The sequence below is a fragment of the Nonomuraea sp. NPDC048916 genome (assembly GCF_040649575.1).
Classification (GTDB): Bacteria; Actinomycetota; Actinomycetes; order Streptosporangiales; family Streptosporangiaceae; genus Nonomuraea.
On sequence record NZ_JBEZFS010000026.1, the window covers coordinates 1 to 56,255 of the forward strand.

The window sequence follows — 56,255 nt, forward strand, 5'->3', positions numbered from 1 at the left end:
ACCGCTGTCCTATCGAGGGCTTCGTTGCCTAAGGGCGCCAACGCACTATCCGTCACCGAATCGCGACGATAGGCACCCAGGCCAGCCACGCTCGACGCCAGCGAAAGCGCTCGCTACCTGCAGAAATGCCTTAACTCACCGGCATTGTTCCGAGCTGGGAGGATGGGGCTTGTCTAAGGTCCTGTCCACGCCAGATCGAGAAGCACTTTCCACGTGAAGACTATCGCCTCCCACCGCACCATTACCGCCTCTGCCGACGGCACCGGGCTGCTCTCCCACGCCGGGAGCCTGCTGCTGCTCAAGACCCTGCACGTCACCGGTCTGGACCGGGCACTGTCGGCGCAGCTGGAGCGCTGGCGACCGGCCCGCACGGTGCACGACACCGGCAAGATCGTGGCCGACCTGGCCGTCGCCCTCGCGCTGGGCGGAGACTGCCTGGCCGACGTCGCCCTGCTGCGCGCCCAGCCCGACCTGTTCGGCCCAGTCGCCTCCGACCCGACCGTCTCCCGTCTGATCGACCGGCTCGCCCGCGACGAGGTCAAAGCGCTCAAGGCGCTGCGCGCAGCCCGGGCTCTCGCCCGCGAACGCGCTTGGCACCTGGCCGGAGCTGAGGCGCCGGGCAGCGACGGCGAACTGATCCCGCTCGACATCGACGCCACCATCGTCATCGCCCACTCCGACAAACAGCACGCCGCTCCGACCTGGAAACACACCTTCGGCTTCCACCCGCTGGCGGTCTTCGCCGACCACGGCCCCGGCGGTTCCGGCGAACCCCTGGCCATCATGCTCAGGGCGGGCAACGCCGGCTCCAACACCGCCGCCGACCACATCGAAGCCACCCGGCTGGCTCTGGCCCAACTCCCCAAGCACCGCCGACGCCAGGTGCTGATCCGCACCGACTCCGCCGGCGGCACGCACGAGTTCCTGACCTGGCTCACCAAGCCGGGCCGCCGGCTGTCGTACTCGATCGGGTTCACCCTGACCGAGCAGGTGCAGCAGGCCGTGCTACGCCTGCCCAAGAGTGCGTGGACGCCCGCCTACGACGCCGACCGGCAGGTACGGCCCGGCGCCTGGGTCGCCGAGCTGACCGGCCTGCTGGACCTGACCGGCTGGCCCAAAGGCATGCGCGTCATCGCCCGCAAGGAACGCCCGCACCCCGGCGCCCAGCTGCGTTTCACCGACGTCGACGGATGCCGCGTCACCAGCTTCGTCACCGACGCCAAACGCGGCCAGCTCGCCGACCTGGAACTCCGCCACCGCCGCCGGGCCCGCGCCGAAGACCGCATCCGCTGCGCCAAGGACACCGGCCTGGCCAACCTGCCCCTGCACCACTTCACCCGCAACCAGATCTGGTGCGAACTCGTCGCCCTGGCCTGCGAACTCCTGGCCTGGATGCAGATCCTCGCCCTGCCTGGCACAACAGCCCGCAGCTACGAGCCCAAACGCCTGCGTCTGCGCCTGTTCGCGGTGGCCGGACGGCTGGTGCGCGGCGGCCGACGGCTACGCCTGCGCATCGCGGGGCGATGGCCCTGGGCCCGTGACATCCTCACCGCGCTGATGCGCCTGCAAGCGCTGCCAGTCCCGCCCTGACCAGCCACAACCCGCCCCTACGACCAGGAAAGGACACCCGCGGGCCCGTGGAACCCCGCCCACTCGGCGCGACAGCCGGGCCAGTGTGCTGACCACAGCACGCATTCCACCTTCAGCCGAACCGATCAACCGACCACGCCAAGATCACGAAAGATCGAGGTCTCAACGCCAGAAAGCGAGCGAGTTGGGGGATGTTTTCGGTGATCTCCGAAAGCGCCCAGCCCTCAGGGTCATCGGCTCCGAGAGCTTCGAAACAGGCTCGCAGTGCGACCACCGCATCGCGATCCACTTGGTTCATCCCGACATCTCACCACAGCCTCATACGCAAGGCCCCAAGGATGATCCTCGGGGCCATGTGCTCAGGTGGTCAATGCGCTGCATCCCGGCGTTCCAGGCTTGCGTTGAGCTGGTAGAGAGCCCTGCGGGTCTCCGGGCTGGCAGCGCGGGTGCTGCGCCTGGCCGCGGTCGGCGTCGGGTCACCACTGGTTGATGAGCGGCGTGTCCGGTTCGTGCTGCCGCCAGGCTTCGGTGAGGCGGGCGAGGCGGGTGGGGGCGCCGATGCCGCGCACGGTTGCGATTTTGCCGTTGGTGATGTCGAACGTCACGGCGCCGACGACCTGGTCGCCGAGCACGAAGAGGATGGCGGGGGCGCCGTTGACGAGCGCGTAGTGGATGGCGGGCGTGCCGCCGGCAAGTCGCCGTTTCGCGGGTGTGGGTTTGAAGCCGGCCCGTGCGACGGCGGCGATGCCCTGCGGAGTGTCGTACTGCAGCAGCGTCTCGGTCAGGCCGGCGGCGCTGTCGGAGATCGCGGTCGCGTCGTCGGTGAGCAGCGCCACCAGCCGGTCGGTGTGGCCCGAGGAGGCAGCGGCGAGGAATTCTTCGACGATCCTGCGGGCGGATGCGGGGTCGACTTCGCCGCTGCCGCGGCGGCGCGCGGCGGTGATGCGGCGCCGGGCCCGGTGGAGGTGCTGCTGGCTTGCGGACTCGGTGAGGTCGAGGATCTCGGCGATCTCGGCGTGGCTGTACGAGAACGCTTCGCGCAGGAGGTAGACGGCCCGCTCGAGGGGTGACAGGCGCTCCATGAGAGTCAGCACGGCCAGGGAGACCGATTCGCGCTGCTCGAAAGTGTCGGCCGGGCCGAGCATCGGGTCGCCGTCGAGGAGCGGTTCGGGCAGCCAGGCGCCGACGGTGCGTTCGCGGCGGGCTTGTGCCGAGCGGAGCCGGTCGAGGCACAGGTTGGTGACGACCTTGGTCAGCCATGCTTCCGGCACCTTGATCCGCTGCCGGTCGGCGGTCTGCCAGTGCAGGAACGCATCCTGCACGGCGTCTTCGGCGTCGGCGGCGGAGCCCAGCAGCCGGTACGCCAGCGAGGCCAGCCGGTTCCGGCTGGCCTCGAACCGACCGGTGCCGAAGCGATCAGTGGCGGTGCTGTCCACGCGGACCACCCTAGGCAGCTACGCGACCGCCTTCGACGACGACGTCTGGTGCCAGTCGACGATCGCCTTCTCGGCGGACACATCCGGCGCGGCGGCCAGGCGGCGCTTGCGCTTGGGCACGCCGAAGGTGGGGTGCGAGTTGGCCCACAGCGAGACCTTGAGGATGCCCGCCTTGACCCGCGCGGCCTTCCGGCCGCCCACATACTTCGGCTTTGCTTGCCCTTCGTCGTCGACCATCTGCAGAATCCCGTCCCGCCGCCCGAGGCTGATGTGGTTGTACGAGTAGACCAGCTTGGTGTTCGCAATCTTGCGGCCGGTCAGGCGTCCCACGATCGCGGCGATCGCCTGCCCGCCGGTGAAGCCGGCCGAAGCGCAGGACATCGGCAGCGGCCGGCCGTTGTCGCCGAGGGCGTAGGCGCTGTCGCCGACGGCGTAGACGTTCGGGTGCGAGACCGACCGCATGATGCGATCGACGACGATCTGACCGTTCTCGGTGACCTCCAGCCCGCTGGCGGCGGCGATGGGGCTGACCGCGAACCCGGCCGTCCACACGGTTGCGTCGGACGCCAGGGCGGTGCCGTCGGCGCACAGCACCCGCGTCGCTTCGACGGCTTCGACGCTGGTGTGCTCCAGGACGGTGATGCTCAGCCGGTCGCAGGCCTGGCGCAGGTGGCCGCGGGCTCCGGCGGAGAGCCGTGCGCCCAGCTCGCCGCGGGCGACCAGCGCCACCGACAGGCCGGGCCGGGATTCGGCGATCTCGGTGGCGGTCTCGATGCCGGTCAACCCGTCGCCGACGACCACCACACTCCCGCCTTCGCCCCGCCTGCCCAGGCTGTCCAGGCGCTCGCGCAGGCGCAGCGCCGAAGGCCGGCCGGCGACGTCGAAGGCGTACTCGGCCACGCCGGGGACCCCGCAGTCGTCGCCGTGGCTGCCGAGCGCGTACAAAAGCGTGTCGTAGCCGAGTTCGCCGCCGCCGTCGGCGTCGGCCACGGCGACGACCTGGCGCTCGGGGTCGACGGCGGTGACACGGGCCACGCGCAGCCGTATCCCCGTGCCCGCGAAGACGTCGGCGAGCTTCTGAGCCTCGATCTCCCGGCCGGCCGCCAACTGGTGCAGCCGCAGCCGCTCGACGAAGTCCGGCACAGCGTTGACCACGGTGATCTCAGTGTCCTCCGGGGACAGCCGGCGGGCCAGGTTCCCGGCCACGTAGGCCCCGGCATAGCCGGCGCCGAGAACGACGATGCGGTGCTTCATGTGTTGCTCCTGTCGGTTCGCTTGCTCTCGGTGAGTTGAGCGGAACGGCGCCCCGATTGCTGACAGGAACTGCATGTGACATGGCTCACGGAGCGACAGGATCATTGCGAGGCCAGCTCGGGGGGCGGGTGCCCCGGTCGACCTTCGGGACCTTCTCCGCAAGGGGGCGTCCGGTTTCAAGTGATCAAGACGTGGAAGACCTCGACGGACCCCGACTACGAGGCGAAGAAGAACCGGGTGCTCGAGCTCTACGACACCGCCGATGGCAAGACCGCGCCTGGCGACGACGATCCGCAGACCGTGTTCTGTATGGACGAGTTCTGACCGCTCAGCTTGCTGCCCCGACCGGGCAAGCATTCGCTACTCGCTGGTGATGGCTGAAGGGTCTGGGGTTCGAATCCCAAGGCGGCTCCAGGCCCGATGCCCTCCGAGATCACTCGGAGGGCTTCTGGGTGTCCGTCGGCTGGCGCCGCAGCCAGGTCCGCACGCAGCAGGTGTTCGGCACACTCGCCAACGTCGGCGTCCTCATAGCTGGGCCAATACCACCTGCAATCCACCCGTAAGCCGATTGCAAGAGGCCCGTCCCAGATTGCGTTTGCCGATGAGCAGTGCCTGGCCAGTTTGGTCGTTTGCCGACGGCAGGGCACCTCAACGCCTCGACGGGAGTTTCTCAGAAGGGATGTATCCCCTGGCCATCAAGTCTTTGAGCGGACGCACAATGGCTGCTTTGACGGTTGGTGTGCTCGCCGGGTCCCTCTTTGCGGCGGGCGGCATGGCCGCCGCATCCTCAGACTCCGACGCCATCTACGCCTGCGTCAAGAACAGGTCGGGCGACGTCCGCATCGTCGCCGAGACGAGCACTTGCAGGGCCAACGAACGCAAGCTTTCCTGGAACGAGAACGTCCCACAGGGACCGGCCCACTCGGTCAAAGCGAGCATCGAGCACGCGGACTTCAACTTCCCCGGCAAGGGCCACAAGACCGTTTTCTGTCCCAGCGGAAAGACCGCGACGGGCGAAGGCTTCTTCCTGGACGAGCCCTTGGAGAACGGCTGGGAGGTCATCGCGAGTGCTCCTATGGGGACCAAGGACAAGCCCTCGGGCTGGGTGGTCGGCGTCAGGAAAGCCAAGGGCACCGTCTACGTGATCTGTGTCTGATATCCGCTCGGCAGGGCTCGGGGCTCCAGTGAGCATGGGGTTGTGCCCTCCCCGGCAACGCGGAGGCGGGCCCGCGCAAGGTGTGCGTACGCACCGACGAGTAAGCCCGCGTGAATCGCGGACCCTCCTTTGGGGGAAAGCCTGCCGGATTCTCACATGATGTCTCGCCGCAACGGTGCCGCGACGGCGATGGCGACCGCGATCAGGGCGTAGCAGACCAGTACGGCGCCGCCCGCCGGCGCGGACAGCAACTGGGCCGCGGAGGTGCCGGTCTGGCTGGCGATGGCGTCAGCCAGGTAGGTGAAGCCGGTCAGCGCGGCGGTCGCGCCGCCGGGGAGATAGGGGTAGAGCACTTTGATCCCCGGGATGAGCATCAGCACGGTCTCGATCATGTAGAAGTAGGCGCCGACGACGACGAGGGCGGTCACCTGGTTGCGCAGGAGGGCGCCCACGGCGACGCCCAGCAGGGTGTAGACGGCCATGGTCAGCGCGATGCGGGCCAGCAAGGCCGCGACCGTGGCCGCCGGGAGGCCAAGAGTGATGCCCTTGAGCGCGGCCGCGCCGAAGAGGGCGCCGCCGGCCACGGTCGCGGCGAGCGCGCCGTAGGCGAGCCCGGCCCCGGTGTAGACCGCCAGCTTGGCCGCGAGCCAGGTCCAGCGCCTGGGCGCGAACAGCGTCGTGGTGGTGATGGTCCGGTGCCGGTACTCCGAGGACACGGCGATGGTGCCGAGCAGGGCGGGGGCGAAGACGGTGAAGCCGAGCAGGCCCAGCAGCACGTGGGCTCCTTGGGTGGTGTCCAGCCCTGGCAGCGGCGGGGTGAAGTTCTCCGGGCCGACAAGTGCGAGCAGGCCAACGAGGGCTCCGCTTCCCAGCGCGGCCAGCAGACCCCACAGCCAGAGCCTGGTGCTGGTCAGGCGGGTCCATTCCGCGGACAGGAGCGCGGTCATCGGGGGCCTCCGGTGAGGTGCAGGAATGCCTGTTCGAGGGTGGGGCGTTCCGGGGTGATCTCGTGCAGCGTGATTCCGCGGGAGGTGGCCGCGGCGGCGATCTCGGCGGTGCTCAGGCCGTGGATGCGCAGGAGGTCCGGTCGCGAACGCTCCACCCGGGTCCCGGCCTTCGTCAGGCCGGCGGCGAAAAGGTCCGCTTGCGGGGAGCGGACCAGCACGGTGGCCGGGCCGTACAACTCGGTGACGGGTGCGGTGGTGACCAGGTGCCCGTCGCGGATCACCACCACGCGATCGGCCATGTGCTCGACCTCGCCGAGCACATGGCTGGAGACGAGGATGGTGCGGCCGTCGGCGGCCAGCTCGCGGACGAGATGACGCAGCCAGGCGATGCCTTCGGGGTCCAGGCCGTTGCTCGGCTCGTCCAGCAGCAGCACCTGGGGGTCGCCGAGCAGGGCGGTGGCCAGGCTGAGTCGTTGCCGCATGCCGGTGGACAGGGTGCTCGTGAGGCGGCCGGCGAAGGCCGACACCCCGGTCAGGTCGGCGACGTGCCGCACCCTCGCCGCGCCGTACCGGCCCATGCGGGCGTAGACCCGCAGGTGGTCGCGAGCGGTGTGGGCGGGGTGGAAGCCCGCGCTGTCCAGCACGGCGCCGACGGCGGCCGACGGGCGGGGCAGGTCGGAGTAGCGCCTGCCACCGAACGTGGCAGTGCCGGAGGTCGGCGCGATTAGGCCCAGCATCATCCGCATGGTGGTGGTCTTGCCTGCGCCGTTCGGCCCCAGGAACCCGGTCACGGTGCCCTCTCCGACGTCGAAACTGAGGTCGGTGACGGCGCTGATCGAACCGAACGTCTTGGTCAGGTCGCGCACCTCGATCTTCATGCCATCACCGTCATCAGCCGGCGCTGAAGCCGTTCGGCGTCCGGGACGCTGAGGATCAGCTCGTCATGGCCCGAGGCCCGGCCCTTCAGGACGATCCGCAGACCGGCGGCCTCTCGCCGGGCGGCGACCAGACGCTTGACACCGGTCAGGGACGTCCAGGTGCCGACCTTGATGACGCCAGAGACGAGCAGGCCGTAGTGCGTGCCCGTGGCCGCGGCGAGCGGCCGGTCGAGCAGGTGCACCTCGGCGATCTCCGCCAGCGGCACGCTCACCGCGCCGGTCCTGGTGAACAGCCGAGCCCACGGGAGGAAGCGCACGGTCAGCGTTTCCTGATGAATCTCCACCTGCATCATGATCTGTCCTCCAAGTACTATCTGTTCTATTAGATGTATATCAGATAGAGTGTCGGTGTGCAGCTGACCCTTGACCTCGACAGCGAGGTCCCGATCTACCAGCAGATCCGGGACCGGATCGTGGAGGCGATCGCCAGACGGCAGGCCCGGGAAGGTGACCCGCTGCCCTCCACGCGGCAACTCGCCGCGGACTTCGGCATCAACTTCCACACCGTGAACAAGGCCTACGACCTGCTCCGGCAGCAGGGCGTCATCCGGATCAACCGCAAGAGCGGAGCGGTCGTGCGGCGCGATGCCGCCACCGGCCCGCCCGAGACGCCCTTCATCGACGACTGGGAGGAACGCATGCGTGTGCTGCTGGCGGAAGCCACCGTCCACGGCATGGACCGGCAGGACGTGCTGCGCCGGTGCGAGGCGCAGCTGACCGGCTTCGAGGAGAGCGCGTGATCCCGCTGCTGATCCTCCTCGCCCTGGTCACCTGCCTCATGTGGATGCTGCCGGCGCTGACCAGGCCCACGCTGCCGTTCGGGGTGCGCGTGGGCGTCCAGCGGGTGGGCGACCCGGCCGTCATCTCCGCGCGGCGCCTCTACGCTCGCCTGGTCGTCGTGGTGGCCGTGCTCGCTGCGGCGATCTCGATCCCCGCGCTGTTGGTGACGGGATCATCCGTCGTGATCGGACTCGCCGCGACCGTGGTGATCGTCGCGGATCTGCTGCTTTACCACCGCGCTCATCTCACGGTCCGCGCCGCCAAGCACGCCGGTGGGTGGGCGGCCGACCGGCGCCAGGCCGTCACCGTGGACACCACCTTCCGCACCGACCCGGTCCGGGTGCCGTGGCTGTGGGGGCTGCCCGCGATGGCCGTCCTGCTGCTCACCGCGGGCCTCGGCTGGGCGCGCTACGGCGAGCTGCCCGCCACGCTCCCGCTCTTCCCCGGGTACGGCACGGCCTCCTCGAAGCGCGAGCCCACGACGCTGCTGAGCGCCTTCCAGCCGGTGATCTACCAGGTGATCGTCACCCTGATCGTCCTCGCCGTGGTCATGGTCGTGCTGCGTGCCCGCCCCGACCTCGACGCCGCCAGACCCAAGGGCTCGGCCCGTCGTTACCGCATCTACCTGCGCGGCGTCGCGGCGATGTCGCTGCTGTCGGCGGCCTGCCTGAACCTGAGCCTGTTCCTCGCGGCTCTGCCGCTGTGGGAGATCGTCACGTCCACGATCGTCTGGCAGGTGGCCGTCTGCGTTCCGCTGGTCGCGCTGCTGGGCGGGTGGCTGGCGTGGGAGGTCAAGGTGGGCCAGGCCGGGCACCGGCTGCCCGCCCTGCCCGGCGAGGAGCGGGAGGACTCCGGGATCGACCAGCGCGACGACGACCGCCACTGGTTCCTCGCCGGCGCCGTCTACGTCAACCGCCGCGACCCGGCCCTGCTCGTGCACGCCCGTCTCGGCTCCGCCTCGTGGACTCTCAACCTCGGCCACCCGATCGCCTGGCTCCTGATCGGCGTCCTCGCCGTCGCCCTGGCCGTGTTCGCCGTGCTCGCGCTGGCCGGCGTCGTCGACCCGCCTCAGAGGCACAACCTCTTCTGAGGCTCCCCGCGCGGTCAGATGGCCGGCGGTGTGCCGGAAATCATGCCCGTCGGCGGGTGGTGGGGGGTCCCTTCACGGCGCGATACATGGCAAGGTTAGGCTCAGCTAACTTCTGCAGAGCTGTAGTTGGAGTCTTGGCCGGACTCCGCTTCGCCGACAAAAGGAAACGTCACGTGTCCGTCCAATTCCCCAAGGCCATGGTCGCGCTGGTCGCGAGTGGCCTGCTGTTCGGGCTCGCCGCCTGCGGCGCGGAGTCCGAGAGCGGGTCCGGCGCCCTCGCCCCGAACGACAAGAAGATCACTGTCTACAGCGGCCGCAGCGAGTCGCTGGTCAAGCCGTTGCTGGAGAAGTTCACCCAGCAGAGCGGCATCGCCGTGGAGGCCCGGTACGCCGCCACCGCCGCCATGGCCAGCCAGTTGCTGGAGGAGGGCGAACGGTCCCCGGCGGACGCCTTCTTCGCCCAGGACGCGGGTGCGCTCGGCGCCGTGGCCAAGAAGGGCCTGTTCGCGCCGCTGCCGGATGACATCACCGGTCAGGTGCCCGAGTCGTACCGGGCCAAGAGCAAGGAGTGGGTCGGGGTCACGGCTCGATCGAGGGTCCTGGTCTACAACCCCGAGCTCGTGGCGAAGACCGACCTGCCCACCTCGGTCTTCGACCTCACCGGGCCGCAGTGGAAGGGCAAGATCGGTGTGGCCCCGACCAACGCCTCCTTCCAGGCGTTCGTCACCGCCATCGTGGTCCAGCACGGAGAGGCGAAGGCCAAGGAGTTCCTGGCCGGGCTCAAGGCGAACGAGCCGCAGATCCGTGACGGCAACGGCCCGATCCTCGAAGAGGTCAACTCGGGCAAGCTCGCCGCCGGCCTCATCAACCACTACTACCTGGGCGAGCTGGCCAAGGAGCAGGGCACGACGCCCGACGCCCTCACGGCCAAGCTGCACTTCTTCCCCAATGGGGACAGCGGCGCGCTGGTCAACGTGGCGGGTGTCGGCGTGCTGAAGAAGGCCGCCGAGGACCCCGAGGTGGCGACCTTCGTCAAGTATCTGCTCAGCGCCGACGCGCAGAAGTACTTCGCCGAGCAGACCTTCGAGTACCCGGTCGTCGACGGCGCCGCCCCGCCCGCGGGAGTGCCGCCGCTCAGCGAGCTGAAGGTGCCCACCGTGGACCTCAACGACCTCGACCAGCTCGAAGCCACGATCGCGTTGATCAAGGACTCGGGGCTCGTTCCCTGAGCATGACATCGCACCTTGGCCGGCGGCTTGGGCGGGCGCTGCGGGTGACCGGGCGTCCGTCCAGGCCGCTGCTGCTCGCTCTCTCGGTGGTGACCGTCGCCGTCGCGCTCGTCCCCGTGGTCTACCTCGGAGTCAGGACGGCCGAAGCCGGCTGGGCGCGCATCGGCGAAGAGCTGCTCACCGTGCGGGTGGCGTGGCTCGCGTTCCGCACTCTCGGCCTGGCGGCGGTGGTGACCGCCGGGTGCCTCGTGCTGGGGGTCGGCTCGGCGTTCCTGGTCGTGCGGACCGATCTTCCGGCCAGGCGCCTGTTCGCCGTGCTCGCCGCCCTGCCGCTGGCCGTGCCGACCTACATCGCCGGATTCGCCTGGCGGTCGACCGTGGACGGGTTCGAGGGTTTCTGGGCGGCGGCACTCGTACTGACGCTGTGTTCTTACCCGTACGTCTTCCTGCCGGTCGCCGCGGCGCTCAACGGGGCCGACCCGGCGCAGGAGGAGGTGGCGCGGTCGCTGGGCAGGAGCCCGTGGCGCGCCTTCACCGGCGTGACGCTGCGGCAGATCCGCCCGGCGCTCACCGGAGGCGCGCTGCTGGTGGCGTTGTACGTGCTGTCGGACTTCGGCGCGGTGTCGATCGTGCGGACCGACACGTTCACCCGGGCCATTTTCGTCGCCTTCGACCTCGGTTTCGATCGGACCGGTGCGCTGGTGCTGTCGAGCGCGCTGGTCGCGCTCACGATGCTCATACTCGCTGGTGAGACGGCCAGCCGCCGGCGCGGCGCCCGCTACGCCCATCTGGGCGGCGCCCGCCGGCAGCCGGCCCGGCTCCGTCTCGCCCGGCTGCGCCGGCCCGCGGTCGTCGCGCTGGTCGCCCTGGCGGGGCTCTCGCTCGGCGTCACCGCGGTGAGCCTCACCCACCGGATGATCCAGGGCGTCTCACGGCCGGGGGCCTGGGCCGAGGTGGTCGCCGCCATGGGCAACTCGCTGTGGCTCTCCTTCGCCGGCGCCGCGCTCACCATGCTGCTGGCGCTGCCGCTGGGGCTGCTGAGCGCCAAGGCGCCCGGCCCGCTGGCCACCACGCTCGACCGTCTCGCGTACCTCAGTCACGCCCTTCCGGGCCTGGTCATCGGCCTGTCCCTGGTGTCCTTCGGGGTCACCCTGGCCTACCCGCTCTATCAGACGACCTGGCTGCTCGCGCTCGGCTACGCCGCACTGTTCCTCCCGCTGGCGGTGGCCGCGGTCGCCGGAGCGGCGGCCCAGGCGCCTCCCGTGCTGGACGACGTGGCCAGATCGCTGGGCCGGGGACCGCTGTCCGTGCTCCGCACGGTGACCCTGCCCCTCACCCTGCCGGGTATCGGCGCCGGCGCCGCGCTGGTCTTCCTGACCTGCATGAAGGAGTTGCCCGCCACGCTGCTGCTGCGTCCGACCGGCACCGACACGCTCGCCACCGAGCTGTGGACGCACACCACCGTGGCCGCGTACGCGGCCGCGGCCCCCTACGCCGCCCTGCTCGTGGCGCTGTCATCGGTGCCCACGTGGCTGCTCACCGCGCGCACCGGCATTCTCACCCGGGAGCCCTCACGATGAGCCGACTGGAACTACGCGGGATCGCCAAGCGCTACGGCGCGGTGGACGCGCTCGCCGGAGCCGACCTCACCGTGCCGAGCGGCGCGCTGCTCGCCGTGCTCGGCCCGTCGGGTTGTGGCAAGACGACCCTGCTGCGCTGCGTGGCGGGCTTCGAACGGCTCGACGCCGGAGAGATCGCCGTCGACGGACGGACCGTCGCCGGGCCGGGGGTTCACACGCCCCCGGAACGCCGGCACATCGTCATCGTCCCGCAGGAGGGCGCGCTGTTCCCGCACCTGTCGGTGAGAGACAACGTCGGGTACGGCCTGAGCCGTGAGGAACGGCGTTCGGACCGGGTCGAGGAGGTGCTGACCCTGGTGGGGCTGTCCGGCTACGGCGACCGGATGCCGCACCATCTGTCCGGCGGCCAGCAGCAGCGGGTGGCGGTCGCCAGGGCGCTGGCGCCACGGCCGTCCGTCATCCTGCTCGACGAGCCGTTCAGCGCGCTCGACGCGGCATTGCGCACCGAACTGCGGCGTGACGTGCGAGCGGCGCTGCGGGCCGACGGGGCGACCGGCATCCTGGTCACCCACGACCAGGGCGAGGCCCTTTCCGTGGCCGACCAGGTCGCGGTGATGCGCGAGGGCAGGGTGCTCCAGAGCGGCCCGGCGGTCGAGGTCTACCGGGCGCCGGCGGACGCGTGGGTGGCGGCGTTCGTGGGCGAGGCGGTGTTCCTGCGCGCCGGGAACGGCGTCCGGCCGGTCACCGGCGGCACCGCGCTGTCCACGGCCCTCGGGCCGATCACGGTCGCTGAGCTGCCGGGCGGGACGGGCGACCTCACCGTCATGGTGCGCCCCGAGCAGATCCGCGTCACCACGGCTTCGGCCGGCCCGGCGGTGACCGCGACCGCGATCGGCCACGACTTCCACGGCCACGACGCGACCGTCACCCTGCACCTGGCCGACGGCACCCGGATCACCGCCAGGGTGCCGGGCCACGCCGTTCCGGTGACGGTGGGCGCGACCGTGGGCGTACAGGTGGAAGGCGTCTGCCGGGCCTGGCGCGACCGGGCGTGAGCCGCGCCGGGGGAGGAGCGGCGGGCGGGGTGGGGCGGTGCCGGCGCTCATCGCCGGCGTGAGTGCTTCACTCGTCTCTCGGCATGAGCCGCAGCACCTTGCCCTTGATGTCGGCGGCCAGGTAGGCGCCGCCGTACTCGTCGGAGAGGTAGACGAGCAGCACGGGCTGGTCGTCGGCGAACGTCCAGGAGCCGTGCACGATCAGGTAGCGGCTGGTCGCCTCGGGGATGCCGAGTCTGTTGTCGGCGGTGCGCCACAGGGCAGGAAGGGCGTCCCAGTTGAAGGAGCTCAGCTTGACCTCGGCCTCGCCGGGGCTGAGGGTGCCTCCGGTGGCGCGGGTGACCTGCCCATTGCGGTAGGTGTAGGTGTCGTACAGGTTCTTCTTGCCCCGGACACGGCCCTGGGCGACCGCGTACTCCTCGTACACGGTGAGTCCGGTGAACTCGGCGCCGCCCGCCGCCTTCTCCAGCAGGGGGATCACGGACCTGATCCCGTCGGGGGTCAGCAGCGACCCGGTCGGGGTGTCCGTGGGGGACGGTTCCGCGCTGGTGCTGGCGCTGGTGGTGGTCGCGGGGGAGGTGACGGGTGGCGAGGTCGTGGACGTGACAGGGCTCGCGGTGCCGTCCTGGACCCTGGGGAGCAGCACCAGGGCCGTGGCGAGGATCCCGCCGAGCGCGGCGACTCCGGCGATCGTCGCCGCGCGCAGCCGGCGAGAGCCGGGGCGTGCGCTCGGCATCGTGGGATAGGAGGGCATGGGCCGGCCGGCGGCCTGGGCCAGCATCCAGTCGAGTTCGGCCGCTCCCGGGCGGGCGGCGGGGTCCGGCGTCAGCAGCGCCCTCAACACGTTCGTCAGCGGGCCGGCCTGGCGGGGCGGCGGGACCTGCCCGTTCAGCACGGCCGCGAGCGTGGCGATGGGGGTGTCGCGGCGCATGGGGTGGCGCGCCTCGACCGCCACGTACAGCAGCATGCCCAGCGACCACAGGTCGGAGGCGGGGTTGCCCTCCTGGCCGCGCAGGCGCTCCGGCGCGATGTACTCGGGGGAGCCGACCACGTCGCCGTTGGCGGTGAGCCCTGGCGAGTCGTGCAGCGCGGCGATGCCGAAGTCGGTGAGCACGGGGCTGCCGTCGGGGCGCAGCAGGACGTTCGCGGGTTTCACGTCGCGGTGGCAGATGCCCGCCGCGTGGGCCGTCCGCAGCGCGGCCAGGATCCCGCGCCCCACATGGGCCGCCTCCGCCGGCGCCAGCGGACCGTGCGCCAGGCGCTCCTGCAGGGAACGGCCGCGGACGAGCTCCATGACGATCCACGGGTGGGGCACCAGCGCGGTGTCCACGATGTGGTGGATGGCCACCACGTTGGGGTGGTGGAGCCGGGCCAGCGCGCGGGCCTCGCGCAGCACCCGTTCGCGCAGCATCCCCGCCCTGTCCGAGTCCATCTGCTCGGGACCGGGCGGGCGCACCTCCTTGAGGGCGACCTCCCGGTGGAGGACGAGATCGTGGGCGCGCCACACCGTGCCCATGCCGCCACTTCCCAGCTGCTCCAGCAGCTCGAAACGGTCGTCGATCACCATCCGCCCAGGGGTCACAGCGCACAGCCTAGAGCCATAAAAAGCCGCGAAACGGGTCGTACGTCAAAGAGTGATGCGCAGTCGCACAGGTAAAGACACGGCAAAAGACGCGCTGCTAATCTGCTCGTGATCATTGACTGCGGGGGGCAGCGATGCGGTTGCTCAGTTCGAGCGATCCCACACGGATCGGAAAGTACGTCATCACGGGGCGGCTCGGAGCGGGTGGCATGGGGCAGGTCTTCCTGGCCCGCTCGCCCGGGGGGCTTCCGATCGCCATCAAGGTCATCCATCCGCACCTCGCCGGGGACCCGGAGTTCAGGTCGAGGTTCCGCAAGGAGCTGAACGCGGCCCGCGCGGTGGGCGGCGCCTACACCGCGGCGGTCGTCGACGCGGACGCCGACGCGGACCAGCCGTGGCTGGCCACCACCTTCCTGCCTGGCCTGTCTCTGCGGGACACGATCGCGGCGCACGGGCCGCTGCCCGTGGAGACCGTGCGGACACTGGGGGCGGGGCTCGCCGAGGCGCTGATCTCCATCCATCGGGCCGGTGTGGTCCACCGGGATCTGAAACCGTCCAACATCATCGTGACCCCGCAGGGTCCCCGCGTGATCGACTTCGGCATCGCCCGGGCGGCGGACGCGACCGCCGCCACGCATACGGGGATGGCCATGGGATCTCCCGGCTACGTGACGCCGGAGCAGGTCACGGCGAACGTGGCGAGTCCCGCGGGCGACGTCTTCTCCCTGGGCGCCGTGCTGGCCTACGCGGTGACCGGGGCCAATCCCTTCGGGGAGGGGCCTTCCCATGTGCTGGTCTACCGGGTGGTGCACGAGCGGCCCCTCCTGGACGGGGTGCCCGAGGGCGACCTGCGCGACCTCATCGCCGCCTGCCTCGCGAAGGAGCCCGAGGCTCGGCCGACGCCCGAAGAGGTGCTGGACCGGCTCGCGTCCGGCGGTGAGGTGTCCAGTCCGGCGTGGCTGCCGGGGGCGGTGGCGGACGACATCACCGCCCGTATCGGGGCGCTCCCGCTCACCAAGGTGCTGCCTGCGGAGAAGGAACCCGTCCAGGCGGGGGCATTCGCGCCGCCCGCGGATGACGATCCTCCCGACGAGCCGCGTACGCCCCTGCGCCGTCGGCTGGTCGGGGTGCTCGTCGTCGCCGGGGTCGTGGCCGCTCTGCTGGGAGTCACCCGGCCGGCGCTGTGGCCGGACGGCGAGGTCTGCGCCGACATCCTGCCGCAGCTGACCCAGGTGACCGCGCGCGGCGATACCGGCGGGCGGCAGAGGAACACCGCGCTGACCAGGCTGGCCGGCCGTGCCGAGGATCCCCGGCTCGAACGGGCTCTGGCGGACGCGGCGGCGACCGAGGTCCAGAAGTCGCCGGACCGTATTGCCGAAGTCTGGGGCGAGATGAGGGCGGCCTGTGGCTGAGACGACCCATGTCGATCTACGGCGCAGCCGTACGATCGCCCTTGCGGCCGCGCTGACCGTGTGCGGCACGATGCTTCTCGTCGCCGTCCCGACCTGGTTGTTCAACGGATCGCGCATCGACGTCTTCGCCCTTGCCCTTGAGAGACCGAGGCCGGTCGATTACCTGTTGCACTTGATGCAGTTTCCGCTGCCGTACATTGCGCGGTTCTCGCTGCCCCGGACCCTCTGGATCCTGCTGGGCTTCGCGATCGTCGGGGTGGTTCTCTACGCTCTGCTGACCGGGTCACGGCGCGCCGTGCCCGCGCGCGGTGCGGGCTTCGCCGTCTTCCTGCTCGGCTGGGCGTGCACCGCCCTGGCGGTGGGGGCCGCGGCCATCGTGTTCGATGTCGCGGGCGGTCCCTACTGGCCTGCCGTGGATCTCTCGCGAGCGGCCGGGAGCCTGCTCAACGGCGCCGAGTGGGGGTTGCTCTTCGGCTGGCTGGGCGGTCTCGCGGCGGCGCTGGCCTATTCCCGGACCGCCTCCCCGGCTTCCCCTATCGCCATGCCGGGGTCCCTCCCCGGCTTTCCGGCGTCCGGGATGGCGCCGCCGAGCCCCCGGAGGGCGAGCGCCCGAAAGGCGTGGACGGTGGCCGCGAGCGCGGCGGTGTCCCTCGGGCTGCTGGTCCTCGTCGGCGGCCTTCTGGCGCTGCGTGATCGCCCGGCGATCGACATCGGCTACCAGCGGCTGCTCATGTTTCCCAAGCCCGTGAGTGGTCTCTGGTATTTCGCCGGAGATCCTCCGGATTTCACCATGGCACTCGATCTGTTCACGTTGTTCCTCCTCGCCGTGACCGCCGTCATGGCCATGACCCTCCTGCTGGGGTCGGCCGTCCGGCTCGTCAGGCCCAGCAAGGGGGCAGGTGGCGTCTTCCTGCTCGGCTGGGGGTGCGCGATCCTGGTCGCGGGGGGCATTGGACTGCTGCGAGCTCTGGTCTTCCTCATCGCCCACCTCGCCACCGGGGGAAGGTACGAGGTCGGCTTCTCTCCCTACGAGGTGCTGGCCGAGGGCGCCGTCTACGGGTTGCTGCTCGGGTGGCTGGTGGGCGGGGTCGCCGTGGTCGCCTATCTCAGGGGGCGTGCGGAGGGGCGATGAGGATTCCGCCCCGGTGGAGTTCCGGAGGAGCCGGGTGGAGTTCCGGAGGAGTCCAGGAGGAGTGCCAGTGGAGGGCGTGTGAAACTCGTCCACCCGGGTGCCGGTGTCCCTTGACGTACCGGGACGAAATGCCCAAACCTTAGGAAGGTTTCTTTCCGAATCCTGTCCCAGGGAGCACCGGTGCGCGAGAGCACGATCCGGGAACACGGCGGAGTGACACGCCGGCTCGTCGTCCTGGGGCTGCTGCTGGTGGTGGCCGCCTGCGGGGTGGCCGAGCCCGCGAGCGATCCGGTCAACGCCGAGGACGTGATGTTCGTGCAGATGATGGTGCAGCATCACCGGCAGGGCATCGAGATCGCCGGGCTGGGCTCGGCCAGGGCGCGGACACCCGAGCTGAAGACGCTGGCCGCGGCCGTCGAGAAGACGCAGCAGGACGAGGTGGAGATGATGCTGCGCTGGCTGCACGGCTGGGACCAGCCGCTCACGGCCGCGTCGGGGTCGCACGACGATCACGGCGGCCTGCCGGAGACCGATCGCGAGCGGATCAAGGCGCTGCGGGATTCGAAGACGTTCGAGCGCGACCTCCTCAACCTGATGATCGAGCACCAGGGCGTCGCCGCGCGGATGGCCGGCGCGCATCTCACGGCCGGGGCCAATCCGGAGGTCGAACGGTGGGCGGGTCAGGTGGAGGCGTCGCGCACGGAGCAGGTGCGGCTGATGCGGGCCATGCTCACGTCATGACCCGCGAGCGAAGTGACCTCGCGAGCGAATTGGCGTCGCGAGCGAATTGGCGTTGCGGCCGTGCAGGGCGACCGCCCTAGCGTGGCGTTGCCGTCGGCCCAGGTCGGGCCGACACCCGCCACGGCCGGTGCCAGGATGACGGCCACCACCCACGCCACGATCCGCTTCGTGACGTGAAAAATACTCTCCTCATAGACGGCCATGGGATTAAGTGATTAGATGACTTGATATGTCCGAGGTAACGCGGCCGACACTTTCCGACGCGCTGACCGAACGCATGCTGGAGCTCATCCGCACCGGCGGGCATCGGCCGGGCGACAGACTGCCCTCGACCAGGGTGCTCTCGGAGCGCTTCGCCGTCACCACCCCGACGCTGCGCGAGGCGCTTCGCAGGCTCGAGGCCACGGGGGCCATCGAGATGCGGCACGGTTCCGGCATCTATGTCGGAGCCGACATCGAACGCCTCGTGCTGCCCAACCCCAACATGCGCGAGATGCACGCCGCCCAGTTGCTCGAGCTGCTCGGCGCGCGCATCGTCATCGAGCCGCCGCTGGCCGCGATGGCCGCCGAGCGTGCGAGAGGCGAGGAGCTCGCGGCGCTGGAACAGGTGCTCGACGAGGCCGCCAGGCATCTGGACGGCAAGGACGCCGAGCTGCACGACGCGAACATGACCTTCCACCGGGTCACCGCGCGGCTGGCCGGCAACAGCGTGCTGCACGAGGTCGTCGACTCGCTGCTCACCGTCCACGGACCCGAGCAGCGGGAGATCCTGCAGATCTTCGACGACCGCCGCCGCGACTACGACGAGCACCTGTCGATCCTCGAGGCCATCGTGGCGCGCGACGCCGCGGCGGCCGAGGAGCGCATGCGGGCTCATCTGGTGGACGTCAAGACGGTAATCGAGCAGAGGTTGCAACACTCCCCCAAGTGAAGCAAGGAGGCCGGGAAATGATCCGGTCACGCATGGCCGTGCTCGGCGTGGCGGCCGTCGTTCTCGCCGCCTGTGGCGGCAACGGCGCCGAGGCGCCCGCGAAGAAGAAGACCGAGTTGACGCTCTACAACGACAAGGGAGCGTGGAGCAAGTTCTTCGACGAGATGGGCGTCCTGTCGAAGGAGAAGATCGGCTTAGGCATGAAGCCGACGGGCTACACCGACTCGGCCCAGTACCAAGCCTTCATCAAGGCGTCGTTCCGCACGAGCGTCAAGCCTGACCTCTTCACCTGGCAGACCGGGGGGATGCTGGAGGAGATCGTCAAGCAGAAGCAGGTGGCCGACACCACGGCCGTCTGGCAGGAGGCGATCAAGGCGGGCGACCTGTCGCAGGACCTGGCGCCCTATTACACGATCGACGGCAAGCAGTATTGCGTGCCGATGAACGTCGCCTACTGGGGGATGTTCTACAACAAGAAGATCTTCGACAAGCACGGCCTGCAGCCGCCCACGACGTGGGACGAGCTGATCACGGTCGCCGACACGTTGAAGAAGAACGACGTCAAGGCCTTCTACCACACCAGCGTGCTGTTCTCCTTCGTCTGGTTCGAGCAGCTCATGGCCGGTATGGACCCCGACCTGTACGACCGGCTGTCCACGGGCAAGGCGAAGTACACCGACCCGGGCGTGGTCCAGGTGATGGAGAAGTGGAAGGAACTCATCGACGCCGGATATTTCATTAATCCTGGCGACAAGACCGACCCGGGCGACGTGCTGAAGAACGGCAAGGCCGCGATGGTCTCCTTCGGCACCTGGTTCAACACCAGCATGACCCAGCGGGACATGAAGGCCGGCGCCGACTACGGCTTCTTCACGATCCCCAACGTCAACGCCTCGCTGCCCAAGACGTCGATGATCTTCGAGAGCGGCCCGCTCTGCTCGCTGACCAAGGCCGACGACCCCGAGGCCGGCACGAAGTACCTCAAGTGGTGGACCACCGCCGAGGCCCAGGAGAAGTGGGCCACGACCCGCGGCGACGTGAGCGCCAACCCCAAGGTGGAGATCAAGGACGAGGCGCTCAGCCAGGTCACCAAGGACGCGGGCAGCGGTAAGTATCGCCTGGTCAACCGCTACTTCGAGGCCACGCCGCCGCCCATCCTGACGGCCGCGCTCGACGGGTTCGGCAAGTTCGTGACCGAGCCCGGCACGTACAAGGAGGTTCTGGAGACCATCCAGAAGGAGGCCGACGAGTACTGGAGCACGCACCAGTGAGCGAGGGAGCGCCGCTCCACGGAGTGCGGCCATGAGCACGCGTGCCCCCATGCTCGGCCGCTTCCGGCTCGGGTACGTGGCCCCCGCGGCCTTACTGGTCGCGGGGCTGCTCTACGCGCCCTTCGTGTGGACCGCGTACCTGAGCCTGACCCGGTATGACGGCCTGGCGCCGCCCGAGTGGATCGGGCTCCACAACTTCACCAAGCTGCTCGACGACCCGGCGCTGCTGACCTCGATCCGCAACACGCTGCTCTGGGTGTTCGGCACCATGGTGCTGCCGGTGGGCCTCGGCCTGCTGGTCGCGGTGCTGTCCTACGACATCAGGGGCGGCGCCTGGTACCGCGTGCCGTTCATGCTGCCGTACGCGCTGAGCGGGGCGGGCCTCGGCCTGGTGTGGAGCCCGATCCTGTCGCACGACGGCATCGCCAACCTGCTGCTCGGCGTCGACACCGCGTTCCTGCAGAAGGCTCCGCAGAACACGCTGGCCATGCTGCTGGTGTGGACGTGGCAGCAACTCGGCGTCAACACGCTGCTGTTCGTGGTCGGGCTGCAGTCGATCCCGAAGGAGCCGATCGAGGCCGCGCGGATCGACGGCGCGTCGGGCTGGCGGTTGTTCAGGTACGTGATCTGGCCGCTGATGAGGCCGCTGACGGCGGTCGTGGTGGGCCTGGCGCTGGTGGCGAGCCTGAAGACGTTCGACATCGTCTGGGTAATGACCCAGGGCGGGCCGGGACGCAACTCCGAGACGCTCGCGGTGACGATGTACAAGGAGACGTTCGTGGCCAGTGACTACGGCTACGGCTCCGCGGTGGCCGTGATGCTCACCGTGGTCACCGGGCTGGCGTCCTACCTCTATCTCAGGAGGCAGGTCAATGGCCGGACGTCGTGAGGTCATCAGTGAACACAGCGTTCTGATCACGAGGCCGACGAAGGAGGTCTCATGATTCGCCGTGCCGTTCTGGTCGTGCTCGGCCTCATCTGGCTGGGCCCGACCTATCTGCTGCTGGTCAACGCCTCGCGGCCGGCCGCCTCCTACGACCCCGCGTCGGCGTGGCTGCCGTCGGGCGACTTCGAGCTGCTCGCCAACTTCGGCCGGGCGCTGGAGAGCGCCGACCTCGGCCAGAGCCTGGCCAGCACCGCCCTCTACAGCTTCGTCTCGCCCCTGCTCGGCGTCGTCGTCGGGGCGCTGGCCGGCTACACGATCGTGGTGCTCCGGCTGCGCTTCGGGTTCTGGTGGTTCCTGCTGATCTTCGGGGGCACCGTCTTCCCGTCGCAGATGCTGCTCGTGCCGCTCTTCGTCGGCTACAGCGACGCCGGCCTGTACGACACCAGGCTCGGCATGATCCTCGTCTACACGGCGATCAACGTGCCGCTGGCCGCGTTCGTGCTGCGCAACTTCTACTCCGGCGTCGCGTTCTCGATCTTCGAGGCGGCCCGGATGGACGGCGCCTCCACCTGGCGCATCTTCTGGCGCATCTACCTGCCGATCTCGACCAGCGCACTGGCGGCCGTGTTCATCCTCGAGTTCACCTTCATCTGGAACGATCTGATCTTCGGCCTGACGCTGACCACGACCGAGAACGTCCGGCCGGTGATGACCGCGCTCGCCGGGCTGATGACCGACGTCTACGCCGGCACCCCGGTGCCCGTCGCGCTGGCCGCCGGGCTCGTGTGCTCGCTGCCGACCGTCCTGCTGTTCCTCGCCACCCAGCGCCTCTTCGCCCGAGGCCTTTCCCTAGGGAGTGTCTGAATTGACCAGCCGGTTGCTCCAGCGGAGCCTCGGTTCCCCCGACTACGACGGGATCCGTCAGGCGCTGCGCGACGACACCTCCACGCCCGTGATCAGCGTGCGCGGGCTGGAGGTGCGGGTCGCGGTGTTGCCGCTGTTCACCCACGACGGCCGCCAGGCGGTCAGGGTGTCGAGCACCGAGCCGCTGACCCACGTGCTGGTGGGCGCCGACAGCGCCACCGGCGCCGACGTCACGCTGCTCGTGCCCGAGGTGACCGGCCCCCGCGTGTTCACACTGGAGTCGCGCGACGACGCCGGGCTGGTCGGGTCCGCACAGGTCACGATCACCCCGCAGCGCAAGTGGAGCGTGTTCGTCGTCCACCACTCCCACCTCGACATCGGCTACACCGACCCGCAGGGCACGGTGCTCCGCCACCACCTCGACTACCTCGACGCGGCGCTCCGCCTGGCCGAGGAGACGGCCGGGTGGCCCGACGACGCGAGGTTCCGCTGGACCGTCGAGTCGTCCATGCCCGCGCTGAAGTGGCTCGCCGCCCGGCCCGCCGAGCAGGTCGACGCGTTCGCCGCGCTGGCCCGCGAGGGGATCATCGAGGTCACCGCGCTGCCGTTCCAGCTCCACACCGAGGCCTGCTCGACCGAGGAGCTCTACCGCCAGCTCCGCTTCACCTCCGACCTCCAGCAGAGGTACGGCTTCGCCACCCGGTCGGCCATGCACACCGACGTGCCCGGCGCGGTCGTCGGCCTCGTCGACGCGCTCAACGCCGCCGGGGTGCGCTACCTGGCCGCGGCCCACAACTGGGCCGGGCGGTCCGTGCCCTATCTGCACGGGGGCGACAAGCTGACCAGGCCGTTCCGGTGGCGGGCGCCGAGCGGCAACGAGGTGCTGGTCTGGTTCACCGACACCCCGCACGGCATGGCGTACATGGAGGGCAACACGGTCGGGCTGACCGACTCCTATGAGCTGGCCGACGACCTGCTGCCGCGCTACCTGTCGGCGCTGGCCTCGCGCGGTTATCCGTACGGGCCGGGGACGTTCGGCTGGCAGGGGCCCGACGCGCCGCGCGAGCCGTACGAGCTGGACGTGCTGCACCTGCGGGTGCAGGGGGCGCACGCCGACAACGCCGGCCCGTCGATCGTGCCCGCCTCGATCGCCCGCAGGTGGAACGAGCAGTGGGCCTACCCCCGGCTGCGTTCGGCCGTCAACAGCGACTTCTTCGAGCACGTGGAGGAGCGCCACCTCGACCGGCTCGCCGTGCACGAGGGCGACTGGACCGACTGGTGGGCCGACGGGCTGGGCTCGGGCGCGCGCCCGCTGGGCTACGTGCGGCGGGCGCAGTCGGCGCTGCGGGTCGCCGAGACGCTGCACACGCTCGCGGGCGCCGACGCCACCGAGCGGATCGACGAGGCGTACGACAAGGTGGCGCTGTTCAACGAGCACACCTGGGGCGCCGCGAACCCGTGGGAGGACGCCGAGGAGGCGGGCGACTCGGGCGGGCTGCAGTGGACACGCAAGTCGTCGGGCGCCTACGACGCCCAGGACGACGCGGCCGACCTGCTGCACGCCGCCACCCGCCGCTTCGCCGCCGCGCTGTCGGGCGAGGCGCCGGGCGAGGGCGCGCTCGCCTCGTTCGCGGTGTTCAACCCCGGCACGCGGGCCAGGACCGACGTGGTCAGGGCGTTCCTGCCGCGCGACGTGGTGCCGGTCGACGTGCCGATCGCGCTGGTGGACGCGCGTACGGGGGAGCGGGTCGCGCACCACGAGGAGTACGTGGACCCGATGGACTGGCCGACGAGGCCGATCGGCCGGCACCTGCACGCCGTCATACCGGAGATTTCCGGTTACGGGTATGCGCGGATCGACGTCGTCCCGGGCGAGACCCAGGCTCCCGCGCCGGTCGAGCTCGACCTCGGCGGCGTGATCGAGAACGAGTTCTACCGGGTGAGCTACGACGTCCGCGAAGGCTACATCAGCTCGATCTTCGACAAGACCGCAGGCCGGGAGCTGGTCAACGGCTACGCGGCGGCCGGGTTCGGCCAGTACGTCTACGACCGCTACGCCACCGCCCCGCACTTCAACCACCTGTCGGGGCACGTCGGGGCGCACGACCGGACCCTGCTCGGCGACCGGGCCATCGGCCGCAACGCCACGATCGTCAAGGCCCGGCGCACCGCCGTGGGAGAGAAGCTGGTCGTCGAGCTGCAGGGCAAGGGGGTCGACTGGCTGCGCACCACGGTCGAGCTGCACCGCGGCGTCGCCCGGCTCGACCTGACCTACCAGCTCGCCAAGCAGGGCACCCCGGCCAAGGAGGCGGTCTTCCTCGCCTTCCCGTTCGCCTCCGGGCCCGCGACCGCCTGGGAGCTGACCGGTGGCGTCGGCGGCCCCGACGTGGCCCAGGTGCCGGGCTCGGCCGCGTACATGCTGCCGATCAGGCACTGGATCGCCTTCGACGACCCCGAGCTGACCATCGCCTGGGCCACGCTGGAGGCGCCGCTGGTGCAGCTCGGCACCATCCACATGCCGTACGCGCCGTTCCCGCCGACCCTGGACAAGGAGGACGGCACGGTCTACTCGTGGGCGCTCAACAACATCTGGGACACGAACTTCCCGGCGCAGCAGCAGGGCGAGACGACGTTCCGCTACGCGGTCATGTCGGCGGCGGGCGTCGAGGGCAGGCGCCTCGGCGCGCTGGCGGCCTCCGGGCTGACCGAGCCGTTCGTCGGCGCGCTGCTGGAGAGCCCGGCCGAGGCCGCCGCCCGGTCGTACGTCTCCGTCGACCACCCCGACGTGCTGGTCACCTCGATCGGCCGGGCGGGCGCGGAGCGGGTGGTCCGGTTGCAGTCGCTGGCCGCCGAGCCCGTCGAGGTGACGGTCGGCCTGCCCGGCCTGCTGCGCGCGCGGGTGAGCGCCGGGCTGGCGCGCGGGCTGGAGCCCGCCGAGGTCGCCGGCGAATCGGTCAAGGTACGGCTGCCCGCCTGCGGGGTGGCCGCCGTCTGGGGGACATGCGAGTGAAGATCGTTGACATCCGGGCCACGACGGTCGCCGTCCCGCTGGAGGCGCCGCTGCGACACAGCAACGGCGCCCACTGGGGCCGGTTCGTCCGGACCATCGTGGAGGTCGAGGCCGACAACGGGCTGGTCGGCCTGGGGGAGATGGGCGGGGGTGGGGAGAGCGCCGAGGCGGCGTTCCGCGCGCTCCTGCCGTACCTGAAGGGCCATGATCCGTTCCAGCTGGAGGCGCTGCGGTTCAAGATCGCCAACCCGACGGCCTCGCTCTACAACAACCGCACCCAGCTGCTCGCGGCCATCGAGTTCGCCTGCGTCGACCTGATCGGGCAGCGGCTCGGGGTGCCCGCCTGCGATCTGCTGGGCGGCCGGATCCGCGAGGAGGTGCCGTTCGCCTCCTACCTGTTCTTCCGCTACGCGGCGGAGGGGCACGCCGAGATCCGCACGCCGGACCAACTGGTCGAGCACGCGCGGGCGCTGAAGGCGGCGCACGGGTTCGGCGTGCACAAGCTCAAGGGCGGCGTGTTCCCGCCCGGATACGAGCTGGAGTGCTACCGGGCGCTGGCCGAGGAGTTTCCCGAGGACCGGCTCAGGTACGACCCCAACGCCGTGCTGTCGCTGGCCGAGGCGCTGCGCTTCGGCAAGGCCATCGAAGGGCTCAACAACGACTACCTGGAGGACCCCGTCTGGGGGCTCGAAGGGCTCAGGAGCGTGCGCGAGCAGGTGCGGGTGCCGCTGGCGACCAACACCGTCGTCGTCAACTTCGAGCAGCTCGCCTCCAACGTGCTGCGCCGGGGCGCCGACGTGGTGCTGCTCGACACCACGTTCTGGGGCGGCATCCGGTCGTGCGTGAAGGCGGCCGGGGTGTGCGAGACGTTCCAGCTCGGGGTGGCCGTGCACTCCTCGGGCGAGCTGGGCATCCAGCTGGCGACCATGCTGCACCTCGGCGCGGTGCTGCCCAACCTGACCTACGCGGCCGACGCCCACTACCACCAGCTCCGCGACGACGTGATCGAGGGCGGCAAGCTGGCCTACTCCGGCGGTGCGATCGCGGTGCCGTCCAGGCCGGGGCTGGGGGTGCGGCTGGATCGGGAGCGCGTCGCCCGCTACGCCGAGCTCTACAAGGAGCTGGGCGGCTATCCCTACGACCGTGATCCCGGGCGGCCCGGGTGGTACGCGCAGGTGCCCAACGAGCGCTTCGCCGACCCCACCGTTTCCGGAAATATCACCCTCTGATCGGTATCTTCCGCTCGCCCGGCCCGGCGCCCGGCCCGGCGCCCGGCCCGGCGCCCGGCCCGGCGGCCGGGCGAGTGGACGGAACCCTTACCCGACCTGGAATGTCATAGCGGGACGTATGTGAGTCAGCACGCTAAGTTACCGGTCGAGAAAGGCTCCGCCGATCAAGGAGACATCCATGAAGCCGATCACCCGGATCGCCGCCGTCGTGGGCGCCGCCGCGTCGCTCGCCCTGGCCCTCCCTGCCGCCGCCTTCGCCGGCCCCGACGGCGCCTGCTACTCCGGCAGGGCGTGCCTGTACAAGGCGCCCGATTTCAACAACGGCTTCAGCGACCTGTGGGTGGAGTTCGGCGCCGACGACGCCGACCTGCGCGACAACCGGTTGCGCTTCGGCGACCACGCCATCGCGTTCTGGTCGAGAGTGGACAACGAAACCAGCTCCGTCAAGAACGACAGCACCTGCAACATCACCTTGTGGCAGAACCGCTTCTTCACCGGCGCGCACACCACCTTCGCCCCCGGCTCCGTCGACGGCTACCTGCTGAACGACGCCGTCGGCGACAACAACGCGAGCTCCATCCAGGTCTCCTGCCGGTGACTCCCGGCACCGGTCTCCGGCCTTCCGGCACCGGTCTTCGGCCTTCCGGCATCGGTCTTCGGCCTTCTGGCATCGGTCTTCGGCCTTCTGGCATCGGTCTTCGGCCTCCCGGCACCGGTCTCCGGCCTCCCGGCACCGGTCTCCGGCCTCCCGGCACCGGGCGGCCGCGCCTCGCGCTGGTCCTGGCCGCCCTCACGGCGCTGCCGGCCTGCACCGCCGCCCCCGTCCGGCCGGCCGAGCCCGTGGCCCAGGTCACCGGCGTGGCCGGCCTGGTGCTGCCGTTCGACGCCTACAAGCCGACGGCCGCCCAGCGCGCCCTGCTCGCCGACGCCCATGCCGGCCTGCTCGCCCAGTGCATGCGCCGCCACGGGTTCGCGGTGTCCCCGCCGCCGGCCGACGCGGCCGTGATCGCGGCGACCGACCCCGGCAACAGCCGCCGCTACGGGATCGCCGACCTGGCGCGCGCCCGGCGCTACGGCTACCACCTCGCCCGCTCCGCCACGGCGGGCACGGCTTGGGACGACCGGCTGTCCCAGGCGGCCCGCCACCGCCTGTACGGCTCGTCCGGACGTCCGGGATGCGTGGGCCGGGCGTCGGCCATGATCGGCGGCGGAGCGCCCAAGGCCGACTGGCGCTGGCTGGCGCTCCAGGACTCCCGCACCCTCGACCAGGCGGCCGACCAGCCCGCGGTCACCGAGGCCGCCGGGCGCTGGAAGGCGTGCATGGAGCGCGCCGGCCTCCGCTACCCGACGCCGGAGGCGGCCATCGCCGACCGCCGCTGGAACCTGGAGCAGGCCACCGTCACGGCCAGGGAGAAGCGCACCGCGACGGCCGACACCGCCTGCAAGTGGTCGTCGGGCCTGGTGGCCGCCTGGTTCGCGGCCGACGCCGCGCTCCAGCGGGCCGTCATCGCCGCCGAACCCGACCGCTTCGCCATGCTGCGCGCCAACCTCCGGCACCGGCTGGCCCGCGCCTCCGCGGCCGCCGGCCGCTGAGACCCACCCGCCCGCAGCCGCCGGCCGCTGAGACTCACCCGCCCGCGGTCGCTCGCCGCTGAGACCCGAGCGGCGGCGCTCACTCCGGTAGCGCCGCCGGGTTGCGCGCCAGCAGCCCGCCGTCCACCCGGTGCTCGGCGCCGGTGATGAACGACGAGTGCGGCCCCGCCAGGAACGCCACCAGCTCCGCCACCTCCTCCGGCCTGCCCACCCGCCCCAGAGGGTGGGCCCGCCCCCACTGCGCCACCTGCTCGTCCTGTGACAGCTCGCCCCGCCACAGGTCGGCCGCCCAGCGCAGCATCGGCGTGTCCACCGAGCCCGGGCAGACCACGTTCACCCGGATCCCGTCGGGCGCGTGGTCGAGGGCCATCGCCCTGGTCAGCCCGTTGAGCGCGGCCTTGCTCGCGGTGTAGGCCGCCACCCGCGTCTGCGAGGAGAACGCCTGCACCGACGACATCAGCACGATCGACCCGCCGCCGCGCGCCCGGATCCAGGGGATGGCCGCCTTGCAGGTGAGGTAGACGCCCTTGAGGTTGATGTCGAGGACCTCGTCCCAGACGTCCTCGGGGGTGTCCACGACCGTGCCGTAACGCTGCACGCCCGCGCACGTCACGACGATGTCCAGCCCGCCGTGACGCGTCACGGCCAGGTCGACCAGGTCGCGCATGTCGCCCGCCCGCCGCACGTCCGCGACCACCCCGGTCACGTGCTCGCTGTCGAACTCCGCGTCCTTGTCGGCGCCGCAGAACACCACGGACGCCCCGCCGCCGGCCAGCCGGTCGATCACCGCCCGCCCGATGCCCATCGAGCCGCCCGTGACCAGCGCCACCTTCCCGCCGAACTCACTCATGCCAGGACCTCCGCCCGCATCCTCAACACCTTGCTCTCGTGGGGGGCCAGGGTGAGCGCCGTGCCGTTGGCCACGGCCTCGGCCAGCCCGTCGGTCGGCATGCTGGAGAACGGCTCCAGCCCCAGTGTGTAGGCCCGCCCCCACCAGGGATAGCCGGTGGTCGCGCCGAACTCCTGCCACATCCACAGGTAGGGCAGCAGCGCCGAGTCCCACTCCACCCGCAGGCCGAGGTCCGTCCGGATCTCGTACCAGCCCTCGGTGAACCCGGTCAGGTAGACGATGTCGCTCGGCGCTCCGGGCGCCCCGACCACGCTGAGATCGGTCTCGCCGCCGCCCTCGGCCGGCACCACGGGCCACGTCCACGGCCCGCCGGCCCGGACCAGCCGCCCGGCCGGGTTGATCGCGCTCTCGTGCGGGACCACGGTGACGCCCGCCGGCAGCCGGATCCGGGCGCCCGGCCGCAGGAACGGCCGGCCGTACACGAGGTGCTGGCCCCACATCGCGTGCACCTCCACGCCCGACTCGTTGGTCGCGCGTCCCTCGAGCTCCAGAGCGGCCGTGCCCGACCGCACCCGCAAGGTCCTCTCCAGCAGGTACGGCAGCCGCCTGGTCCGCACGCTGAGTCGTACCGCGACCTCCTGCTCGGAGTCGGCCACCACCTCGGCCTCCCACGGCAGCCCCGCGACCTCGCCGTGCTGGGCCAGCCGCGCGCCCCGGTATTCGCTCGGGGCGCCGCCGTTGGGGAAGACCTCCTGCCAGCCGCCCTCGTAGTGGTCGACGAACTGGGCGACGTCGTCGGACGCGCCCTGGAGGTGGTCGGCCGGGGCGCGCAGGCCCTGCGGGGAGAGCCAGACGAAGTCGGTGTCGCTGGGCTTGTACAGGAACTCCACCACGTCGCCGCCCTTGCCCGGCACGACGGTCACGCGGAGCCGCTCGTTCTCGAGCACGACCGCCCGCAGCCCGTCGATCGCGACGTGCCGCAGGCGGGCGCCCCAGTTGCGTCTCAATCGAACGTCACGTCGATGAACCGGGGCCGGTAGATCGACACGTCGCGGTAGTGGTCGGTGTTGACGAAGCTGTTGACGTTGTAGGACACGACCAGACCCGTACCCGCCACGCCGGGATGCGCGTGGGCGTTGTAGGTGAAGATGTTGCCGCCCGTCTCAGGGGTCGTGTAGACGTGCTGCTTGCCGGTGAACGGCCCGAACGGCGAGCAGGAGGAGTAGGCGACGATGTTCGGGCTGAGCACCTCGCCGGTGTCATGCGTGATCAGCACGTATGCGTCGCCGACGCGGCTCACGCTGTATTCGTTGGCCACGCCGCTCATCACGCGAGCCGAGTCGGCCTCGTTCGGCGACCAGGTGCCGTCGGCCTTGAGAAACTCCCACTGGCCGAGCAGGCTCTGCCCCTCGACCCTGGCGATGTGCATGTACTTCGGCGACCCGTGGTCCTCCACCCCGTACACGTAGGTGTGGCGGCCGTCCTTGAGGATCCCCGACGCCCAGGCCACGCCGTGCCCCGAGGGGAGGTCGTGCACGCTGATCGGCTGGTTGAGGTGTCCCTGCGCGAACCTGGCCACCACGTTCCGGTGCCACCGCCAGTCCCAGGCGCCGCCGCCGAACCGCTCGTACTCCTGGTAGGTCACCTCGACGATGCCCCCGGCCAGCGTGGCGTCGCCGGCCCAGTACCAGTGGTTCTGGTCGCGGGGCGGCATGACCGCGGTCGGCTGCTCGGCGGTGCCGTCGTGGATGGTCGACAGCCGGCCGTCGCGCTCGACGGCGAAGGAGTTGTTCAGGAAGACGGTCGTGCCGCCCTCCTCGACCACCGGCGGCCGGGAGCCGTCGGCGTTGACCTGGCCCAGGAAGGTGTCGGAGAACACCCACAGCTCCTGCCCGCTCGGCAGCCGGAGCGAGTAGGTGCCGTCGGCTCCGGTCCAGTCGTCCAGGCGGCCGTTGTCGTTGCCGTAGTTGGTGAACAGGTTGGTCAGCCTGGTGTCGACGGTCGCGCCCCGGACCGTGGGGGCGCATGACGAGGCCGCCGTGGCCTGCTCGGCGACGGCCACGGTGGTGACCGGCTTGGGTGGAGCGGCGAACGCCTGCTGCGGCAGCGCGGTCAGGCCGAGCAGTGTGGCGGCGGCTAACGGGATCAGGGCTGACCGGAATCGCGTCATCACACGTCCTTGGGGGGAGGATGGGCTGCCTACAGTTCTAGTCATTAGATCACTTACTGTCTAGCCCTCCGGTGAGGTCCACTACCCTCGAACGGCCCCCTTCGAGAGGTCCTTTCGCCATGCCCGACCGATTAAGGCTCGCTCTGCGCCTCGCCGCCGTGATCGCCGCGGCGGTGCCCACACTGCTGGCCGGCGCCTCGTTCGGCGAGCCCTTCGGCTGGTTCGCCTATACCCCGCTCTCGACCGGCTTCTTCGAGGGCATGGCCCAGGAGCTCGGCCTCTGGGCCGACCTCGCCCTCCCGCCGGCCCTGGCCGTCCTGTCCCTCTGGGCACCGGCTCGGCTGCGGTCGGTGGGCATCCCACTCACCCTGCTGGTCATCGCGATCGACGTGCTGGCGCCTCTCCGCTACTTCACGGTCCTGCCCGTGCGCTGGGCCTCGGTCGCGGCGCTCGTGATCACGCTCGCCCTCCTCCTGGCCATCCGCCCCACCCCTCACCGAGCCCCCGGCGCCTCCCCGGACCACCTCGCAGACGGCGCCGCGCAGGATCGGCCTGCCGGGGACGTCGCACCGGAGCGGCCGGCCGGGCGCAGCGACTCCGGTCGGCCGCTCCCGCCCGCACAGGCCGCCGGCTGGACGGCCGCGCTCCTCGCCGTCCTTTGGCCTCTCCTCCAGCTCCGCCTGTCCCTGTTCGCCCCGGTCGGCAGGTGTGGCGAGAACTCCACCGCAGCCCTGATCCCGCTGCCGCTGGTGGTGAGCACGCTCGGCGCGACCGTCGTGCTGCTGGCCTGGGCCGCGACCCTGAGCACCGTGGCGGGCGCGCGGCTCGTGGCCGCGGTCACGGCCGCGCTGCTCCTCGTCCTCGCCCTGCCCGAGCTACCCGGTGTCACGTGGCCGATGACCTGCCTGGCCGCCGCGGCCCGCTGGCCCTATCTGGCAGCCGCCGTGTTCCTCGCCCTCGCCGCCCTCGGAACGCCGAAGCGGTCCGCCGCCTGACCAACCGCTCGCAACCCGTTCAACCACACAGTCCATACGAACACTTACCACCGTTCGTATGGGTTCCTATGACCGGTAGGGGACCGGGCGTACGGGCGCGGCCTGGCGTGTGAGGTCACCGCGACGGGGCGGTGAGCGTCGTCCACGTCGACGGCCGTGCCGTGCACGGGCCGCCGTCGTGCACCATGAGGCGGCCCGCCGCCGGCTCGGCCACCACTGTGGCCAGGGTCGCCCACCGGGTCCCGAGCGCGCCGCCGACCGGTGCGTGGCAGCACACCTCGGCCCCGCCGTCGGGGTGGACGGTGAGCAGGGAGGCGAGGTCGTCGGCGCCGTCGAGGCCGGGGCGCCCCTCGACCCGCGCGCGCAGCACGCGCAACCGGTCGTACGTCTCCGGCTCCAGCCGCCCGCGGAGCTCACCCGCCGCCAGCGCCGGGTCGAGGAAATGGTTGGCCCGGACCAGCCAGCCTCGCTCGTCGGGCGTGACCACCGCCGCGCCGGCCGGGCTGACCTCGACGGACGCCGCCCGCTCGGCGGTCACTACGGTCATCACGGTGGAGGCGGAGACCGGGGCGTCGGTGAGGATGGCGACCGCGTCGGCGAACGACGTCGCGCTGCCGAGCACCCGGCGGGCCACGAGGTGAACGGGTACGCCGCCCACGCCGTCGTCCACGTGGCCGAGGATGTTGAACAGCACCGCCACGCCGGCCTCGTTGATGCCGATCTTCGCCAGGATCCCGTACTCGGTGATGCCGGTGAACCCCAGCGTGCCGTCGCCCGCCGAGCCCCGCACCGACTGGACGTGCCACGCGCCGGCCAGCTCCTCGTGCCAGTCCCAGCTCTGGCCGCCCATGGTGCGGGCACCGGTGTGGACCACCGTGGAGCACTCGTTCGCGCGGGCCGTACCCGACGCGGCGAGGATCTCGGTCCGCGCGTTGAGCGCGGCCACCGTCCACAGCGGCACGCCCGCGCCCTCGGCGACGCCCTCCATCTCCTCGACGAGTTCCGGTGCCCACGCGCGGGTGGCGGTGACGGTGCCGAGGGCGAGCGTGGGGACGTCGAGCGTCACGCCGCGGGCCGCGGTCTCGAAGAGTTCGGCGTATGTGCGCCACGCCCACGTGATCTCGGGGCCGATCTGCCGGCCGCGGTCGTAGCCGCGCTGCCACGGGCCGGTCCCCTGCACCTTCAGGTGCGCGCGCGGGCTCACTTCTCTACCTCCGTGATGTTCTGACCGGCCGGGGTGTCCCGGCCGGTGTCCTGGCCGGCCACGGTGTCTCCGCTTCCCTCCGCGGTGCCCCCGTCGGCCTTCGCGGCGTCCCGGTCGGCGGCACGCCGGGGGCGCCAGCCCGGCCGTGGCGCGCTGTCGCGCAGCAGCATGGTGTAGGGGTGCTGCGGGTCGTCGAGCACCTGGGCCGCGCTTCCGCGCTCCACGATTTTGCCCTGGCGCATGACGACGACCTGTTCGCTCACCTGCCGCACGACGGACAGGTCATGGGTGATGAACAGGTAGGTGAGCCGGCGGGCCTGACGGATCTCGGCCAGCAGGTTCAGCACCTGCGCCTGCACCGAGACGTCGAGCGCGGCGACGGCCTCGTCGAGCACGAGGACGCGGGGCTCGGCGGCGAGTGCCCGGGCGATCGCGATCCGCTGCTGCTGCCCGCCGCTGAGCTCGCCGGGCAGCGCCCGGGCGTGCGCGGGCAGCAGGCCGACCTGGTCGAGCAGGGAGTCGACGCGCCGGCGCGCGTCGGCCCCGGTGACCCCATGGTGGAACGCGAGCACCTCCCCGATCGCCGACCCGGCCGTGCGGCGGCGGTTCAGCGATCCGTTCGGGTCCTGGAACACCATCTGGATGTCCCGGGCACGGGCGCGCCGTTCCGACCGGCGTGGCCGCCGCGCCACCGGCCGGCCGGCGAGGACGACCTGTCCGGCGTCAGCGCTTTCGAGGCCGACGAGAATCCGGGCGAGGGTCGACTTGCCCGAGCCGGACTCGCCGACCACCGCCAGGCAGCTGCCGTCGGCGACGCCGAGGCTGACGTCGTCGAGGGCGTGGACCGTCCGGCGGTGCCGGCCCCGACCGGTCGTGAACCGTTTGCGCAGTCCGCTGATCTCGATGACGTTTCCGGTCGTGGCGCTCACGGCCTCGCCTCCGTTCCTCGCCCGCCGGGCGGCCTGTCTGGTCTTCCGATGACCTTCCGGCCCGTGCTGTTCACGCCGTCGCCTCCGGGCCCGTCGCGTGGGCCAGTTCCCCGGCCAGGTCGTCGCTGCGGCGGCAGCGCACGGCCCGGTCGGCGTGGTGGGCGAGGGTGACCTCCCCGTCGGCGCACTGCGGCGCCGACCAAGGGCAGCGGGCCGCGAAGGCGCAGCCGTCACCCACCTCGTACGCGGCCACGGGCCGTCCCGGGATGACGGGAAGCACCGGGGTCTTCGCGGTGAGGCTGGGCCGGGAGTCGAGCAGCAGGCGGGTGTATGGATGACGCGGTGCGGAGTGCAGCTGGTCGGGGGTCGCGATCTCGACGATCTCCCCGGCGTACAGCACGGCGATCCGGTCGCACACCGCCGAGGCCAGTTCGAGGTCGTGGGTGACGAAGAGCATTGCCATCCTGCGCTCGCGGCGCTGCTCATCGAGGATCGCCATGACCTCTGACTGGGTCGTCACGTCGAGCGCCGTGGTGGGCTCGTCGGCGAGCAGCAGCCGTGGCGAGCCCGCCACGGCGGCGGCGATGACGACCCGCTGCAGCATGCCGCCGGACAGCTGGTGGGGGTAGGAGTCCATGCAGCGGTCGACGTCGGTGATCCCGACCTGCGCGAGCAGGTCTCGCGCCCGGCGGGTGGCCGCCTCCCTGCTCTCCCCACGCGCGTCGCAGAGCCCCTCGACGAGGAACTGCGAGACGCGCAGCACCGGGTTCAGCGCGGCCCGGGGATTCTGACTGATCATCGCCAGCGCGTCGGCGCGGAGCCGTCGGAGCGCCGAGGCGCCGAGCCGCCGCACGTCCTGGCCGTCGAGCGTCACCCGGCCCGTGACGCGGGCTCCCCGCGGCTCGGTGCGCAGCACGGTGCGCAACGTCATCGACTTGCCCGATCCGGACTCGCCGACCAGGCCGAGTGCCTCGCCGGGGGCGACGGACAGCGAGACGCCGCGCAGCAGCGTCCGGTCCCCGCCGCGGTGCGGCAGGGCAAGGCGGATGTCGTCGAGTTCGAGAACGTCTGTCATGCCCGGCCTCCGGCCCTGCGGCCGCCGAGCCGCTCTCCGATCACGCTGAACGCGGCGACCGCGACGACGATGCAGGTGCCCGCGAGCAGGCTCTGCTGCGGGTAGCCCTGGAGCAGGGAGTCCTTGCCCTGCGAGACCATCAGCCCCCAGTCGGCGGTCGGCGGCTGGACGCCGAGGCCGAGGAACGACAGCGCGGCCAGGTCGATCATCGCGTAACCGAAGTTGATGGCGGCCCCGGTGAGGATCTGTGGCGCGATGTTGGGCAGGAGGTGCCGTCCGCTCACCGCCATCCCGGACAGTCCCTGCAACTCGGCTGACTGGACGTAGGCGAGCCGCCGTTCCCGCAGGGCGACGCTGCGCAGCACGCGGGCGGTGTAGGGCACGTAGGCCAGCGCGAGCGCGACCGTGACCTGCCCGAGTCCCGTGCCGAAAACGGCGACGACGAGGATCGCCAGCAGCAGGTTCGGGAAGGCGAACAGCAGGTCGAGCACGCGGCCGACGAACGCGTCGACCCGCCCGCCGAACCAGGTGGCGACGAGCGCCAGCGCGGTGCCGCCGGCGCCGGCGAGCAGCACGACGACGGCCGCCCCCGCCAGGCTGGTCCGCGCGCCGTACAACAGCCGTGACAGCAGGTCCCGCCCCGACTGGTCGGTGCCGAGCAGGTGCTCGGCGCTGGGGACCTGGTAGCGCTGGACGATGCTGCCGACGGTCGGGTCGTACGGCGCGAGCAGTGGCGCGAGCAGGGCGGCCAGGGCGAGTAGCCCGGCGACCACGGCGGCGACGACGCCGAGGGGACCGAGCCGTTCCACCAGGTCGCCGCCGAGCGGGCGTCGCCGTACGGGCTGTGCGAGGGTTTCGGCGCTCACGCGCTCTCACCTCCGAGCTGGACGCGCGGGTCGATCACCGCGTAGAGGACGTCGATCACGAGGTTGACCACTCCGAACACCGCGACCAGCACGAGGGCGACGGCCTGTACGACGGCGAAGTCCTGCTGCTGCACGGCGTTGATGAGCATCGCCCCGACCCCGTCGAGGGTGAAGGCGTGCTCGACGACCGCCGCGCCGGCGACGAGGGCGGCGATGTTCACCCCGGCGATCGTCGTCACGGGCAGCATCGCGTTGCGGACGATGTGCCGGCGCGCCACCACCCGCCAGGGGACGCCGCGGGCCAGCGCGACGGACACGTGCTCCGCGTCGCGCTCCTCCACCACCGCGGTGCGCGTGATCCGGGCGACCACCGCAACCGCCGGCAGGGCGAGCGCCACCGCCGGTAGCGTCAGGTGCAGTATGCGGCCGGAGAATCCGGAACCGGCACCGAAGACCGGGAACCAGCCCAGTGTCACGGAGAAGACGCTCATGAGCAGGACGGCCGCGAAGAAGGTGGGGATCGCGAATCCCACGCTGGAGCCGAGCAGCACGGCGGTGTCGAAGGCACCGCCGCGCAGCCCGGCGATCACGCCGGCGAGGATGCCGAAGACCACGATGAGCACGGCGGCGTACGCCGTGAGCCACAGGGTCGTCGGGATCCGGGACGCCAGCAGCGACGCGACGTCCTGGCGGGTCGTGAGGGACTCGCCGAGGTCGCCGGTGAAAACGCCGCTCAGCCAGTGCCAGTAGCGGACCAGGAACGGGTCGTCCAGGCCGTACTGCGCGCGGATGGACACGAGGACCTCGGGGCTGACGGTCCGGCCCTGGACGAGGAAGCTCTCGGGCGTGCCCGGCGCGACGTACACCGCCCCATAGACGAGGAAGCTCGAAACGAGGAGCGTGGCGGCCAGCGCGCCGAGCCGGCGAATCACGAAGCCCGGCATGAGGTCTCCCTTCCCGAAGATCCCGGGGCCCGGGGCGCGTGGCCGCGCCCCGGTCCCCCGACGATCGAGGTCACGCCGCACCGAGACCGGCGGCCCAGGGGTAGTAGAGGTAGACGAACGAGGCCGGGACTCCGGTCACGCGCTTGTTGAGGAACAGCCGGACGGCCGGTTCGGCGATCGGGAGCCAGGGCGTCTGCTCCATGACCTCCGTCTGGAGCTCGGCGACAAGCTTGGCCCGTGCCGTGTCGTCGGTGGTGGAGGCCGCCTGCTCGATGAGGCTCTGCACCTTCGGGTCGTCGTAGCCGTTGAAGTTCTGCGACCCGCCCTTGGCGGCGATCGTGCGCAGGAAGGCGAGCGGGTCGGGAATGTCCATGTAGTTCGTCGTCATGAACCCGTCGTAACCGGCGCGCGCCTTCGGGTCGGAGAAGAAGGCGCCGTACTGCGCGCTCGGGATGCCCTTGGGCTGGATGGTGAGGCCGAGCTCGCGGGCGGCGTTGGACATCTCCGACAGGATGTCGGCGTAGAACTGGCGCTCGCTGGGGTAGGCGATCGTGATCGGCGCGCTGCCGGCATCCTTTCCGGCGAGGAGCTTCTTGGCCTCCTCGATGTTCTTGTCCGTGTCCGGCAGGGCGTCGTGCGCCGGTCCGAACACGTCGTCGCCGTAGGTCCACCCGCTGTTGGGCACCAGCGAGCGGGACGCCTGGGCGGTCCCGGCGAACACGGTCTGCGCGATCGCCTTCCGGTCCGTCGCGAGCGTCAGCGCCCGTCGTACCGCCGGGTCGCCGAGGGCGCCGTTGCCGGTGCTGATGACGGCGACCAGCTGCAGCGACTTGCCGAGGTACAGCTTCCCGTTCTGCGAGGCGGACAGCTGGTCGACCGCGCCGACGGGAACGTCGTAGGAACCGTCGATGGCGCCGGTGTCGAGCGCGCTCGCGATCGCGCCGGGGTCGACGATGAACTGCAGGTCGAGCTGCTTGGTCTTCGCCCGGCGCTGGGTGTCCCAGTAGTCGTCGTTGCGCTCCAGCGAGATCTTGGAGCCCTTCTCCCACGACGCGAGCTTGAAGGGCCCGGTGCACATGACCGCCCCCTCGGGCGTGCCGTACTTGCCGCCGGCCTGCTCCCGCTGCGCGCGCTCGACGACCACGCCGATGGGCGTGGCCATGTAGGAGTTGAGCGTGGCGTCCGGCTTCTTCAGCCGGATCGTGATCTCCCGGTCGCCGGTCTTGTCGATGGAGTCGATGTTGCCGGTGATCTGGTCCGACGCCCAGTAGCTGCCCTCGCCGGAGTCGAGGTGGCGGCGGAGGCTGAACAGCACGTCGTCGACGGTCATCGGCTTGCCGTCCCAGAACCGCACGCCCTCGCGCAGCGTGTACACCCAGGTCTTCTGGTCGGTGCTCTCGACCTTCTCCGCCAGGTTCGGCGTGACCGAGTAGTCGGGGTTCAGCCGCATCAGGCCCTCGCAGAGGTTCGCGACGACCGTGTTCTCCGGGTAGTTGAACGCCTTGATCGGGTCGAGCGACGCGGGCTCGCCGAAGGGCAGGTTCCACGTGGCCTTGTCGAGCTCGCCCTTCGCGGCGGGGGTGGTGACCAGCAGGTCGTTGAGCTTGTGCTCACCGGCCGCCGGCCCGGCCGAACCGGCCGGGCCGTTGCCGCCGCCACACGCGGAGAGCCCAAGGCTGAGCGAGAGGGCGAGAACCGCCGTCGCACGTATACGCATCTCATTCTCCGAACACTGAGGGGATCGGGCCCGCGGAGGCCCTCGGGTGAGTGGCCCTCGCAGCGATCGGCGGGCGGTGCCACAACACAAAACGTTTTGGAAGGGGACCGTACAGGACAAAATCTTCTAGTAAAAGGTTTTGTGTCCTATTCTTGACCCATGTCGGAGCAGTTGCCCCCCGCCTCACGCGCAACGATCAAAGATGTCGCCCGTGAGGCCGGCGTCTCCGTCACGACGGTTTCCCACGCGTTGAACGGCAAGGGGACCGCGTCGGAGGCCACGCGGCAACGGGTCCTCGCCGTCGCCGACCGACTGGCCTACCGCGCCCACCCCATGGCACGTGGTCTCCGCCGCGGGCGCACCGGCGTCCTCGGCCTGGACATGCGCCCCCTCGACGCCATCGGGTCCTACATCCCCGAGGGCGTCGACTACTTCGTACGGTTCGCCGGGGCGGCGGCGGTGACCGCGCTCGACCACGGCCTCGGGCTCATGCTCGTGCCGGACCTGACGCGCCCGGACATCCCTCAGTCCGCCCACGGGGTGGACGGCTACGTCATCGGCGACCCGACGCGTGACGATCCCGTCCTCACCCGGCTCCTCGACGCCGCCGTACCGGTCGTCACCGTGGGCCGCGACCCCGGACGGCCGGAGTTCACCGACTGGGTCGGTCCCGATGACACGCACGAGACCGAGCGCGTGCTCGAGCTGCTGCGCTCACGCGGCGCCCGGCGCGTCGCCTTCCTGGCCGGTACGGACGACAACGCGTGGAACGTCGACGCGGAGAGGGCCTACCGAGCGTGGGCGCGCCGCCACCGCGCGCCGGCGCGGGTGCTGCACGTGCCGGAATCGGCCGGCGAGGACGGCGGGCGCGACGCCGCCCGGCGGCTGCTGGGGGGAAAGCGGCAACGGCCTGACGCGATCTACTGCCAGACCGGCCGCCACGCGGCGGGAGTCCTCGCCGAGGCCCGGCGGCTCGGCGTGGCCGTGCCGGGGGACCTGCTCCTGGCCGCCGGCTCGGACGCCCAGCAGACCCGCCTCGCCATACCCGCGATCACCGCCCTCGATCTCGCCCCCGAGGCGTCGGGCAAGGCCGCCGTCGAGCTGCTCATCGCCCGTCTCAACGGCGAGACGGCAGCGGGGCCCGTCGTTCTCCCGGCGTATCTGCACATCCGGGTCTCGACCGGCGAGAGCTGACATCCCGGCTCCGCGCGGCCCCGGCGCGGGGGGCCGCACGTCGGGCCAGAACTGATCCCAGGGGCGCAGCGGGTCGCGGCAGACGAGGATGGGCAGGTGCTGCTCCTCGTTGGCAGGTCGGCGCGGTTGTCGATCCGGCCGCGCTCCTCGCACGTGGTGAACAGCCTGGCGGCGTGCTCCGCGGCGGCGTTCACATCACGGCGACCGGGGTGCCCTCCAGCGCGGCGGATGGGATAACCGGGAGCGCGACGACGCCGGAGACGGCCGTGTCGAGCACCAGGAGGCCGGTGAGCAGTGTGCGCCGCCCCGGGCGACGGCGTTCATGACCTGCCAATGGCGGCGGGTGGCAGATCTCGGAGGCGACCGCCGCAGTATCCCGTGTCACTCCGTACCGGGGGAAAACGGAGTGCCCCGGAGGGAAGGCGGCGGGTACGCTGCGCGAGGAACTCTGGAGGGGAATCGTCGTGGGGCACGTAGAGGTGGGGCATCTGACCTATGTGCTGCCCGACGGCCGGCCGTTGCTCAACGACGTGTCGTTCAGGGTCGGTGAGGGGGTCAAGGCCGCGCTGGTCGGGCCCAACGGCGCGGGCAAGACCACGCTGATGCGGCTCATCGCGGGTGACCTGCAACCGGTCGAGGGGAGCGTGGCCGGCTCCGGCGGGCTCGGCGTGATGCGCCAGTTCATCGGCAGCGTGCGCGACGGCAGCACGGTGCACGACCTGCTGCTCGGCGTCGCCCCTCCGGCCGTGCGGCAGGCGGCCGAGCGGCTGGAGCGGGCCGAGCTGGTGATGATGGAGCGCGACGACGAGAAGGCGCAGATGCGCTACGCGCAGGCGATCACCGACTACACCGACGCCGGTGGCTACGACATCGAGGTGCTCTGGGACACGTGTACGGTCGCCGCCCTCGGCCTGCCGTACGACAACGTGAAATATCGCGAAGTGTCCACCTTGTCGGGAGGCGAGCAGAAAAGGCTCGTCCTGGAAGCGCTGCTGAGAGGCCCCGACCAGACGCTGCTGCTCGACGAGCCCGACAACTACCTCGACGTCCCCGGCAAGGAGTGGCTCGAGCAACAGCTCCGCGAGACACCCAAGACGGTTCTGCTGGTCAGCCACGACCGCCAGCTCCTGGCCAACGCCGCCGACCGCATCGTCACCGTCGAGTCGGGCAACATCTGGATCCACGGCGGCGGCTTCGCCACCTACGCCGAGGCCCGCAAGGCTCGCAACGAGCGGCTCGACGAGCTGCGCAGGCGGTGGGACGAGGAGCACGCCAAGATCAAGGCGCTGGTCAACATGCTCAAGAACAAGGCCCGCTACAACGACGGGATGGCCGCCCCCTACCACGCGGCCCAGACGCGGCTGCGCCGGTTCGAGGAGGCGGGCCCGCCTGAGACGGCGCCCAACGACCAGCTCATCAGCATGCGCCTCAAGGGCGGCCGCACCGGCAAGCGCGCCGTCATCTGCGAGGAGTTCGAGCTCACCGGCCTCATGCGGCCATTCGACCTGGAGGTCTGGTACGGCGAGCGGGTCGCGGTGCTCGGCTCCAACGGCTCGGGCAAGTCCCACTTCCTGAGGCTGCTCGCGGGCGAGCCGGTCAGGTACTCGGGCGTCGCCAGGCTCGGCGCCCGCGTGGTGCCCGGCCACTTCGCGCAGACGCACGCCCGGCCCGACCTGCTGGGCCGCACCCCGGTCGAGATCGTGATGTCCGAGCACGCCAGGGACAAGAGCCAGGCCATGAAGGCGCTGGCCCGCTACGAGCTGGCGGGGCTGATCGCCGAGCAGCGGTTCGACACGCTCTCCGGCGGCCAGCAGGCGCGGCTGCAGATCCTGCTGCTCGAGCTCTCCGGCGCCACGCTGCTGCTGCTCGACGAGCCGACCGACAACCTCGACCTGGCCAGCGCCGAGGCGCTCCAGGTGGGGCTGAACGCCTTCGACGGCACGGTGCTGGCGGTCACCCACGACCGCTGGTTCGCCGCCGACTTCGACCGCTTCCTGGTGTTCGGCTCCGACGGCACGGTCTACGAGGCGCCACAGCCGGTCTGGGACGAGGCCAGGGTCGTCCGTCCCCGTTAAAGAGTTGGTACGGCTGGCGCGTGTCCTCTGCCAGCCGCACCCATGGAGGGGCTATCACGGCAAAGTGATCCCGCGTAGCCGAACCGTCAGCCTCCTCGCACTCGGGGCGATCTGTCTCGCCGCGTGCTCGACGGAGAAACCGTCAGAACCTCAGCTCAAGCCGCTCACGCTCAAGGAGCAGGTGTCGAACGTCGTCAAGTCGCCCGACGGCTACACCGTCAACTGGGCAGGAGTCATCGCCAACGCCAACCCATGGCACTTCGGCGAGCACGTCGTGGCCACGGTCGTCGGGCGTGACGCCGCCGGCGCCGAGGTCGTCAAGATGGAGCAACCGCTCGACGCGGTGCCGCCGGGCGGATCGCTGGCCTTCACCGGCCAGGCGACCGCCGCGCAGAAGCCGGTCAAGGTGACGATCGGCTATCGCCCGGCCCAGTGGCGGCCCGCCGTCCGCATCGCCTCGGCGTTCAAGCAGTTTCCCGTCTCACGGGTGCAGACCCTGCCGCAGAAGAACGGCTCCTACCTCATCACCGGGTACATCGCGAACCCGTACCAGCTGCCCGCGAGCACCCTGGTGGTCAACGCGCTGCTGCGTGACAAGGGGGGCAAGCTGCTGGGCGGCGGCAGCACGTTCGCGGACGACGTGAAGGCGGGCAGGCCGCCGCGCTTCATCCTGACCATCGAAGGGCTGCCCGCCGGGGCCAAGGTGGCCAGGACCGAGGTGACGGCCCGCACCTGGGGCTCGACCGCACGGCCCTTCGAGGACCTCGCGCTGGGCGGCGCGGTGCCGCTGCACACGATCAAGCCCTCGACCGCGCCGTTCGCCGTGGACCGGGGAAGCCAGATCCTGCCCGGCAAGCAGTGAGGGCCGCGCCCTGCCCGGGCGCGGCTCGCCTATGGTAAATCGCAATCAAATAAGGCTATAAATCGGGCACACCGTGAAATTCCGCACTGTGAGCCGTACAAATGAGTTGTTTTTCTGGCTCGCGCCAATGGCGATCTCTGCTATTCGCGGTGAAAGGGTAGAACTGCTAGTTACTAATCCATTACCTTCGGTCACATGAATGACCGCGTCCTGGTCGAGGCCCTCCGCGCCGACGACCCGGGTGCCCTCGCGGCGCTCTACGACTCACACGCCGAGGGCATCTACAGATACTGCTGGTCCCTTCTCCGCAATTCCGACGGCGCCCAGGTGGCGCTCCGCGACACATTGATCGCGGCGGAGGCGCACGCCGATTCCCTGGCCGATCCGGATCGTCTCCGGCCGTGGCTCTACGCGCTGGCCCGGGGCGAATGCCTGCGCCGCCGCCGGGCCGCGGGCCCCGGCGAAGCCCTGTCCGAGAGCTCCGAAGCGCCGCCCGGCGACCCGGCCGACGCCGACCTGCGTGTCATGGCGTGGAACGCCACCCAGAGCCTGGCGCCGGCCCACCGCGAGGTGCTCGAGCTGTCGGCCAGGCACGAGATGCCCACCGTCGAGCTCGCGGCGATTCTCGGCATGCCGCCGCGCCAGGTCGAGACGGCGCGCGAGGAGGCCCGTGAGCGGCTGCGCGACGCGATCACCGCGGAGTTCCTGGCCAGGAAGGGGCCCTACGACTGCCCTGGACGGGCGGGCATCCTGGCAGGGTTCGCCGGTGAGCTGACCCGGGAGCTGCGCGACCAGCTGGTCAGACACGTGCCCACGTGCGCCACCTGCTCGCCCCACCGCACCCGTCAGGTGTCGGAGGCCAAGGTCTTCGAGTTGCTCCCGGTCGTCACACTGCCCGCGACGCTCCGGGTCAGGGTGATGAGCTGCTTCGTCGACCCCGACCTGGTGCCCTACCGGCGCTACGTGGCCAGGCGTTCGGGCGCGCTGGACGCCGCCGGATTTCCCGTCGCCGATGGCCGGGCGGTTCGAAGATGGCCTCAGGCGATGGCGGGCGCAGTGGCGGCGGTCGCGACCGTGGTGGCGATAGCGATGCTCTTCAACTTCTTCGGCAAGGAGGAGCGCGGCCTGTCCGGCGTCGGAACGGCCGCGTTCCCGGCGGTCGGCGACGCGCCGGGCATCAGGCTCCCATGGCTGCCGGAGCCGCAGGACTCCCCGGTCAACGTCCAGCCCATCCTCGACACCTTCCCCGTCGGGGCGACCGGCTCGGCCTCGCCGACCGGCCCGGCCGGACCCGCGACGCCTGGCACGCACCCCACGACCGGGCCTCCTGGCGCCTCACCCCGTTCCACGCCCTCGACCCAACGGCCGGCGGGCACCCCCAAGCCGCTCCCCACCGTCCGCCCGGCCGACCCCGCCGGTCCCAAGGAGCCGCCCCGCGAACCACCCCGCGACCACCAGAGCCACACCCCGACGCCATGTCCCACCACCCCGAAACCCGCCCCTACCCGCTCGCATCCGGACAGACCGCGGCACACCCACACCCCCACCGTCACGCCGCCGACGAACACCCCGACGATCACCCCGACCCCGACCGTCACCCCGACCGCCACCCCCGAGCCCACGGGCACGCCGACCTGAGTCGATCCCGCGGGCGACCCAACCGATGACCTCTTGTTGGTCACGGTGCGTAAGAGATGTGTGTGCGAAGAGTGACTGATGGGAACTGTGCGCATAGAGATCATCCGAGGGGGGTTCTATGCACACGGTCAGGGCTGGACTTGTGGCCTGCCTGGCCCTCCTCCTGTGCTCACCGGCCTACGCCGACCCCAGGCCCTCCCCGCACGACATCTCCGAGGCGCGTCAGGCCGTACGCCACAGGAAGAAGGAGCTGGGTGCGGCGAGCGCGGCGCTCGCCACGGCGGAGGCCCGGCTCCATGACCTGGCCGCGGACGCGGAACGGCTGGTCGAGGCCTACAACGGCGAGCTCGTCCGGCTGCGGCAAGCCCGCGAGGCCCTGACGCTGGCGCGGGCCAGACTGACCGCGGCCGACATCGAGCTGGAGCGGGCGCGGGCGGCGGTGGCCGTGCTGGCGGCGCAGAGCTACGGCGGGTTCGACCTGCGCAGCCCGGCCATCATCATGATCAGCGACGCCGGTGACGCCGACGGCTACCTGCACCGGGCCAGCACGCTCGAACAACTCGGCGGCGAACGCGCCTACATCCTCAGCCGCATGCGCGACGCCCAGGAGGTCTCGTCCATCCTGCGGATCCAGGCGGCCAACGCCTACACCGAGCACGAGGCCGTGGCCGAGCGTGCCGAGCAGGCGCAGGCCGCCGCCGCGCAGGCCGTGGCCAGGCAGCGGGCCGACACCAAGGAGTTGCAGGCCGAGCGCGACCAACTGCGACGGCGGGTCGAGGCGGCACGCGGCCGGGCCGAGCGGCTGGCTCGGCGGCGGCAGGAGGCGTTGCAGCAGGTCGGCTACAGCGACGCGCTGCGGGGCACGGGCTCGCTGATGGGCGACGTGGCGGCCAACTGGGCGCTGACGCAGCTCGGCAAGCCGTACGTGTGGGCCGCCGACGGGCCGTCGAGCTACGACTGCTCCGGCCTGACCATGCGGGCTTGGGAACAGGTCGGGGTGCGGATCGACCACTGGACGGGCACCCAGTGGACGTCCGGCCCGCACATCCCGCTCGATCAACTACGCCGCGGCGACCTGCTGTTCTTCGGTTATGTCCCCGGCGACCCCGACACGATCCATCACGTGGGCATGTACGTCGGAAACGACCTGATGATTCACGCGCCGCAGACCGGTGACGTGGTGCGGATCGCCTCGATGTGGCGGCCGGACCTGGTAGGCGCCACCAGGCCCAGCGGCGATCAGTGACCGGCGATGACGATCAGTGCGCGTGACCCGTGTCCTTGAGCCGCTGGAAGGAACGGTCGATCTCGACCTCGGCCTCCATGCGGCCCACCCAGTTGGCGCCCTCGACGGACTTGCCGGGCTCGAGATCTTTGTAGACCTCGAAGAAGTGCTGGATCTCCAGCCGGTCGAACTCGGGAACGTGGTGGATGTCGCGGATGTGCTCCATCCGGGGGTCGGTCGCGGGGACGCAGAGGACCTTGTCGTCGCCGCCCTTCTCGTCGGTCATCCGGAACATGCCGACCGCGCGGCAGGTGATGTAGCAGCCCGGGAACGTCGGCTCCTGCAGCAACACCAGCGCGTCGAGAGGGTCGCCGTCCTCACCGAGAGTGTTCTCGATGAAGCCGTAGTCGGCGGGGTACTGCGTGGAGGTGAACAGGAGCCGGTCCAGCCTGATCTTGCCGGTCTCATGGTCCACTTCGTACTTGTTCCGTTGCCCCTTGGGAATCTCAACGACAACGTCGAACTCCACCGCGGTTCCTCCGCTCGAGCCCCCGGGTACTCCCGGTTGGGCGTTAATGTCTCGTAGGCGAACACCAGAGAGAGGTCAGGCGACGTGGCGCGGCACGAGCGGTGGGTGATGTTGACCACACTCGTCATGCTGCAGGCCGTCACCATCGTCACCGGCGTCTACGCGGTGCGCAACGATCTCAGCCTGAGCACGTTGACGAGCCGGTCTTCACCGACCACGCCGACAGCGTCTCCCGAGGAGTCTCCCCCCATCTCCGTGGTCACCGCGGGCCCTGTGCTGGCCCAGCTGCCGGCGAGGGCCGGAGACGGACCTCTCCCGACCAAGGGTACTTTGACGCGACAGCTCACCGACGCGCTGGGTGACAAGGCGCTCGGCGACCGGGTCGGCGCGGTCGTCCTCGACGCCGTCACCGGCGAACGCCTCTTCGCCTCCAACCCCGAGACCGGCATCGTCCCGGCCTCCACCACGAAGCTGGTCACCTGCGCCGCGGCGCTCGCCGCCCTCGGCCCCGACGCCCGCCTGTCCACGCGGGTCGTCCAGGGCGCGTCGGCCGACTCGATCGTGCTGGTGGGCGGCGGCGACCCGACGCTGGCCGGCCCGTCGGCCAAGCCCGGCTCCTACCCCAGGCAGGCTTCCCTCGCCACGCTCGCCTCCCGCACCGCCAAGGCCCTCAAGTCGCGGGGCGTCACCAAGGTCACGCTCTCATACGACGCCTCCCTCTACACCGGCCCCACGCTCGCCCCCGGCTGGAAGCCGAGCTACGTGCCCGACGGCAACGTCACCCCGGTGCACGCGCTGGCCATCGACGAGGGGCGGCAGCACCCCGGGCACTCCCAGCCGCGCGTGTCCGACCCGCCGCGCTTCGCCGCCGCCGCCTTCGCCGGGCTCCTGCGCAAGAACGGCGTCGGCGTCGCCGGCGCCGTCCGCCCGGCCAGGGCCGCGCGCGGGGCCGCCGAGCTGGGCAGGGTCGACTCGGCCCCGGTCTACGCCCTCGTCGAGCACGCGCTGACGTTCAGCGACAACGACCTGTCCGAGGCCCTGGCCAGGCAGGTCGCCATCAAGGAGGGGAAGCCCGCCTCCTTCGACGGCGCCAGTGACGCCATCCACGCGGTGCTCCAGCGCCTCGGGGTCGCCAAGGGCATCCGGGTCTACGACGGCAGCGGCCTGTCCACCCGCAACAGCATCAGCGCCGACGGGCTGGCCCGGCTGCTCGCCCTCGCCGCCGGCTCCGCCCACCCCGACCTGCGCGCGATCGCCTCCGGCATGCCGATCGCCGGGTTCTCCGGCACCCTCGGCAACGGCCGGCGCTTCACCGGTGGCGACAGCAAGGGCCAGGTCGGCCTCGTACGCGCCAAGACCGGCACGCTCAACCACGTCAACACCCTGGCGGGGCTGGCCACGACCAAGGACGGCCGGCTGGTCACCTTCGCCTTCATGGCCGATCAGGTGCCGGTCAACGCCGAGCCCGTCCTCGACCGGCTCGCGGCCATCGTCGCGCGTGCCTAGCGGCTGCCTAGCGGCTGCCTAGCGGCTGCCTAGCGGCTGCCTAGCGGCTGCCTAGCGGCTGCTCGGTGGCCGCTCAGTGGTGCTCCTTCGGATCGCGGCTCGGTCGCCGGGATCCGGGGCCTGACGGCGCCTCTTCGCGGCCCGAGCTCGGAGCACGTACGGTGGACTGTATGCAGGTGATCGACTGGGATCTGGCCGTCACGACCGGCACGCGCCTGGTGCGCCCCGGTCCTCAGGTGAGCCGAGAGGAGGCCAGGCAGGCAGTCACCGAGCTCCGCACCCTGTCCCGAGAGGCCGAGGGACACGTACGCGAGTTCACCAAAATCCACACCGAGACCGCCCCACAGCCGGCGACCATCGTCGACCGGCCCGGCTGGATCAAGGCCAACGTCGAAGGGTTCCGCGTCGTCCTCGAGCCGCTGACCCAGCGGATGGCGAGCGGTGCCAACCCGCCCCCGGCCATCGTCGCCGCGGTGGGCTCCCGCATCACCGGTGTCGAGGTGGGCGCGGTGCTGGCCTTCCTCGCCTCGCGGGTGCTGGGCCAGTACGAGCTGTTCCTGCCGCCCGACCCCACGGGTCGTGAGCCCGCCGGACGCCTGACGCTGGTCGCGCCCAACATCGTCCACGCCGAGCGCGAGATGAACGTCAACCCGCAGGACTTCCGCCTCTGGGTGTGCCTCCACGAGGAGACCCACCGGGTGCAGTTCACCGGGGTGCCCTGGCTGCGCGAATACATCCGCTCGCAGATGACCGAGTTCCTGCTGGCCTCCGACCTCGACCTGCCCACCCTGCTCGAACGGCTGCGCAGCGCCGCCGACACGGTGGCCGACGTGGTGCGCGGCGGCGAGGGCAACCTCATCGACGCCATCCAGTCGCCCGGCCAGAAGGAGATTCTCGACCGGCTGACGGCCGTGATGACCCTGGTGGAGGGGCACGGCGACTTCGTGATGGACGCCGTCGGCCCGTCGGTGGTGCCCTCGGTCGCGATCATCCGGGCCAAGTTCGCCCAGCGCCGCGAGGGCGGCTCCCGGCTCGACCGCACGATGCGCCGCCTGCTGGGCATCGAGCTGAAGATGAAGCAGTACGCCGAGGGCTCCGCCTTCGTGCGCACGGTGGTCGAGAGGGTCGGCATCGACGGCTTCAACAAGGTCTGGACCTCCCCGGAGACGCTGCCGACCACCTCGGAGATCTCCGACCCAGCCGCCTGGATCCGCCGCGTCGTCGACGCCCCGGCTCTCCCGGCCTGACCCCTCCCGAGATCGCCGGCCGGCGATCTCGGGGACAATGGGCCCTGTGGGTCCGCATCCAGCCGTAGCCGACGTCCGCAGGGTCGTGCGCGAGTCGCTGGCCGACGTTCCCGAGGGCCGGCTGGTGCTGGCCGCCTGCAGCGGAGGCGCCGACTCCCTGGCGCTGGCCGCCGCACTCGGCTTCGTCGCGCCACGGGCCGGGCTCAGAGCGGGCCTGCTGACCGTCGACCACGGGCTCCAGCCCGGCTCGGCCGAGCGGGCGGCGCGGGTGGCCGCGATGGCCGACCGGCTCGGCCTGGAGCTCGCCGAGGTGCTCACCGTCGAGGTCGGCACCGCGGGCGGGCCCGAGGCGGCCGCCCGCGACGCCAGATACGAGGCGCTGGCCGGTGCGGCCGACCGGCTCCAGGCGGCGGCCGTGCTGCTCGGCCACACGAGAGACGACCAGGCCGAGACCGTGCTGCTCGGCCTCGCCAGGGGGAGCGGTCTCAGGTCGATCTCGGGGATGGCCGCGCGGAGCGGCCGCTATCGCAGGCCGTTCCTGGAGATCTCGCGGGCCACGACCGTCGCCGCCTGCCGCGCGCTCGGCCTCTCGCCGTGGGAAGACCCGCACAACGAGGACCCCCGCTACGCCAGGGTGCGGGTGCGCACCAGGATCCTGCCGGTCCTGGAGGAGGAGCTCGGTCCCGGCGTGGCCGGCGCGCTCGCCAGGACCGCCGCGATGGCGCGGGAGGACGCCGACGCCCTCGCCGAGTGGGCCGAGAAGGCGTACCAGGATTGCGCTCTTAGCGATATCAGCGGCTCTGTGACGCTGGCCGTATCAGGGCTCGAAGGGCTTCCCCGGGCGGTGCGCCGGCGGGTGCTGCGGCGCGCTGCCATCGCGGCGGGAGCGCCGTCCGGCGCGCTGTCGGCGGCGCACGTGCTCGCCGTGGACCGGCTGATCACGCACTGGCACGGGCAGAAAGCCGTCGACCTGCCAGGGGGTCTTTCGGCAGTTCGGCGGTATGGGACCCTGATACTCGCCACCAGTCCTATCGCGTAAGGAACCACACGTGGACGCTGCCGACATGGGCAAGGACCTCGAGAGGGTCCTCATTGCCGAGGACGAGCTCCAGGCCAAGATCAAAGAGCTTGCCGGGCGGATCGACGCCGACTACGCGGGCAAGGACGTGTTGCTCGTCGGGGTGCTCAAGGGCGCAGTCATGGTGATGGCCGACCTGGCCAGAGCGTTGCACGTGCCCGTCCAGATGGACTGGATGGCGGTCTCGTCCTACGGGGCCGGCACCAAGTCGTCGGGCGTCGTGCGGGTGCTGAAGGACCTCGACACCGACATCATGAACCGCCATGTGCTGATCGTCGAGGACATCATCGACTCCGGCCTGACCCTCCACTGGCTGCTCGAAAACCTCAAGTCGCGCAACCCGGCCTCGCTTGAGATCTGCGCCGCGCTGCGCAAACCCGACGCCGTGAAGGTGCCGATCGATGTCAAGTACGTCGGCTTCGACATTCCCAGCGAATTCGTCATCGGATATGGGCTCGACTACGCCGAGCGCTACCGTAACTTGCCTTTCATCGGGACCCTCGCGTCCCATGTGTACAAGTCCTGACACCGGTGGTCGCCGGGAACACCGGGCCCCCTCACGTACGTTGGTAGGGCAAGACCGGTCTGGCGGGCGGTGCCGCCGCACGCCGTGCCGGTGTACCTTCTGACTCCGGAAGGGTGACCTCGTGTCCCCTTCGGGTAGTCAGAAGTCGCGGCGCCGGATGTCGCGGCCCCGGGGCGCACCCGGGGTTCCAGGCCATGGTCAGGAAGGGACGGGCCCGCAAGGGGGTTCCGCATCGGATGGATCTCAAGCGATTTACACGTGGGCCACTGCTGTGGATCCTGGGCATCGTCGTGCTGCTCCTGCTCGTCACCCAGCTCTGGAGCGGCGGCGGTAACTTCAAGCAGGCCGACACGTCCACGGTCCTCCAGCAAATTCGTGCTGGAAACGTCAGCAACGCGAAGATTGTCGACAAGGACCAGCGAATAGAGCTGACGCTCTACAAGGAGATCCCGGTCAAGCCGGGTGACACCCCCACCAAGATGATCCAGTCCGACTGGGTCTCCGGTTACGGGACCAAGCTGACCGAGGAGCTGCAGTCGCAGGTCCAGGCCGGCAAGACCAAGAGCTTCACGACCGAGGTGCCCCAGGAGAACTTCCTGGTCAGCATCCTGGTGAGCTTCCTGCCCATCGTCATCATCGTGCTGATCTTCCTGTTCATCATGAACCAGATGCAGGGCGGCGGCTCGCGGGTGATGAGCTTCGGCAAGTCCAAGGCCAAGCTGATCACCAAGGACACTCCCAAGACCACGTTCGCCGACGTCGCGGGCGCCGACGAGGCCATCGAGGAGCTCCAGGAGATCAAGGAGTTCCTGCAGGCCCCGGCCAAGTTCCAGGCGATCGGCGCGAAGATCCCCAAAGGCGTGCTGCTGTACGGCCCGCCCGGCACCGGCAAGACCCTGCTCGCCCGCGCGGTCGCGGGTGAGGCCGGCGTGCCGTTCTACTCGATCTCCGGGTCCGACTTCGTCGAGATGTTCGTCGGTGTCGGCGCCTCCCGGGTGCGCGACCTGTTCGAGCAGGCCAAGGCCAACGCCCCGGCGATCATCTTCATCGACGAGATCGACGCCGTCGGCCGCCACCGCGGCGCCGGCCTGGGCGGCGGTCACGACGAGCGCGAGCAGACGCTCAACCAGCTGCTCGTCGAGATGGACGGCTTCGACGTCAAGGGCGGCGTGATCCTCATCGCCGCGACCAACCGGCCCGACATCCTCGACCCGGCGCTGCTGCGCCCCGGCCGTTTCGACCGCCAGGTCACCGTCGACCGTCCCGACCTCGAGGGCCGCAAGGGCATCCTCAAGGTCCACGGCCGCGGCAAGCCGTTCGCCCCCGACGTCGACCTCGACGTCATCGCCCGTCGCACGCCCGGGTTCACGGGCGCCGACCTGGCCAACGTGATCAACGAGTCCGCGCTGCTGACCGCGCGGGCCGACCAGAAGCTGATCACGATGGACGTCCTCGAAGAGGCGATCGACCGCGTCATGGCAGGGCCCGAACGCAAGACCCGGGTCATGTCCAACAAGGAAAAGAAGATGATCGCCTACCACGAGGGCGGTCACGCGCTGGTGGCTCACGCGCTGCCCAATTCCGACCCGGTGCACAAGATCACGATCCTGTCCCGCGGCCGCGCGCTCGGCTACACGATGACGCTGCCGATGGAGGACAAGTTCCTGGCCACCAGGTCGGAGATGATGGACCAGCTCGCGATGCTGCTCGGCGGCCGCGCGGCGGAGGAGCTCGTCTTCCACGAGCCCACCACCGGCGCCTCCAACGACATCGAGAAGGCCACGGCCGTCGCCCGCCGCATGGTGACCGAATACGGCATGAGCGAGCAGCTCGGCGCCCGTAAGTTCGGCTCCGGCCAGGCCGAGGTCTTCCTGGGCCGCGAGATGGGCCACGAGCGCGACTACTCCGAGAAGATCGCCTCGACGATCGACGAGGAAGTCCGCCGGATGATCGAGACGGCGCACGACCAGGCCTGGGACATCCTGGTCGAATACCGCGACGTGCTCGACAACCTGGTGCTCGAGCTCATGGAGAAGGAGACCCTCTCCCGCGACCATGTGCTCCGCATCTTCGCCCCCGTGGTGGTCAAAGAACACCGTCCGTCCTACGCGGGCTACGGCAAGCGGCTTCCGTCCGACCGGCCGCCGATCCTGACCCCGAAGGAGCAGTCGGGCAACGGCTCGCTCACCACCGGCCACCAGGACGCGCTGCCCTCCGGGGACAGTGCGTGACACCGCACGAGGTCGATCTGGGCCGGATCGAGAAGGCCGTCCGGGAGATCCTCTACGCCATCGGCGAGGATCCCGACCGTGACGGCCTCCTCGACACCCCGTCGCGGGTGGCGCGGGCCTACGCGGAGCAGTTCTCGGGCCTCAATCTGAAGCCCGAGGACGTCCTCACCAAGGTCTTCGACGTCGACCACGACGAGATGATCCTGGTGAAGGACATCGAGGTCTACTCGACCTGCGAGCACCACCTCGTCCCCTTCCACGGACAGGCCCACGTCGGCTACATCCCCAACGAGAAGGGGCAGGTCACCGGCCTGTCCAAGCTCGCCAGGCTGGTCGACGTCTACGCTCGCAGGCCGCAGGTGCAGGAGCGGATGACCTCGCAGATCGCCGACGCCCTGATGCGGGTGCTCGAACCACGCGGGGTCATCGTGGTGGTGGAGGCCGAGCACCTGTGCATGACGATGCGCGGTGTCCGCAAGCCGGGCGCCAAGACCGTCACCTCGGCGGTCCGCGGCGACTTCCGCACCAGCGACAAGACCCGGGCCGAGGCGATGTCCCTCATCCTGCACAGCTGACACGGCAGTGCCCGCCCGGTGGCCACGTGGGATTCGTTATCCATATGGGGGACCCATGACATCAATGGGTACAGACGAGAGCCTAGGCTTGGCCCATGACAAGCCTGCCGACTAGCGTGCTGCGACCGGCCGCCGACGATCGGTGCCTCGTCATGGGCGTGGTCAACGTGACACCTGACTCGTTCTCCGACGGCGGTGAGTGGTTCGACGAGGCGATCGCCATCCGGCACGGGCTCGACCTGGTCGCGGAGGGGGCCGACATCGTCGACGTGGGCGGCGAGTCCACCCGGCCCGGCGCCGCCAGGGTGCCGCTCGACGAGGAGCTGGCCAGGGTGGTGCCCGTGATCAGGGCGCTCAGCGCGGAGGGCGTGACGGTCAGCGTCGACACGATGCGCGCCGAGGTCGCCAGGGCGGCCGTCGCGGTCGGGGCCAAGCTGGTCAACGACGTGAGCGGCGGCCTGGCCGACCCCGCCATGCCCCGCGTGGTCGCGGCCACGGGTGTCCCCTATGTGGTGATGCACTGGCGCGGCCACAGCCACGACATGGACAACCGGGCCGTCTACACCGACGTGGTCACCGAGGTGCGCGAGGAGCTGGCCAAGCGGGTGGATCTGGTGCTCGCCGAGGGCGTGTCGGAGGACCAGATCGTGATCGACCCCGGGCTGGGGTTCGCCAAGAACGCCGCCCACAACTGGGCGCTGCTGGCCGGCACCTCTCAGCTGGCCGAGCTCGGCTATCCGCTGCTCATCGGGGCCTCGCGCAAGAGGTTCCTGGGGCGGCTGCTGGCCGACGACGACGGCACCCCCCGCCCGTTCGGCCGCAGCGACGACGCCACCGTGGCCGTGACAGCGCTGGCCGCGCAGGCCGGCGCCTGGTGCGTCAGGGTTCACCAGGTAGGTCCCAACGCCGATGCCGTGCGCGTGGCCGCCGCATGGAAGAGAGCCGGAGCCAATACATGAGCGTCGACACCGCTGCCATCGAGACGGTCAACCAGGATTTCTACACCGCGATCGAGGACGCCGACCTCGACAGGATGACCGAGATCTGGGCCGAGGACACCGGCGACGATCAGGTGAGCTGTGTTCATCCGGGGTGGACCCTGCTGGCCGGGCGCTCCGAGGTGCTGCGTTCGTGGGCGCTGATCATGGCCAACACCACCTACATACAGTTCGTGCTGACCGACGTCCACACGACCGTGCTGGGTGACGTGGCCGTCCTCACCTGTGTCGAGAACATTCTGACGGCCGGCGAGGAGGGCGAGTCCAGCTTCGCCGCCGGCAAGGTCGTGGCCAGCAACGTCTACATCCGGACCGCTCAGGGCTGGCGGCTGTGGATGCACCACGGCTCTCCAGTGCTCCAGGGCGACGAGGACGACGAGGAGGAAGGCGAGCTTGAGCGCTGATCGCATCGCGCTGACGGGCCTGCGGGCCCGGGGGCGACACGGCGTGCTGGCGGCCGAGCGGGAGCTGGGGCAGGAGTTCGTGATCGACGCGACGCTGTTCCTCGACACCCGGCCCGCCGCGCTGGCCGATGATCTCAGCAAGACCGTCCACTACGGAGAGCTCGCCCAGGCGCTGGTCAAGGTCGTGGAGGGCGAGCCCGTCCAGCTGATCGAGACGCTGGCGCAGCGCTTGGCCGGCGTGTGCCTGGCCGACGAACTGGTGCGCTCGGTCGAGGTGAGCGTGCACAAGCCGGCGGCGCCGATCCCGCTGCCCTTCGACGACATCACGGTGACGATCGAGCGGAGCCGCCCATGAAGGCAGTCCTCTCTCTCGGCAGCAACCTCGGCCGGCGGTTCGAGACGCTGCAGGGTGCCATCGACACACTCTTCGACGCTCCCGGGCTGGAGTTCGTGCGGGCGTCGCCGGTCTACGAGACCGATCCGGTGGGAGGACCCGCCGGGCAGCGGCCGTTCCTCAACGCGATCGTGATCGCCGAAACCACTCTGGCGCCGCGCACGCTGCTGGAGCGGGCGCAGGGGGTCGAGAACGCGTTCGGGCGCGAGCGCCTCGAACACTGGGGCCCGCGCACTCTGGACGTCGACCTGATCATGGTGGGCGACACGGTCTGCGACGATCCCGAGCTGACGCTGCCACACCCGCTGGCGCACGAGCGGGCGTTCGTGCTCGTGCCCTGGGCGGACGTCGACCCCGAGGGTGAGCTGCCCGGCCACGGCCGGATCACGGCGCTGCTGGCGGGGCTCGCGGAGGCCGACGAGCACGGTGTGCGGCTCCGGGCCGATCTGAAGCTGCAGAGTCCCGATTGAGGCCCACCCGCCCCGCCGTGCTGGTCGGCCTGGTCCTGGTCGTCGCCGTGCTCACCTGGATGCTGGTCAGACAGTTCTACGCCGACCTGCCGATCGTGCCGTGGACCGCCATCCCCACGGTGCTGCTGCTGGCCGTCGGCGAGGCCTACACCGCGTGGATGACCAAGGCCAGGATCGATCGCAAGCCGGACACCAAGCCGATCGAGCCGATGGCGGTGGCGCGGCTGGCGGCCCTGGCCAAGGCATCGGCCTACGCGGGGGCGATGTTCGGCGGCGTGTTCGCCGGATTCGCCCTCCACACGGTCCAGTTGCTGGCCCGGGAGACGCCTCGGGTCGAGTTCTTCATCGCCACCGGGTCGTTCCTGTCCTTCGTCGCGCTCATCTGCGCCGCTCTCATGCTGGAGCACGCCTGCCGTGTTCCCAAGGACCGGGACGATCAGAGCCCCAAGTAACGCGCGACGGCATGCTCGACCTCGGCGAGTTCGTCCCGGCTCAGGTAGTAGACCGGCTCGCCGTGCACGAACGCGGCGTCGACGGTCCGGATCTGATCGACGAGAAGCAAGGTCCGCCGTCCGCCGAACTCCACCTCGGGCCTGAACACGGAGGGTTGCGCGCTGCTGGAGGTCGGAACGATGGTCGCGACGCTCCATGACATGTCCGTCGGGCTCAGCACCAGGCCGTAGCGTCGCCCCCGCTGCTCGTGTCCTCGTTTCGGGTCTCCCAGGTCCACCCGGTAGACCGCGCCGCGGATCACCAGGCGTCCTCTTCGGTGGACAGGTCCTCCTCGGCCAGTCGCGCGGCGTCGGCATGGGCCTGCTTGAGCCAGACCTCACGCTCGAGCAGCCGG

At 70.8% G+C, this 56,255-nt stretch carries 55 protein-coding genes (1 of these 55 running past the window's edge); 36 read left to right on the forward strand and 19 right to left on the reverse strand.

All coding sequences use genetic code 11. The features are described from left to right. Positions 1-213 precede the first annotated feature (213 nt). Positions 214-1,590, forward strand: a complete 1,377-nt coding sequence (locus AB0C16_RS26330; RefSeq protein WP_357686618.1) for an IS1380 family transposase — start codon at positions 214-216, stop codon at positions 1,588-1,590. 476 nt (positions 1,591-2,066) lie between these two features. Here the strand turns inward: AB0C16_RS26330 and AB0C16_RS26335 are convergent, their stop codons facing one another. Beyond that, positions 2,067-3,026, reverse strand: a complete 960-nt coding sequence (locus tag AB0C16_RS26335) for a sigma-70 family RNA polymerase sigma factor (protein WP_357686619.1) — start codon at positions 3,024-3,026, stop codon at positions 2,067-2,069. A gap of 18 nt (positions 3,027-3,044) precedes the next feature. Beyond that, positions 3,045-4,280, reverse strand: a complete 1,236-nt coding sequence (locus tag AB0C16_RS26340; RefSeq protein WP_357686620.1) for an FAD-dependent oxidoreductase — start codon at positions 4,278-4,280, stop codon at positions 3,045-3,047. 180 nt (positions 4,281-4,460) lie between these two features. Here AB0C16_RS26340 and AB0C16_RS26345 point away from each other — a divergent pair, with 180 nt between their 5' ends. Beyond that, a complete protein-coding gene (locus AB0C16_RS26345) occupies positions 4,461-4,604 on the forward strand; it encodes a hypothetical protein (RefSeq protein WP_357686622.1) in 144 nt (47 codons plus the stop codon). Positions 4,605-4,881: 277 nt separating this feature from the next. Further along, positions 4,882-5,436, forward strand: a complete 555-nt coding sequence (locus tag AB0C16_RS26350) for a hypothetical protein (RefSeq protein WP_357686623.1) — start codon at positions 4,882-4,884, stop codon at positions 5,434-5,436. Positions 5,437-5,588: 152 nt separating this feature from the next. On the opposite strand, the gene AB0C16_RS26355 is transcribed toward AB0C16_RS26350, so the two are convergent. From AB0C16_RS26355 to AB0C16_RS26365, 3 genes are read right to left on the reverse strand one after another with little or no spacing between them, the layout of a single operon-like run. Beyond that, the gene (locus AB0C16_RS26355) at positions 5,589-6,383 is read right to left on the reverse strand and encodes an ABC transporter permease (protein WP_357686624.1); all 795 of its coding nucleotides are present in this window, start codon (positions 6,381-6,383) and stop codon (positions 5,589-5,591) included. Then, positions 6,380-7,261, reverse strand: a complete 882-nt coding sequence (locus AB0C16_RS26360) for an ATP-binding cassette domain-containing protein (protein ID WP_357686625.1) — start codon at positions 7,259-7,261, stop codon at positions 6,380-6,382. The genes AB0C16_RS26355 and AB0C16_RS26360 overlap by 4 nt, the downstream gene beginning before the upstream one ends. Beyond that, on the reverse strand, positions 7,258-7,614 hold the full coding sequence (locus tag AB0C16_RS26365) for a hypothetical protein (RefSeq protein ID WP_357686626.1): 357 nt from the start codon (positions 7,612-7,614) through the stop codon (positions 7,258-7,260). The genes AB0C16_RS26360 and AB0C16_RS26365 overlap by 4 nt, the downstream gene beginning before the upstream one ends. Before the next feature lie 57 nt (positions 7,615-7,671). On the opposite strand from AB0C16_RS26365, the gene AB0C16_RS26370 reads away from it, so the two are divergent. The 5 genes from AB0C16_RS26370 (at position 7,672) to AB0C16_RS26390 (ending at position 13,055) form a co-directional block, all read left to right on the forward strand. Continuing rightward, a complete protein-coding gene (locus AB0C16_RS26370; RefSeq protein ID WP_357686627.1) occupies positions 7,672-8,061 on the forward strand; it encodes a GntR family transcriptional regulator in 390 nt (129 codons plus the stop codon). After that, positions 8,058-9,191, forward strand: a complete 1,134-nt coding sequence (locus AB0C16_RS26375; RefSeq protein WP_357686628.1) for a hypothetical protein — start codon at positions 8,058-8,060, stop codon at positions 9,189-9,191. The genes AB0C16_RS26370 and AB0C16_RS26375 overlap by 4 nt, the downstream gene beginning before the upstream one ends. Positions 9,192-9,364: 173 nt before the next feature. Further along, positions 9,365-10,420, forward strand: coding sequence for an iron ABC transporter substrate-binding protein (locus AB0C16_RS26380; RefSeq protein ID WP_357686629.1), 1,056 nt, complete (start codon positions 9,365-9,367; stop codon positions 10,418-10,420). A 2-nt stretch (positions 10,421-10,422) separates the two neighbouring features. Beyond that, complete coding sequence (locus AB0C16_RS26385) at positions 10,423-12,000, forward strand: iron ABC transporter permease (protein WP_357686631.1); 1,578 nt, start codon at positions 10,423-10,425, stop codon at positions 11,998-12,000. Further along, complete coding sequence (locus AB0C16_RS26390) at positions 11,997-13,055, forward strand: ABC transporter ATP-binding protein (RefSeq protein WP_357686632.1); 1,059 nt, start codon at positions 11,997-11,999, stop codon at positions 13,053-13,055. The genes AB0C16_RS26385 and AB0C16_RS26390 overlap by 4 nt, the downstream gene beginning before the upstream one ends. Positions 13,056-13,122: 67 nt before the next feature. On the opposite strand, the gene AB0C16_RS26395 is transcribed toward AB0C16_RS26390, so the two are convergent. Beyond that, a complete protein-coding gene (locus AB0C16_RS26395) occupies positions 13,123-14,637 on the reverse strand; it encodes a serine/threonine-protein kinase (RefSeq protein WP_357686634.1) in 1,515 nt (504 codons plus the stop codon). Positions 14,638-14,771: 134 nt separating this feature from the next. On the opposite strand from AB0C16_RS26395, the gene AB0C16_RS26400 reads away from it, so the two are divergent. From AB0C16_RS26400 to AB0C16_RS26450, 11 genes are all read left to right on the forward strand, one after another. After that, entirely contained in the window at positions 14,772-16,049 is a 1,278-nt protein-coding gene (locus AB0C16_RS26400) for a serine/threonine-protein kinase (protein WP_357686635.1), read from the forward strand. Beyond that, positions 16,042-17,181 carry a hypothetical protein gene (locus AB0C16_RS26405; RefSeq protein ID WP_357686636.1) on the forward strand — a complete coding sequence of 380 codons (1,140 nt, stop codon included), beginning with the start codon at positions 16,042-16,044 and terminating at the stop codon, positions 17,179-17,181. The genes AB0C16_RS26400 and AB0C16_RS26405 overlap by 8 nt, the downstream gene beginning before the upstream one ends. A 180-nt stretch (positions 17,182-17,361) precedes the next feature. Next, on the forward strand, positions 17,362-17,922 hold the full coding sequence (locus AB0C16_RS26410) for a DUF305 domain-containing protein (RefSeq protein ID WP_357686638.1): 561 nt from the start codon (positions 17,362-17,364) through the stop codon (positions 17,920-17,922). 229 nt (positions 17,923-18,151) lie between these two features. After that, on the forward strand, positions 18,152-18,853 hold the full coding sequence (locus AB0C16_RS26415) for an FCD domain-containing protein (RefSeq protein ID WP_357686640.1): 702 nt from the start codon (positions 18,152-18,154) through the stop codon (positions 18,851-18,853). A 17-nt stretch (positions 18,854-18,870) separates the two neighbouring features. Then, on the forward strand, positions 18,871-20,124 hold the full coding sequence (locus AB0C16_RS26420; RefSeq protein ID WP_357686641.1) for an ABC transporter substrate-binding protein: 1,254 nt from the start codon (positions 18,871-18,873) through the stop codon (positions 20,122-20,124). 31 nt (positions 20,125-20,155) lie between these two features. Next, positions 20,156-21,013 (forward strand): sugar ABC transporter permease, encoded by an 858-nt coding sequence (locus AB0C16_RS26425; protein ID WP_357686643.1) that lies wholly within the window; start codon positions 20,156-20,158, stop codon positions 21,011-21,013. A 51-nt stretch (positions 21,014-21,064) separates the two neighbouring features. Next, positions 21,065-21,874 carry a carbohydrate ABC transporter permease gene (locus AB0C16_RS26430; RefSeq protein WP_357686644.1) on the forward strand — a complete coding sequence of 270 codons (810 nt, stop codon included), beginning with the start codon at positions 21,065-21,067 and terminating at the stop codon, positions 21,872-21,874. Further along, a complete protein-coding gene (locus AB0C16_RS26435; protein WP_357686645.1) occupies positions 21,867-24,884 on the forward strand; it encodes a hypothetical protein in 3,018 nt (1,005 codons plus the stop codon). The genes AB0C16_RS26430 and AB0C16_RS26435 overlap by 8 nt, the downstream gene beginning before the upstream one ends. Further along, the gene (locus AB0C16_RS26440; RefSeq protein ID WP_357686646.1) at positions 24,881-26,113 is read left to right on the forward strand and encodes an enolase C-terminal domain-like protein; all 1,233 of its coding nucleotides are present in this window, start codon (positions 24,881-24,883) and stop codon (positions 26,111-26,113) included. The genes AB0C16_RS26435 and AB0C16_RS26440 overlap by 4 nt, the downstream gene beginning before the upstream one ends. 178 nt (positions 26,114-26,291) lie before the next feature. Further along, a complete protein-coding gene (locus tag AB0C16_RS26445; protein ID WP_357686647.1) occupies positions 26,292-26,711 on the forward strand; it encodes a hypothetical protein in 420 nt (139 codons plus the stop codon). A gap of 242 nt (positions 26,712-26,953) precedes the next feature. Beyond that, positions 26,954-27,706: a hypothetical protein gene (locus AB0C16_RS26450; RefSeq protein WP_357686648.1), complete on the forward strand. Its 753-nt coding sequence runs from the start codon at positions 26,954-26,956 to the stop codon at positions 27,704-27,706. Between the two features lie 79 nt (positions 27,707-27,785). Here AB0C16_RS26450 and AB0C16_RS26455 read toward each other — a convergent pair whose 3' ends face one another. Genes AB0C16_RS26455 through AB0C16_RS26465 form a run of 3 tightly spaced genes read right to left on the reverse strand, consistent with a single transcriptional unit; the run spans position 27,786 to position 30,726 of the window. Beyond that, positions 27,786-28,556 (reverse strand): SDR family oxidoreductase, encoded by a 771-nt coding sequence (locus AB0C16_RS26455; protein WP_357686649.1) that lies wholly within the window; start codon positions 28,554-28,556, stop codon positions 27,786-27,788. Next, positions 28,553-29,563, reverse strand: coding sequence for a DUF4432 family protein (locus AB0C16_RS26460; RefSeq protein WP_357686650.1), 1,011 nt, complete (start codon positions 29,561-29,563; stop codon positions 28,553-28,555). The genes AB0C16_RS26455 and AB0C16_RS26460 overlap by 4 nt, the downstream gene beginning before the upstream one ends. Continuing rightward, a complete protein-coding gene (locus AB0C16_RS26465) occupies positions 29,560-30,726 on the reverse strand; it encodes a DUF4185 domain-containing protein (RefSeq protein WP_357686651.1) in 1,167 nt (388 codons plus the stop codon). The genes AB0C16_RS26460 and AB0C16_RS26465 overlap by 4 nt, the downstream gene beginning before the upstream one ends. Before the next feature lie 119 nt (positions 30,727-30,845). On the opposite strand from AB0C16_RS26465, the gene AB0C16_RS26470 reads away from it, so the two are divergent. Beyond that, positions 30,846-31,721, forward strand: a complete 876-nt coding sequence (locus AB0C16_RS26470) for a hypothetical protein (protein WP_357686652.1) — start codon at positions 30,846-30,848, stop codon at positions 31,719-31,721. Positions 31,722-31,836: 115 nt separating this feature from the next. On the opposite strand, the gene AB0C16_RS26475 is transcribed toward AB0C16_RS26470, so the two are convergent. The 6 genes from AB0C16_RS26475 to AB0C16_RS26500 all read right to left on the reverse strand — a co-directional run bounded on the left by AB0C16_RS26475 (position 31,837) and on the right by AB0C16_RS26500 (position 38,456). Next, positions 31,837-32,925, reverse strand: coding sequence for a C45 family peptidase (locus AB0C16_RS26475; protein ID WP_357686653.1), 1,089 nt, complete (start codon positions 32,923-32,925; stop codon positions 31,837-31,839). Further along, positions 32,922-33,854, reverse strand: coding sequence for an ATP-binding cassette domain-containing protein (locus AB0C16_RS26480; RefSeq protein WP_357686654.1), 933 nt, complete (start codon positions 33,852-33,854; stop codon positions 32,922-32,924). Before AB0C16_RS26480 ends, AB0C16_RS26475 begins: the two co-directional genes overlap by 4 nt. Positions 33,855-33,924: 70 nt before the next feature. Further along, entirely contained in the window at positions 33,925-34,929 is a 1,005-nt protein-coding gene (locus tag AB0C16_RS26485) for an ABC transporter ATP-binding protein (RefSeq protein ID WP_357686655.1), read from the reverse strand. After that, complete coding sequence (locus AB0C16_RS26490) at positions 34,926-35,795, reverse strand: ABC transporter permease (RefSeq protein WP_357686656.1); 870 nt, start codon at positions 35,793-35,795, stop codon at positions 34,926-34,928. The genes AB0C16_RS26485 and AB0C16_RS26490 overlap by 4 nt, the downstream gene beginning before the upstream one ends. After that, positions 35,792-36,739 (reverse strand): ABC transporter permease, encoded by a 948-nt coding sequence (locus AB0C16_RS26495; protein WP_357686657.1) that lies wholly within the window; start codon positions 36,737-36,739, stop codon positions 35,792-35,794. The genes AB0C16_RS26490 and AB0C16_RS26495 overlap by 4 nt, the downstream gene beginning before the upstream one ends. A 70-nt stretch (positions 36,740-36,809) precedes the next feature. Further along, complete coding sequence (locus tag AB0C16_RS26500; RefSeq protein WP_357686658.1) at positions 36,810-38,456, reverse strand: ABC transporter substrate-binding protein; 1,647 nt, start codon at positions 38,454-38,456, stop codon at positions 36,810-36,812. A gap of 159 nt (positions 38,457-38,615) precedes the next feature. On the opposite strand from AB0C16_RS26500, the gene AB0C16_RS26505 reads away from it, so the two are divergent. Then, positions 38,616-39,650, forward strand: a complete 1,035-nt coding sequence (locus AB0C16_RS26505) for a LacI family DNA-binding transcriptional regulator (protein WP_357686659.1) — start codon at positions 38,616-38,618, stop codon at positions 39,648-39,650. A gap of 190 nt (positions 39,651-39,840) precedes the next feature. On the opposite strand, the gene AB0C16_RS26510 is transcribed toward AB0C16_RS26505, so the two are convergent. After that, entirely contained in the window at positions 39,841-40,035 is a 195-nt protein-coding gene (locus AB0C16_RS26510) for a hypothetical protein (RefSeq protein WP_357686660.1), read from the reverse strand. Between the two features lie 79 nt (positions 40,036-40,114). On the opposite strand from AB0C16_RS26510, the gene AB0C16_RS26515 reads away from it, so the two are divergent. From AB0C16_RS26515 to AB0C16_RS26530, 4 genes are all read left to right on the forward strand, one after another. Next, the gene (locus AB0C16_RS26515; RefSeq protein WP_357686661.1) at positions 40,115-41,725 is read left to right on the forward strand and encodes an ATP-binding cassette domain-containing protein; all 1,611 of its coding nucleotides are present in this window, start codon (positions 40,115-40,117) and stop codon (positions 41,723-41,725) included. A gap of 64 nt (positions 41,726-41,789) precedes the next feature. Further along, complete coding sequence (locus AB0C16_RS26520; protein ID WP_357686662.1) at positions 41,790-42,587, forward strand: hypothetical protein; 798 nt, start codon at positions 41,790-41,792, stop codon at positions 42,585-42,587. Positions 42,588-42,782: 195 nt separating this feature from the next. Continuing rightward, on the forward strand, positions 42,783-44,225 hold the full coding sequence (locus AB0C16_RS26525; RefSeq protein WP_357686663.1) for a sigma-70 family RNA polymerase sigma factor: 1,443 nt from the start codon (positions 42,783-42,785) through the stop codon (positions 44,223-44,225). Positions 44,226-44,343: 118 nt separating this feature from the next. Beyond that, entirely contained in the window at positions 44,344-45,471 is a 1,128-nt protein-coding gene (locus AB0C16_RS26530; RefSeq protein ID WP_357686664.1) for a C40 family peptidase, read from the forward strand. A gap of 13 nt (positions 45,472-45,484) precedes the next feature. Here AB0C16_RS26530 and AB0C16_RS26535 read toward each other — a convergent pair whose 3' ends face one another. Next, positions 45,485-45,979, reverse strand: a complete 495-nt coding sequence (locus AB0C16_RS26535) for an inorganic diphosphatase (protein WP_357686665.1) — start codon at positions 45,977-45,979, stop codon at positions 45,485-45,487. A 108-nt stretch (positions 45,980-46,087) separates the two neighbouring features. Here AB0C16_RS26535 and dacB point away from each other — a divergent pair, with 108 nt between their 5' ends. From dacB to AB0C16_RS26590, 11 genes are all read left to right on the forward strand, one after another. Then, the gene (dacB, locus tag AB0C16_RS26540; protein ID WP_357686718.1) at positions 46,088-47,485 is read left to right on the forward strand and encodes a D-alanyl-D-alanine carboxypeptidase/D-alanyl-D-alanine-endopeptidase; all 1,398 of its coding nucleotides are present in this window, start codon (positions 46,088-46,090) and stop codon (positions 47,483-47,485) included. A 170-nt stretch (positions 47,486-47,655) separates the two neighbouring features. Next, complete coding sequence (locus tag AB0C16_RS26545) at positions 47,656-48,732, forward strand: zinc-dependent metalloprotease (RefSeq protein ID WP_357686666.1); 1,077 nt, start codon at positions 47,656-47,658, stop codon at positions 48,730-48,732. A gap of 37 nt (positions 48,733-48,769) precedes the next feature. After that, positions 48,770-49,771: a tRNA lysidine(34) synthetase TilS gene (gene tilS, locus AB0C16_RS26550; protein WP_357686667.1), complete on the forward strand. Its 1,002-nt coding sequence runs from the start codon at positions 48,770-48,772 to the stop codon at positions 49,769-49,771. Positions 49,772-49,781: 10 nt separating this feature from the next. Beyond that, positions 49,782-50,336 carry a hypoxanthine phosphoribosyltransferase gene (gene hpt, locus AB0C16_RS26555; protein WP_357686668.1) on the forward strand — a complete coding sequence of 185 codons (555 nt, stop codon included), beginning with the start codon at positions 49,782-49,784 and terminating at the stop codon, positions 50,334-50,336. Between the two features lie 236 nt (positions 50,337-50,572). Further along, on the forward strand, positions 50,573-52,567 hold the full coding sequence (gene ftsH, locus AB0C16_RS26560; RefSeq protein WP_357686669.1) for an ATP-dependent zinc metalloprotease FtsH: 1,995 nt from the start codon (positions 50,573-50,575) through the stop codon (positions 52,565-52,567). After that, positions 52,564-53,142, forward strand: a complete 579-nt coding sequence (gene folE / locus AB0C16_RS26565) for a GTP cyclohydrolase I FolE (protein ID WP_357686670.1) — start codon at positions 52,564-52,566, stop codon at positions 53,140-53,142. The genes ftsH and folE overlap by 4 nt, the downstream gene beginning before the upstream one ends. 152 nt (positions 53,143-53,294) lie before the next feature. After that, a complete protein-coding gene (gene folP, locus AB0C16_RS26570) occupies positions 53,295-54,101 on the forward strand; it encodes a dihydropteroate synthase (RefSeq protein ID WP_357686719.1) in 807 nt (268 codons plus the stop codon). Then, positions 54,098-54,544 (forward strand): nuclear transport factor 2 family protein, encoded by a 447-nt coding sequence (locus tag AB0C16_RS26575; RefSeq protein ID WP_357686671.1) that lies wholly within the window; start codon positions 54,098-54,100, stop codon positions 54,542-54,544. The genes folP and AB0C16_RS26575 overlap by 4 nt, the downstream gene beginning before the upstream one ends. Continuing rightward, positions 54,534-54,899: a dihydroneopterin aldolase gene (folB, locus tag AB0C16_RS26580; protein WP_357686672.1), complete on the forward strand. Its 366-nt coding sequence runs from the start codon at positions 54,534-54,536 to the stop codon at positions 54,897-54,899. The genes AB0C16_RS26575 and folB overlap by 11 nt, the downstream gene beginning before the upstream one ends. Continuing rightward, positions 54,896-55,408: a 2-amino-4-hydroxy-6-hydroxymethyldihydropteridine diphosphokinase gene (gene folK / locus AB0C16_RS26585; RefSeq protein ID WP_357686673.1), complete on the forward strand. Its 513-nt coding sequence runs from the start codon at positions 54,896-54,898 to the stop codon at positions 55,406-55,408. The genes folB and folK overlap by 4 nt, the downstream gene beginning before the upstream one ends. After that, positions 55,405-55,860, forward strand: coding sequence for a DUF3180 domain-containing protein (locus AB0C16_RS26590; protein WP_357686674.1), 456 nt, complete (start codon positions 55,405-55,407; stop codon positions 55,858-55,860). The genes folK and AB0C16_RS26590 overlap by 4 nt, the downstream gene beginning before the upstream one ends. Here the strand turns inward: AB0C16_RS26590 and AB0C16_RS26595 are convergent. Both AB0C16_RS26595 and AB0C16_RS26600 read right to left on the reverse strand, forming a co-directional pair. Continuing rightward, positions 55,845-56,162: a type II toxin-antitoxin system PemK/MazF family toxin gene (locus AB0C16_RS26595; RefSeq protein ID WP_357686675.1), complete on the reverse strand. Its 318-nt coding sequence runs from the start codon at positions 56,160-56,162 to the stop codon at positions 55,845-55,847. The two genes, AB0C16_RS26590 and AB0C16_RS26595, sit on opposite strands and share 16 nt — an antisense overlap. Further along, positions 56,159-56,255 carry the 3' portion of a hypothetical protein gene (locus AB0C16_RS26600; RefSeq protein WP_357686676.1) on the reverse strand. The gene runs 104 nt beyond the window's last position, so the window shows 97 of its 201 coding nt (coding positions 105-201); its start codon lies beyond the right edge, outside the window; it ends in the stop codon at positions 56,159-56,161. Before AB0C16_RS26600 ends, AB0C16_RS26595 begins: the two co-directional genes overlap by 4 nt.

What these genes read in the sequence shown, in the direction of transcription:
- AB0C16_RS26340 (WP_357686620.1), bottom strand. Translation starts at nt 4,280, where the DNA reads ATGAAGCACCGCATCGTCGTTCTCGGCGCCGGCTATGCCGGGGCCTAC.
- AB0C16_RS26350 (WP_357686623.1), top strand. Translation starts at nt 4,882, where the DNA reads ATGAGCAGTGCCTGGCCAGTTTGGTCGTTTGCCGACGGCAGGGCACCT.
- AB0C16_RS26355 (WP_357686624.1), bottom strand. Translation starts at nt 6,383, where the DNA reads ATGACCGCGCTCCTGTCCGCGGAATGGACCCGCCTGACCAGCACCAGG.
- AB0C16_RS26360 (WP_357686625.1), bottom strand. Translation starts at nt 7,261, where the DNA reads ATGAAGATCGAGGTGCGCGACCTGACCAAGACGTTCGGTTCGATCAGC.
- AB0C16_RS26365 (WP_357686626.1), bottom strand. Translation starts at nt 7,614, where the DNA reads ATGATGCAGGTGGAGATTCATCAGGAAACGCTGACCGTGCGCTTCCTC.
- AB0C16_RS26385 (WP_357686631.1), top strand. Translation starts at nt 10,423, where the DNA reads ATGACATCGCACCTTGGCCGGCGGCTTGGGCGGGCGCTGCGGGTGACC.
- AB0C16_RS26390 (WP_357686632.1), top strand. Translation starts at nt 11,997, where the DNA reads ATGAGCCGACTGGAACTACGCGGGATCGCCAAGCGCTACGGCGCGGTG.
- AB0C16_RS26400 (WP_357686635.1), top strand. Translation starts at nt 14,772, where the DNA reads ATGCGGTTGCTCAGTTCGAGCGATCCCACACGGATCGGAAAGTACGTC.
- AB0C16_RS26415 (WP_357686640.1), top strand. Translation starts at nt 18,152, where the DNA reads ATGTCCGAGGTAACGCGGCCGACACTTTCCGACGCGCTGACCGAACGC.
- AB0C16_RS26420 (WP_357686641.1), top strand. Translation starts at nt 18,871, where the DNA reads ATGATCCGGTCACGCATGGCCGTGCTCGGCGTGGCGGCCGTCGTTCTC.
- AB0C16_RS26425 (WP_357686643.1), top strand. Translation starts at nt 20,156, where the DNA reads ATGAGCACGCGTGCCCCCATGCTCGGCCGCTTCCGGCTCGGGTACGTG.
- AB0C16_RS26430 (WP_357686644.1), top strand. Translation starts at nt 21,065, where the DNA reads ATGATTCGCCGTGCCGTTCTGGTCGTGCTCGGCCTCATCTGGCTGGGC.
- AB0C16_RS26445 (WP_357686647.1), top strand. Translation starts at nt 26,292, where the DNA reads ATGAAGCCGATCACCCGGATCGCCGCCGTCGTGGGCGCCGCCGCGTCG.
- AB0C16_RS26455 (WP_357686649.1), bottom strand. Translation starts at nt 28,556, where the DNA reads ATGAGTGAGTTCGGCGGGAAGGTGGCGCTGGTCACGGGCGGCTCGATG.
- AB0C16_RS26465 (WP_357686651.1), bottom strand. Translation starts at nt 30,726, where the DNA reads ATGACGCGATTCCGGTCAGCCCTGATCCCGTTAGCCGCCGCCACACTG.
- AB0C16_RS26470 (WP_357686652.1), top strand. Translation starts at nt 30,846, where the DNA reads ATGCCCGACCGATTAAGGCTCGCTCTGCGCCTCGCCGCCGTGATCGCC.
- AB0C16_RS26485 (WP_357686655.1), bottom strand. Translation starts at nt 34,929, where the DNA reads ATGACAGACGTTCTCGAACTCGACGACATCCGCCTTGCCCTGCCGCAC.
- AB0C16_RS26495 (WP_357686657.1), bottom strand. Translation starts at nt 36,739, where the DNA reads ATGCCGGGCTTCGTGATTCGCCGGCTCGGCGCGCTGGCCGCCACGCTC.
- AB0C16_RS26500 (WP_357686658.1), bottom strand. Translation starts at nt 38,456, where the DNA reads ATGCGTATACGTGCGACGGCGGTTCTCGCCCTCTCGCTCAGCCTTGGG.
- AB0C16_RS26505 (WP_357686659.1), top strand. Translation starts at nt 38,616, where the DNA reads ATGTCGGAGCAGTTGCCCCCCGCCTCACGCGCAACGATCAAAGATGTC.
- AB0C16_RS26525 (WP_357686663.1), top strand. Translation starts at nt 42,783, where the DNA reads ATGAATGACCGCGTCCTGGTCGAGGCCCTCCGCGCCGACGACCCGGGT.
- AB0C16_RS26530 (WP_357686664.1), top strand. Translation starts at nt 44,344, where the DNA reads ATGCACACGGTCAGGGCTGGACTTGTGGCCTGCCTGGCCCTCCTCCTG.
- dacB (WP_357686718.1), top strand. Translation starts at nt 46,088, where the DNA reads ATGTTGACCACACTCGTCATGCTGCAGGCCGTCACCATCGTCACCGGC.
- AB0C16_RS26545 (WP_357686666.1), top strand. Translation starts at nt 47,656, where the DNA reads ATGCAGGTGATCGACTGGGATCTGGCCGTCACGACCGGCACGCGCCTG.
- tilS (WP_357686667.1), top strand. Translation starts at nt 48,770, where the DNA reads ATGGGCCCTGTGGGTCCGCATCCAGCCGTAGCCGACGTCCGCAGGGTC.
- ftsH (WP_357686669.1), top strand. Translation starts at nt 50,573, where the DNA reads ATGGATCTCAAGCGATTTACACGTGGGCCACTGCTGTGGATCCTGGGC.
- folP (WP_357686719.1), top strand. Translation starts at nt 53,295, where the DNA reads ATGGGCGTGGTCAACGTGACACCTGACTCGTTCTCCGACGGCGGTGAG.
- AB0C16_RS26575 (WP_357686671.1), top strand. Translation starts at nt 54,098, where the DNA reads ATGAGCGTCGACACCGCTGCCATCGAGACGGTCAACCAGGATTTCTAC.
- folK (WP_357686673.1), top strand. Translation starts at nt 54,896, where the DNA reads ATGAAGGCAGTCCTCTCTCTCGGCAGCAACCTCGGCCGGCGGTTCGAG.